Below are 54,804 nucleotides of genomic sequence, written 5' to 3'. Positions count from 1 at the left end.
GAAGCCGCAATTCCCGGCGGAATTCGGCAATTCATGTTGCCCTTTCCAAGGCAGTGGGATATAGTGTAAGGCTACCCGTTTATCCGGGTGGTGGGTTGGCCGTGTTGGCCTCGCGCAGTCTTCTTTAGCGCAGCCCTTTTAAGCGCAAATGCAGCGCAACTGCGCAAACACAGTTTTCGTGTATCAATCAGCCCCGGCCAATCGCAGCTGGGAATGGAGCAAACCATGAGCCTAGGCCTTGTAGGTCGCAAGGTTGGCATGACCCGTATTTTCACGGACGACGGTGATTCGATTCCCGTTACCGTGGTCGAGGTCGGCGACAACCGCGTGACGCAAATCAAGACGGACGAGACCGACGGTTATACCGCCGTTCAAGTCACCTTCGGCGCCCGACGCGCAAGCCGCGTTACCAAGCCGCTGGCGGGTCACCTCGCCAAAGCCGGTGTGGAAGCTGGCGAAATCATCCGCGAATTCCGTATCGATGCAGCCAAGGCTGCCGAACTGCAAGCTGGCGGTTCGCTGTCGGTCGACCTGTTCGAAGTCGGTCAGAAGATCGACGTGCAGGGCGTGACGATCGGTAAGGGCTACGCCGGTACCATCAAGCGTCACCACTTCGCATCGGGCCGTGCCACCCACGGTAACTCGCGCTCGCACAACGTGCCGGGCTCGATCGGTATGGCGCAGGATCCGGGCCGCGTGTTCCCGGGCAAGCGCATGACCGGTCACCTGGGCGATGCCACCCGCACCGTGCAGAACCTGGAGATCGCCAAGATCGACGCAGAGCGCAAGCTGCTGCTGGTCAAGGGCGCGATCCCTGGCTCCAAGGGCGGCAAGGTCATCGTTACCCCGGCCGTCAAGGCCAAAGCCAAAGCTTAAGGAGCGGAAGCAATGGAACTCAAGCTCCTCCAGGACAATGGCCAGATCGGCGCGGGCGTGGACGCCTCTGCCGAAGTGTTCGGCCGTGACTACAACGAGGCCCTCGTTCACCAGATCGTCGTCGCTTACCAGGCCAACGCTCGCAGCGGTAACCGTAAGCAGAAGGACCGTGAAGAGGTCAAGCACACGACCAAGAAGCCGTGGCGCCAGAAGGGTACGGGCCGTGCTCGTGCCGGTATGTCGTCCTCGCCGCTGTGGCGTGGGGGTGGTCGTATCTTCCCGAATTCGCCGGAAGAGAACTTCACCCAGAAGGTCAACAAGAAGATGTTCCGTGCCGGTATGCGCTCGATTTACTCGCAGCTCGCACGTGAAGGCCGTATCAATGTGGTGGACGGTTTCACCGTCGACGCGCCCAAGACCAAGCTCTTGGCCGACAAGTTCAAGGCCATGGGCCTGGACTCGGTGCTGATCATCACCGACAGCCTCGACGAAAACCTCTACCTGGCTTCGCGCAACCTGCCGCACGTGGCAGTTGTCGAGCCGCGCCAGGCTGACCCGCTGTCGCTCGTGCACTACAAGAAAGTGCTGGTGACCAAGGCAGCCGTCGCGCAGATCGAGGAGTTGCTGAAATGACGCAAGTAGCCAAGAACGATCATCGTTTGATGCAGGTGCTGCTCGCGCCGGTGGTTTCCGAAAAGGCAACCCTGGTCGCCGACAAGAACGAACAAGTCGTGTTCGAAGTGGCTCGCGATGCCAACAAGGCAGAAGTGAAGGCCGCCGTCGAACTGCTGTTCAAGGTCGAGGTGCAGTCCGTTCAGATCCTGAACCAGAAGGGCAAGCAAAAGCGCTTTGGCCGTTTCATGGGGCGTCGCAACCACGTGAAGAAGGCCTACGTTTCGCTGAAGCCGGGTCAGGAAATCAATTTTGAAGCGGAGGCCAAGTAATCATGGCACTCGTCAAGACCAAGCCGACTTCCCCGGGTCGTCGCTCGATGGTGAAGGTGGTCAACAAAGACCTTCACAAAGGCGCACCCCACGCTCCGCTGCTGGAAAAGCAATTCCAGAAGTCGGGCCGTAACAACAACGGTCATATCACCACCCGCCACAAGGGCGGTGGTCATAAGCACCACTACCGCGTGGTCGACTTCAAGCGCAACGACAAGGACGGCATCGCCGCCAAGGTCGAGCGCCTGGAATACGATCCGAACCGCAGCGCGAACATTGCGCTGGTGCTGTTCGCCGACGGCGAGCGCCGCTACATCATCGCGACCAAGGGCATGATTGCCGGTCAGGCGCTGATGAACGGTGCGGAAGCCCCGATCAAGGCTGGCAACAACCTGCCGATCCGCAACATTCCGGTTGGTACCACGATCAACAACGTGGAAATCATGCCGGGCAAGGGCGCCCAGGTTGCCCGTGCCGCTGGCGGTTCCGCCGTGCTGCTGGCTCGTGAAGGTCTGTACGCCCAGGTGCGTCTGCGCTCCGGTGAAGTGCGTCGCGTGCATATCGAATGCCGCGCCACCATCGGTGAAGTGGGCAACGAAGAGCACAGCCTGCGCGTTATCGGCAAGGCCGGTGCGACCCGTTGGCGCGGTATCCGCCCGACGGTCCGCGGCGTTGTGATGAACCCGGTCGACCACCCGCACGGTGGTGGTGAGGGCAAGACCGCTGCTGGTCGCGATCCTGTGTCGCCGTGGGGTACCCCGGCCAAGGGCTACCGCACCCGCAGCAACAAGCGCACGGACAGCATGATCGTCCAGAAGCGCCACAAGCGCTAATCGGTAGGTAGGAGCTAAAGATATGACTCGTTCCGCTAAAAAGGGTCCGTTCTGCGACGCCCACCTGCTGAAGAAGGTGGAAGCAGCTGTCGGCGGCAAGGACAAGAAGCCCATTAAGACATGGTCGCGCCGCTCGACCATCATGCCGGATTTCATTGGCCTGACGATCGCCGTGCACAACGGCCGTCAACACGTGCCGGTGTATGTCACGGAAAACATGGTTGGCCACAAGCTCGGCGAATTTGCGCTCACCCGCACGTTCAAGGGCCACGCGGCTGACAAGAAAGCGAAGAGGTAAGGTGCCATCATGGAAGTGAAAGCGATTCATCGCGGTGCCCGCATCTCCGCCCAGAAGACGCGCCTGGTCGCTGACCAGATCCGTGGTCTGCCGATCGAGCGCGCGCTCAACGTCCTGGCCTTCAGCCCGAAAAAGGCTGCCGGGATCGTGAAGAAGGTGGTCGAATCGGCCATCGCCAACGCCGAGCACAACGAAGGCGCCGACATCGACGAACTCAAGGTCAAATCGATCTACGTCGACAAGGCAACCTCGCTCAAGCGCTTCACGGCACGGGCTAAGGGCCGCGGCAACCGCATCGAGAAACAAACTTGTCACATCACTGTGACGCTCGGCAACTAAGGAGTCACGATGGGACAGAAGATTCATCCGACTGGCTTCCGTCTGGCCGTCAGCCGTAACTGGGCTTCGCGTTGGTACGCCAACAACACGAAGTTCGCCGGCATGCTGAAGGAAGACATCGAAGTTCGGGACTTCCTGAAGAAGAAGCTGAAGAACGCATCGGTTGGCCGCGTGGTCATCGAGCGTCCGGCCCGCAATGCACGCATCACCATTTACAGCTCGCGTCCGGGCGTGGTGATCGGCAAGAAGGGCGAGGACATCGAACTGCTGAAGGCTGAACTGCAGCGTCGCATGGGCGTGCCCGTGCACGTGAACATCGAGGAAATCCGCAAGCCGGAAACCGATGCTCAGCTGATCGCTGACTCGATCACCCAGCAGCTCGAACGCCGCATCATGTTCCGCCGCGCCATGAAGCGTGCCATGCAGAACGCCATGCGTCTGGGCGCCCAGGGCATCAAGATCATGAGCGCCGGCCGTCTGAACGGTATCGAAATCGCACGTACCGAGTGGTACCGCGAAGGCCGTGTGCCCCTGCACACCCTGCGCGCCGACATCGACTACGGCTTCTCCGAAGCAGAAACCACCTACGGCATCATCGGTGTCAAGGTGTGGGTCTACAAGGGTGATCACCTCGGCCGCAATGACGCGCCGGTGGTGGAAGAGCCGCAAGACGACCGTCGTCGTCGTCCGGGTCGTCCGGAAGGCCGCCGCCGTGAAGGCGAAGGCCGCCCGGGTGGCAACCGTCGCGGTGGCGCCGGTGCCGGTCGCCGCGCTGCGCCTGGCGCAGATGCGAAGAGTGGAGAATAACGATGCTGCAACCTAAGCGCAGAAAGTACCGCAAGGAGCAGAAAGGCCGCAACACGGGTAAGGCTACCCGTGGCAACGCCGTGTCTTTCGGCGAATTCGGCCTGAAGGCCATGGGCCGTGGCCGCCTGACCGCTCGTCAGATCGAGTCGGCACGTCGTGCGATGACCCGTCACATCAAGCGTGGCGGCCGCATCTGGATTCGTATCTTCCCGGACAAGCCGATCTCGAAGAAGCCCGCCGAAGTCCGTATGGGTAACGGCAAGGGCAATCCGGAGTACTACGTGGCTGAAATCCAGCCGGGCAAGATGCTCTACGAGATGGATGGTGTGAGCGAAGATCTGGCACGTGAGGCGTTCCGCCTCGCCGCGGCCAAGCTGCCGATCGCCACCAATTTCGTGGTGCGCCAGGTCGGGACGTAAGGAGAGCAGGGATGAAAGCATCCGAACTTCGCGGCAAGGACGCCGCAGGCCTGAACCAGGAGCTCTCCGAGCTGCTGAAGGCCCAATTTAGCCTGCGCATGCAAAAGGCAACCCAACAGCTGCAGAATTCCAGCCAGCTGAAGAAGGTTCGCAAGGACATCGCGCGAGTGCAAACCGTGCTGACTGAAAAGGCGAACGCGAAATGACTGAAGCTGCAAAAACGGAAACGTCGCTTCGCCGCACCCTCGTCGGTCGTGTGGTAAGCGACAAGATGGACAAGACCGTTACGGTCTTGGTTGAAAACCGCGTCAAGCATCCCCTGTACGGCAAGTACGTGCTGCGTTCCAAGAAGTACCACGCACACGACGAAGCCAACCAGTACAAGGAAGGCGACAAGGTCGAAATCCAGGAAGGCCGTCCGCTGTCGCGGACCAAGTCCTGGGTGGTTTCCCGGCTGGTAGAGGCTGCACGCGTCATCTAAGAACAACACGTTCTTAGCTTGACTTGCAAGTCCAGGATTATGTAGCTATAATCCTGGACTTCCGCTTTATTGCGTTCGCCTTAGCTGTACCACCCGGGCGGACCTGTTGAGCGAGCCAGGGCCAGGTGGCCCGACGTCAGTCGGGAGTGCCAGGTTCCTACCGACTCAAAGTTGATCAACCCATACGGAGCTGGCGCAAAGCCGGAGCCTACGGGACCAAGACTGACCGGCAGGCGTTTTTGCACCTGGCGGATTAAGTTGGGAAGACAAACACCATGATTCAGACAGAAAGCCGGCTCGAAGTGGCCGATAACACTGGTGCGCGCGAAGTGCTGTGCATCAAAGTGCTGGGTGGGTCCAAGCGCCGCTACGCGAGCGTGGGCGACATCATCAAGGTGACCGTCAAGGACGCAGCGCCTCGCGGTCGCGTGAAGAAGGGCGACATCTACAACGCCGTTGTCGTGCGTACTGCCAAGGGCGTTCGCCGTGCAGACGGTTCGCTCGTCAAGTTCGACAGCAATGCCGCCGTCCTGCTGAACAACAAGCTCGAGCCGATCGGCACCCGTATCTTCGGGCCGGTGACTCGTGAACTCCGTACCGAGCGCTTCATGAAGATCGTGTCGCTCGCTCCGGAAGTGCTGTAAGGAGCCGACATGAACAAGATTCGCAAGGGCGACGAAGTCATCGTCCTGACCGGCAAAGACAAGGGCAAGCGCGGTACCGTGCAAGCCGTGCTCGGCGACAAGGTTGCAGTGGAAGGCGTGAACGTTGCGAAGAAGCACGCCCGCCCGAACCCGATGCTGGGCACCACCGGTGGCGTGGTCGACAAGGTCATGCCTCTGCATATTTCCAACGTTGCGCTCGTGGATGCCAATGGCAAGCCGTCGCGCGTCGGCATCAAGGTGGAAGACGGCAAGCGCGTGCGCGTGCTGAAGACCACCGGCGCCGTCGTGGCAGCTTGATTCTGGGCACGTTTAGGAGTTGAGCATGGCAGCACGTCTGCAAGAGTTCTACAAAGATAAGGTTGTGCCGAAGCTGATCGAACAGTTCGGTTACAAGTCGGTCATGGAAGTGCCGCGCATCACCAAGATCACCCTGAACATGGGTCTTGGCGAAGCCATCAATGACAAGAAGATCATTGAAAACGCCGTTGGCGACCTGACCAAGATCGCTGGTCAGAAGCCCGTGGTGACGAAGGCCAAGAAGGCCATCGCCGGCTTCAAGATCCGCCAGGGCTACCCCATCGGTGCGATGGTGACCCTGCGTGGCGAGCGCATGTTCGAATTCCTCGATCGTTTCGTCACCGTGGCCCTGCCGCGCGTGCGTGACTTCCGTGGTGTGTCGGGCCGTTCGTTCGACGGTCGTGGCAACTACAACATCGGTGTGAAAGAGCAGATCATTTTCCCCGAAATCGAGTACGACAAGATCGACGCACTGCGTGGTCTGAACATCAGCATCACGACGACGGCAAAGAACGACGAGGAAGCCAAGGCACTCCTCGGTGCGTTCAAGTTCCCGTTCCGCAATTAAGGGGTAACCGTGGCTAAACTGGCTCTGATTGAACGTGAGAAGAAGCGCGCCAAGCTGGCGGCGAAGTTCGCCCCCAAGCGCGCTGCCCTCAAGGCCATTATTGACGACCAAGAAAAGTCGGAAGAAGAGCGTTACATGGCGCGCCTGGAGCTGCAACAGCTCCCGCGCAACGCGAACCCGACCCGCCAGCGTAACCGCTGCGCGATCACCGGTCGTCCCCGCGGTACCTTCCGCAAGTTTGGCCTGGCGCGTAACAAGATCCGCGAAATCGCCTTCAAGGGCGAAATCCCGGGTCTGACGAAAGCCAGCTGGTAATTACGCACAGGCTACAGGAGAAACAGTATGAGCATGAGCGATCCTATCGCCGATATGCTGACGCGCATCCGCAACGCCCAGGGCGTGCAGAAAGCGTCGGTTGTCATGCCGTCGTCGAAGCTGAAAGTGGCAATCGCCAAGGTCCTGAAGGACGAAGGCTACATCGACGACTACGCCGTCCAGGAAGATGGCGGCAAGGCACAACTGAGCATCGGCCTCAAGTACTACGCCGGCCGTCCGGTGATCGAGCGCATCGAACGCGTCTCGAAGCCCGGTCTGCGCGTGTACAAGGGCCGCAGCGACATCCCGCAAGTGATGAACGGCCTCGGTGTGGCGATCATCTCGACCCCGCAGGGTCTGATGACCGACCGCAAGGCTCGCGCCACTGGCGTGGGTGGCGAAGTTCTCTGCTACGTCGCTTAAGGAGAGAACATGTCCCGTGTAGGTAAGGCTCCCATCGCGCTGCCCAAAGGCGCGGAAGTGAATGTGGCAGCTGGCGTGCTCTCCGTGAAGGGTCCGCTGGGTACGCTGTCGCAACCGATTCACAGCCTGGTCAAGGTCAATGTCGAGAACGACACGCTGACCTTCGCACCGGCTGACGAGTCGCGTGAAGCAAACGCCCTGCAAGGCACCATGCGCGCCCTGGCGGCAAACATGGTCAAGGGTGTGACCACCGGTTTCGAGCGCAAGCTGAACCTCGTTGGCGTGGGCTACCGTGCCCAGCTGCAAGGCGCTGCGCTGAAGCTCCAGCTTGGTTTCTCGCACGACGTGATCCATGAGATGCCGGAAGGCGTAACGGCTACGACGCCGACGCAGACGGAGATCATCATCAAGGGTGCGGACAAGCAGAAAGTCGGTCAGGTTGCCGCGGAAGTTCGCGCGTACCGTCCGCCTGAGCCCTACAAGGGCAAGGGTGTTCGCTACAGCGACGAGCGCGTCATCCTGAAGGAAACCAAGAAGAAGTAAGGGGTGCAATGATGAACAAGAAAGACGCTCGTTTGCGCCGTGCACGTCAGACCCGCGCCAAGATCGCGGAGATGAAAGTCAATCGTCTGACCGTGTTCCGTACGAATTCGCATATTTACGCCCAGGTCTTCTCGGAGTGCGGCACCAAGGTGCTGGCTTCGGCTTCGACCGCAGAGGTGGAAGTGCGCAAGGAACTGGATGGCAAGGGCGCTACCGCCGCTGCCGCTACCGCAGTGGGCAAGCGCATCGCCGAGAAGGCGAAGGCTGCCGGCGTGGAAACCGTCGCGTTCGATCGCGCCGGCTTCCGTTTCCATGGCCGCGTGAAGGCCCTGGCAGACGCCGCCCGCGAAGCCGGCCTGAAGTTCTAAGCGGATAAAGAGAGATACGTCATGGCAAAGATGCAAGCAAAAGTCCAACAGGACGAACGCGACGACGGCCTCCGCGAGAAGATGATCTCGGTCAACCGTGTCACCAAGGTGGTGAAGGGTGGCCGGATTCTCGGTTTCGCTGCGCTGACCGTGGTTGGTGACGGCGATGGCCGCATCGGCATGGGCAAGGGCAAGGCCAAGGAAGTGCCGGTGGCAGTTCAGAAGGCAATGGACGAAGCCCGTCGCAAGATGGTCAAGGTCTCGCTGAAGAACGGCACGCTGCAACACGAAGTCGTTGGCAAGCATGGCGCCGCCAAGGTGCTGATGATGCCCGCGAAGGAAGGTACTGGCGTGATCGCCGGCGGCCCGATGCGCGCGATCTTCGAAGTGATGGGCGTCACCAACGTGGTGACCAAATCGCACGGCTCCACCAACCCGTACAACATGGTTCGCGCCACGCTGGACGGCCTTCAGAAGATGAGCACGCCGGGCGAAATCGCCGCCAAGCGTGGCAAGTCGGTCGAAGACATCCTGGGTTAAGGTGAACGCAATGTCGCAGAAAACCGTAAAAGTGCAACTCGTGCGCAGCCTCATCGGCACGCGCGAGGATCATCGCGCCACCGTGCGTGGTCTGGGCCTGCGCCGCATCAACTCGGTGTCGGAGCTGCAGGACACGCCCGCCGTGCGCGGCATGATCAACAAGGTCTCGTACCTGGTCAAGGTTCTGGCCTGATACCGGGACTTCGGAGAGCAAGATGCAACTGAACAACCTGAAACCGGCCGCCGGTTCGAAGCACGCCAAGCGTCGCGTCGGCCGCGGTATCGGCTCCGGCCTGGGCAAGACTGCCGGTCGCGGTCACAAGGGTCAGAAGTCGCGTTCGGGCGGCTTCCACAAGGTGGGCTTCGAAGGCGGTCAAATGCCGCTGTATCGTCGTCTGCCGAAGCGCGGCTTCACGTCGCTGACCAAGGCCTTCACGGCCGAAGTCTCGCTGCGTGACATCGAGCGCCTGGAAGCGACCGAAGTCGACCTGCTGGTCCTGAAGCAAGCTGGCCTGGTAGGCGAGCTGGTCAAGAGCGCCAAGGTCATCAAGGCCGGTGAACTGACCCGCAAGGTGTCGATCAAGGGTCTGGGCGCCACTGCTGGCGCCAAGGCAGCGATCGAAGCCGCCGGCGGCCAGATCGCAGCCTGACAGGCATTTATCGCAGCATAGGCAGTCATAGTCGGAGCATCGTTTGGCCACGGCGAAACCCAATGCAAGCGCGCAAGCCCGGAACACGGCGAAGTACGGCGACCTCAAGCGCCGGCTGATGTTCCTGGTGATGGCCCTGATCGTTTACCGCATCGGTGCACATATTCCGGTGCCCGGAATCGATCCGGATCAGCTCGCGAAGCTTTTCCAGAGTCAGTCGGGTGGCATCCTCGGGATGTTCAACCTGTTCTCGGGCGGGGCGCTGTCGCGCTTTACCGTCTTCGCGCTCGGCATCATGCCGTACATCTCGGCGTCGATCATCATGCAATTGCTGACGATCGTGCTGCCGCAGCTGGAGTCGTTGAAGAAGGAAGGGCAGGCAGGGCAGCGCAAGATCACGCAATACACGCGTTACGGCACCGTGGTTCTTGCCACGTTCCAGGCGCTGTCGATTGCGGTCGCACTGGAGTCGCAGCCAGGGTTGGTGATCGATCCGGGCCTGATGTTCCGGGCTACGGCGGTGATCACGCTAGTGACCGGCACGATGTTCCTGATGTGGCTGGGTGAGCAGATCACTGAACGTGGTCTGGGCAACGGCATCTCGATCATCATTTTCGGCGGTATCGCGGCGGGCTTGCCCAACGCGATCGGCGGGCTGTTTGAACTGGTCCGCACAGGTTCCATGAGCATCATCGCGGCGATCTTCATCGTAGCGATCGTGGTCGCTGTGACCTTCGCCGTGGTGTTTGTCGAGCGTGGCCAGCGCAAGATCCTGGTGAACTATGCCAAGCGTCAGGTCGGCAACAAGGTGTACGGCGGTCAGTCGTCGCACCTGCCGCTGAAGCTGAACATGGCAGGGGTGATTCCGCCGATCTTTGCATCGTCGATCATCCTGTTCCCGGCGACGATTGCAGGCTGGTTCACGTCCCAGTCGACCGGTGCGGTTGGCAGGTTCATCAAGGACCTGGCTGCCACGCTGTCGCCGGGCCAGCCGGTCTACATCCTGCTGTACGCTGCTGCGATTATATTTTTCTGCTTCTTCTATACGGCTCTGGTGTACAACAGTCGTGAAGTGGCGGACAACCTGAAGAAAAGCGGTGCCTTCATTCCGGGCATTCGTCCGGGCGAGCAGACGACGCGCTACATCGACAAGATTCTGGTGCGTCTGACGCTGGCTGGTGCGATCTACATCACACTGGTCTGCCTGTTGCCGGAATTCCTGGTGCTGCGCTGGAACGTTCCGTTCTATTTTGGCGGGACTTCGCTGCTGATCATCGTGGTCGTCACGATGGACTTCATGGCCCAGGTTCAGTCCTACGTCATGTCGCAGCAGTATGAATCGTTGCTGAAGAAAGCGAACTTTAAGGGCAACCTGACCCTGCGCTGATTCAGATCGGGACAGACAAGGTATGGCGCGCACGGATCGTCTTCCGGACGAAGTGAGCGAACAGGAATTGAAGGAAGAGGAAATATTATGAAAGTGCTGGCTTCTGTTAAGCGCATTTGCCGCAACTGCAAAATCATCAAGCGCAACGGTGTCGTGCGCGTGATCTGCTCGTCGGATCCCCGCCACAAGCAACGCCAAGGCTAATCGGAAAGAGGATTGACGAATGGCACGTATCGCAGGGGTTAACATCCCGAACCACAAGCACACCGAAATCGGCCTGACGGCTATTTATGGTGTCGGCCGCTCGCGCGCTCGCAAGATTTGCGAGGCCACCGGTGTACCGTTTGACAAGAAGGTCAAGGATCTGACCGACGCCGACCTGGAAAAGCTTCGTGACGAAGTGGGCAAGGTCACGGTCGAGGGTGACCTGCGTCGTGAAACCACGATGAACATCAAGCGTCTCATGGACCTTGGTTGCTATCGTGGCATGCGTCACCGCAAGGGCCTGCCCATGCGCGGTCAGCGTACCCGTACCAACGCACGTACCCGCAAGGGTCCGCGCAAGGCCGGCGTGGCTCTGAAGAAGTAAAGCCCAAGGCAGAGGAAGAAACTAATGGCAAAAGGTCCGAATAACGCCGCTCGCGCGCGTAAAAAGGTCAAGAAGAACGTTGCCGACGGCATTGCGCACGTCCACGCCTCGTTCAACAACACCATCATCACGATCACCGACCGCCAGGGCAACGCCCTGTCGTGGGCGACCGCCGGTGGCCAGGGCTTCAAGGGTTCGCGCAAGTCGACCCCGTTCGCTGCCCAGGTTGCTGCCGAGAACGCCGGCCGCGTGGCGCAAGACCAGGGTATCAAGAACCTGGAAGTGCGCATCAAGGGCCCCGGCCCGGGTCGTGAATCGGCTGTCCGCGCGCTGAACGCGCTGGGCATCAAGATCGCTATCATCGAAGACGTCACGCCGATTCCGCACAACGGCTGCCGTCCGCCGAAGCGTCGCCGCATCTGAGCGTTGGCGTGTCCGGGCCGGCGGGTTTACCTGCCGGTTTCGGATATGGTAGTATCGCGCGTTGACCTGCTGCATCTGATGCGGCAGGTTTTCGTTTTGCGCGGCTAGAATGTTGCATTCAGCGCATTCAGAATGCCCGCGCATTGGAAAATGCTTTTTGCGTCGTACCCGGCAACGGGGCGCGCGTCATAAGCCCACCGTCCGTCACGGTCTCCGGGATTCCCGGTAGCACAGCGTTGGCGGACTCGCGGCGCGTCAAGACAGGCGCCGTGATCGAACAAAGGAAGACAACGTGGCACGTTATACCGGCCCGAAGGCCAAACTTTCCCGCCGTGAAGGCACCGACCTGTTCCTGAAGAGCTCGCGCCGTTCGCTGGCCGACAAGTGCAAGCTGGACAGCAAGCCGGGCCAGCATGGCCGCACCTCGGGTGCCCGCACCTCCGACTACGGCAACCAGCTGCGCGAAAAGCAGAAGGTCAAGCGCATCTACGGTGTGCTCGAGCGCCAGTTCCGCCGCTACTTCGCTGAAGCCGACCGCCGCAAGGGCAACACCGGCGAAAAGCTGCTGCAACTGCTGGAATCGCGTCTGGACAACGTGGTGTACCGCATGGGCTTCGGCTCGACCCGCGCTGAAGCGCGCCAGCTGGTGTCGCACAAGGCGATCCTGGTGAACGGCCAGGCCCTGAACGTGCCGTCGGCCCAGGTCAAGTCGGGCGACGTGATCTCCATCCGCGAGCAGTCGAAGAAGCAAGTGCGTATCGCTGAAGCGCTGTCGCTGGCCGAGCAGTCGGGCTTCCCGACCTGGGTTGCCGTGGACGCCAAGAAGTTCGAAGGTACTTTCAAGCAGGCTCCGGATCGCGCCGACATCGCCGGCGACATCAACGAAAGCCTGATCGTCGAACTGTACTCGCGTTAATCCGCCGGACCGCCGAACAGAACGGTTCGAGCTTGCGATTCCCGCAAGGCCTCTCTTACAGCCCGCCGCGCTATACGCGCGGTCGGGCTTGTTGCCCATCGCGCGATGGGTCTTTCAGGTTCCAAACGTCAGCCTTATCGGTGTAACGAGCCGAGGGTATTGAAAAGGACAACCTAATGCAAACAGCACTCCTCAAGCCAAAAATCATCGCCGTCGAGCCGTTGGGCGATCATCACGCCAAAGTCGTGATGGAGCCGTTCGAGCGCGGCTACGGCCATACGCTCGGTAATGCCCTGCGTCGCGTGCTGCTGTCGTCGATGGTCGGCTATGCCCCGACCGAAGTGACGATCGCTGGGGTGGTCCATGAATATTCCACCATCGACGGTGTGCAGGAAGACGTCGTCAACCTGCTGCTCAACCTGAAGGGTGTCGTGTTCAAGCTGCACAACCGCGACGAAGTCACGGTTTCGCTGCGCAAGGACGGTGAAGGCATCGTCACGGCGGCCGATATCGAGCTGCCGCACGATGTCGAGATCATCAACCCGAACCACGTCATCGCCCACCTGTCTGCCGGCGGCAAGCTGGACATGCAGATCAAGGTCGAGCAAGGCCGCGGCTACGTGCCGGGCAACGTGCGCAAGTTCGGCGACGAATCGAGCAAGGTGATCGGCCGTATCGTGCTGGACGCCTCGTTCTCGCCGGTGCGCCGTGTGTCGTACGCCGTCGAATCCGCTCGCGTGGAGCAGCGTACCGACCTGGACAAGCTGGTGATGAACATCGAAACCGACGGCGTGATCTCGCCCGAGGAAGCGATTCGCCAGTCCGCCCGCATCCTGGTTGACCAGCTGTCGGTGTTCGCTGCGCTGGAAGGCACCGAGTCCGCCGCCGAGGCCGCTTCGAGCCGCGCACCGCAGATCGATCCGATCCTGCTGCGCCCGGTCGACGACCTGGAGCTGACGGTGCGTTCGGCCAACTGCCTGAAGGCCGAGAACATCTACTACATCGGCGACCTGATCCAGCGTACCGAGAACGAGCTGCTCAAGACCCCGAACCTGGGTCGCAAGTCGCTCAACGAGATCAAGGAAGTCCTCGCCTCGCGTGGCCTGACTCTGGGCATGAAGCTCGAGAACTGGCCGCCTGCAGGTCTGGACAAGTAATTGCGGCGCGAGGCCCTGGCCTCACGTTGCGGTAACCGCCCCGGTTTCGGCCGGGGCATGTATGACTACCGGCCCGCGTCCCGAGGTTTGCGCCAGGGGGCGATAGAAGAGCTGGTCAAACACTTCATCTGAAAGGAATCATCATGCGTCACCGTCATGGTTTGCGGAAACTGAACCGCACCTCGTCGCACCGTCTCGCGATGCTGCGCAACATGTCCAACTCGCTGTTCCAGCACGAGCTGATCAAGACCACCCTGCCCAAGGCCAAGGAACTGCGCAAGGTTGTCGAGCCGCTCATCACGCTGGCCAAGAAGGACACCGTTGCCAACCGCCGTCTGGCTTTCGCTCGTCTGCGCGACCGCGACATGGTCACGAAGCTGTTCAACGAACTGGGCCCGCGCTACAACGCTCGTCCGGGCGGCTACACCCGTATCCTGAAGTTCGGCTTCCGTCAGGGCGACAACGCGCCGATGGCGCTGGTCGAGCTGGTGGATCGTCCGGAAATCACCGAAGCTCCGGCCGAAGAAGCCGCTGAGTAAGGTTGAGTTCCAACCCGTCTTCCGACGGGTTCGGACACACCGCTTACAATCGAGCCAGGCAATTTGCCTGGCTCTTTTGTTTTGTGCGCCAGGATTCGGAGGGGCCGCATGCAAGCCAGTGCCAGTTCACAACACGCCGCCGATGGCGACGATGCGGCGGTCATCGCCGTGCTGACCAACCTGCCCGATGCGGACACCGCGACGCGGCTTTCGCGAGCCTTGCTCGAGGCGCGCGTGTGCGCCTGCGTGAACCGTCTCGCCCCGGTGCAATCCGAGTACTGGTGGCAGGGCAAGCTGGAACAGGCGACGGAATGGCCGCTGCTGGCCAAGACGACGCGGGCGCGCTACGCGGCGCTTGAGGCGGTCATCCGGGCGAACCATCCCTATGATGTGCCCGAGATCATCGCGTGGCCCATCAGCCAGGGTTTCGGCCCTTATCTGGCGTGGGTGCGCGACGAAGTCGCCAGCGCCGTGGATGGTGCGGAATGAAAGCAGCGCCCCGCGTTACGGAAGCGGCTGAAAGGATTCGGGACGGTCTATGAATATGGGTTTTGCTCTCACCGAGCGATCAAACTGGTTGAGCTGGGTGCGGCATATTGCCGCAGTGCTGGCGATGATGGTGGCCTCGCTGTGCCTGGCTGCCGGTGCCAGCGCGGCCACGGAAGAGGATTTCCTGCCGCCCGAGCAGGCCTTCCGCTTCGCCGCCCGTCAGATCGACCCCCAGACCATTGAAGTCCGCTTCGATGTGGCCAGCGGTTACTACCTGTACCGCGAGCGCTTCGCTTTTTCCGTCCAACCGGAAACCGTTCGCCTGGGCCAGCCCCAATTTCCCGCAGGCAAGGTCAAGTTCGATGAGACCTTCGGCAAGGAGATGGAAACCTATCGCGACGCGGTCGTGATCCGCGTGCCGGTGCAGTCCGCGCCAGCCAACGGCAAGTGGTCGCTGGTCGTGACCTCGCAGGGCTGCGCCGACAAGGGGCTGTGCTACCCACCAATGGAGAGCGTCTACAAGGTGGGCGCCGTGTCGCTGGGCAGCCTGTTCGGCGGCAGCCCGCGCAGCGAGGCAACGACTCCGCCGCCGGCTGTTGGACCTGGTACCGCCGCCGCCGCGCCCGCCGCTCGCCTTGACGAGAACGATCGCATTGCCGGTGTGCTGGCCAGCCGCAACCTCGGCATCGTCGTGGCGCTCTTCTTCGGCCTGGGCCTGCTGTTGACCTTCACGCCCTGCGTGCTGCCGATGGTGCCGATCCTGTCGTCCATCGTGGTCGGGGAGCATGCCACGCGCAGCCGGGCGCTGGTGGTATCGCTGGCTTATGTGCTCGGCATGGCCGTGGTGTACACGGCGATCGGCGTCGCGGCGGGCCTGCTCGGCGAAGGACTGGCGGCGGCCTTGCAGACGCCGGGTGTCCTCGCCGCATTCGCCGCGTTGATGGTGGCGCTGTCGCTGTCGATGTTCGGCCTCTACGAACTCCAGCTTCCGCAGCAATGGCAGAACCGCCTGACGGCTACGTCGAACCGCCGTCGCGGCGGCCAGGTGGTCGGAGCCGCGGCCATGGGCGCGATTTCCGCGCTGATCGTGGGCCCGTGCGTGACGGCGCCACTGGCCGGTGCGCTGGCCTATATCGCCCAGACGCGCGACGCGCTGACCGGCGGCAGCGCGCTGTTGGCCATGGCGCTGGGCATGGGGGTTCCGCTGGTGCTGGTTGGGGTCGGCGCAGGCAACCTGCTGCCGCGCGCGGGACGCTGGATGGAGGCCACCAAGCGCTTCTTCGGATTCCTGCTGCTCGGTGTGGCGATCTGGATGGTGACGCCCGTGCTGCCGGCATGGCTGATCATGGCGTTGTGGGCGGCGCTGCTGCTGGTGGCGGCAGTATTCCTCGGCGCGTTCGATGCGCTCGGTGCCGAAGCGCGCGGCGTGGCGCGCCTGGGCAAGGGACTTGGCGTGCTGGCCGCGCTGGCGGGCGCCATCCTGCTGCTGGGCCTGGCTTCGGGCGGACGCGATCCGCTGCAGCCGCTGGCGCACCTGAACCTGGCGCGCGTGACCGGCGCCGCGGCCGAAGCACCGGCTGGTCCTCAGGCGGTTCGTTTTGAGCGCGTCCGAAGCGTGGCGGAACTCGATGCGCGCGTGGCACAGGCGGCGGCTGCCGGCAAGCCGGTGCTGCTCGATTTCTATGCGGACTGGTGTGTGAGCTGCAAGGAGATGGAGCGCATGACGTTCACCGATGCCCAGGTGCGCACGCGCATGTCCGAGATCGTACTGCTGCAGGCCGATGTCACTGCCAACAACGCCGACGACAAGGCTCTGCTCAAGCGCTTCGGGCTGTTCGGGCCGCCTGGCATCATCCTGTTCGGCGCCGACGGTCGTGAACGGCCGGTGCGCGTGATCGGCTACCAGTCCGCCGGCCGTTTCCTCGAAAGCCTGGAGCGCGCGCTTGGCACGCGCCCCAGCACCTGAGCCCTAGCGCTCCAACTGCCGTCCGAGCGCCCACACGGCGCCCAATACCACCACGACCGCGCCCATCAGCCCAAGCGACCACCAGAAGCCGTCGGGCTCGCGCAGCCACGGCATGCGTTCGAAGTTCATGCCGAAGATGCCGGTGATCAGCGTCAGCGGCATGAACAGCGCCGTAATCAGCGTCAGCGTGCGCATGGTGCGGTTGGTCCGGTGCGCCACCGCCGAGAAATGGATCTGGACGGCGGATTCGATCGAATCCTCCAGCCGCCGCGCGTGCGCGAGCACGCGCTGGATGTGCTCCATCAGGTCATTGATGCGTACCAGCAGCATCTCATCGCGGCCTGGCGCCTTGTCTGCGGGATCGGTCGGATCGCCGCTGTAGCGGTTGTCCAGGACGCTGTCGCGGAATTCCTGCAGGGCATCGCGCTGCTCTTCGCTCAGGTGTTCCAGCCTGCGCAGCTGAATACGGGCATCGAGCAATCCTTCCCAGCTTGAAAAACTGCGGCGCGAATTGAGCAGCGCGCGCTGCCAGCGGTCCAGTTGCCGCGTGAGCGGCGCGCGCAACTCCAGGTAGCGGTCGACCATGGCGTTGAGCAGGCGCAGCATCAGGTCTTCGGGCCGGCTTGGCGGGCGCACGCCGTGCAATAGCGGCGCCTGTCCGTTTGCCCTGGGCGCGGCTTGTGGCCTTGGCGCCTGGCAAAGCTCCAGCAGGCGCTGGCGTACCTGGTCGATCGTGCGCGACGGACCGGGCCGGACGGTGACCAGCACATTGTCGAACACGAAGAACGTGACCGGCTGCGTGTCGATCCGGGCCAGTGCCGGCAGGAAGCCGGGCGGATGGCGGCGCGGCCTTGGCGCAGCCCCGGCGGGAGTCGGTGCCGAGCCTTCCGCCTCGGCAATGGCGCGGCTGGTCTCGAAGGTCAGCTTGCGGAAGATCACCATGTCGTACGCATGCGTCGTGTCGAAGTACGACGGATGTGCGGTGTTGGTGGCGTCCACCAGGTGCAGATCCAGGATCGGCGCGCCGGTGAGCTGACGCACGCTGTCGCGCCAGCTTTCCGGGGCCGCCGCGACCTCTTCGATCGGAAAATCGGCCCAGACGAAGCGGGCCGACGCGCTACCGGCGAGGAACGTGCCCGCCTCGGCCAGCGAGGAGAGCGGCTGAACCTGGCTGGCCGAGAAGCCTAGCAGCTCCATGCGTGCGACGTGGCCTCAGCCGGCAAGCAGGCGCGCGGCATCGCGCGCGAAATAGGTCAGGATGCCGTCGGCGCCGGCGCGGCGGAAGGCCAGCAGCGATTCCATCATGACCTTGTCGTGGTCCAGCCAGCCGTTCTGCGCGGCGGCCTTGAGCATCGCGTACTCGCCGCTGACCTGGTAGACGTAGGTCGGGAAGCGGAACTCGTCTTTCACCCGGCGCACGATATCCAGATAGGGCATGCCGGGCTTGACCATCACCATGTCGGCGCCTTCCATGATGTCCTGGGCGACCTCGCGCAGGGCCTCGTCGGTGTTGGCCGGGTCCATCTGGTAGGTCATCTTGTTGCCCTTGCCCAGGTTGGCGGCCGAGCCCACGGCGTCGCGGAACGGGCCGTAGAACGCCGATGCGTACTTGGCCGAGTAGGCCATGATGCGCGTGTGGATGTGGCCCGCGTCTTCCAGTGCCAGCCGCACGGCGCCGATGCGGCCGTCCATCATGTCGGACGGGGCGACGATATCCACGCCGGCTTCGGCCTGCACCAGCGCCTGGCGGACCAGGATCTCGACGGTCTGCTCGTTGATCACGTAGCCGTTGTCGTCAAGCACGCCGTCCTGGCCGTGGCTGGTGTACGGGTCGAGTGCCACGTCGGTGAGCACGCCCAGCTCGGGGAACCGGTCCTTTAGGGCACGCACGGCACGCGGCACCAGGCCTTCCGCGTTGGTGGCCTCGATGCCGTCGGGCGTCTTCAGCGACGGGTCGATCACGGGGAACAGTGCGATGACCGGGATGCCCAGCTTCACGCAGTCTTCCGCCACCGGCATCAGCAGATCGACGGAAACACGCTCCACGCCCGGCATGGACGCCACGGACTGGCGCTGGTTTTGCCCGTCCAGAATGAAGACGGGGTAGATCAGGTTGTCCGGCGACAGGCGGTGCTCGCGCATCAGGCGCCGCGAGAAGTCATCGCGACGCATGCGGCGGGGACGGTACTCTGGAAAGGCAGACATGGCAGCTTGAAGGGGGAGTTCAGGGAGGAATTATGCGGAAAGCGGCCCGTCGCCGGCAGGCGGCGGACGCGCCGGAGCGCGTTATGCAGAAAAACTAAACTTTTGGGTGTGCCCGCTATCATACTCGCGGACACCTTGCGTTGCGCCACGCGCGGCGCGGTGTCCCCCGCTACTCCTCCCTGAGCGGGTACCCGCCTTAACCGGCGGGAAAGTTCGTCCCCGTTGCTTGCAACGGGGCTTTTTTTTGTGCGTTGATCATGCCGCGTTACTCGGACTCGCTCGGCTCCGCGGGTGGCTGTGCCGCCGCTGCGGCCTGGGCTTCCGGCAGCGACAGCCAGCCGGCAATGACGCGCTGCGCTTCTTCAATACCGCGGCGCTTCAGGCTCGAGAATAGCTGCGCGGTCAGCGGCACCGGCGTTCCCAGTTGCTCCGAGTACCCGGCCAGTACCTGCCGTGTCTCGCGCAAGGCCTTCGCGTTTTCGCTGTTGGTCAGCTTGTCGGCCTTGGTCAGCAGCACGTGAATCGGCTTTCCGGTGGGCAGGAACCACTCGACCATCTGGCAATCGAGATCGGTGAAGGGGCGGCGCGCATCCATCATCAGGATCAGGCCGGACAACTGGGTGCGGCTCTGCACGTAGTCGCTGAGCAGTCCTTGCCAATGGAACTTGGCGGAGCCCGAGACCTCTGCGTAGCCATAACCCGGCAGGTCGACCAGGAAGGCAATCGGGTCCGGCGCCTTGACCGGGGCCACCGTGAAGTAGTTGATATGCTGCGTGCGGCCCGGCGTGCGCGACGAAAAGGCCAGGCGCTTCTGGTTGCACAGGATATTGATGGCCGTCGACTTGCCGGCGTTGGAGCGTCCGGCGAACGCGACCTCCGGCACCGCGGTGGCGGGCAGGTCGCGCAGGTGGTTGACGGTCGTGAAGAAACGGGCCTGGTGAAGGAGGGACATGCGTCGAAGCGGGTGGGGCGGGTAGTTGCGGCCGGCGCGAATCACGCGGGAGTGCAACGACGGTCACGCCGAGGTGGTAAGGCTGGCGGCACGGCATCGGCCAGGCCACCGGAGGTTGATCTTGCACAGGCACAGGGCGGCCATGGCATCAATCCGGCACATTATTTATTGTACAATACGCCGGTTTACGGTCTCCTGAACGGGTGACGCAGGGCATCCATGGCCGCGTTGCCGGTGACCCGATCCATCCGGACGGGAGCCGTGTTTGCCGTTCCATCGTGGGCGGTGCCAGGCAAGGCGGGGTCTGCTGCCTGGCGCACCGGTCAACCCGGAATTTCCGGTTGCCACGACCACGATGCCAGGCCTTGCAAGGGTGCGTCCTCACCGCCCGCAAAGCGCCTGCCGGCATGCACTACGGTATTCAAAAACAATTCAGACAAGGTGTGCGAATGAACCGCATTGCGAAGCTTCTGGGTGTCCTGGTGCTGGCCCTGCCTGCAACCGCCATGACCGGTCTGGCTTTTGCCTCCGAGCAAGCCGCCGCGAAGGCGGATCCGGCAAAGGGCGAAACGCTTTATACGCAGGGTGCGCCCGATCGCAATGTTCCCGCCTGCCTGAGCTGCCACGGCGCCAACGGCAACAGCGGCGCCGCCGCTAACCCCAAGCTGGCCGCGCAGCATCCTGAATACGTCCACAAGCAACTCGCCAACTTCAAGGACAAGTCGCGCAACAACGCGATCATGTCGCCGCTGGCCGGTTCGCTGAACGACCAGGAAATGAAGGACATCGGCGCCTATCTCGCCAAGCAGCCGATCAAGCCGGCCACGGCCAAGAACAAGGACACCATCGAGGCTGGCCAGAAGATTTATCGCGCTGGTATTGCCGCCAAGGGCGTGCCGGCATGTGCCGCCTGCCATGGCCCGACCGGCGCCGGCATTCCGGCACAGTACCCGCGCATTGGCGGCCAGTGGTCCGATTACACCGAAGCCCAGCTCGTGGCATTCCGCCAGGGCACCCGCAAGAACAATCCGGTGATGACGACGATCGCCGCCAAGATGTCGGACGCCGAGATCAAGGCCGTGGCGGACTACGTCGCCGGCGTTCGCTAAGTCGTTCCGCGCCGGCCCGACGGTTGGCCTGCCGCTCCGCGCATGCGGAGCACGAAGCAGGATGCAACCGATGGCCTCGGCAACAATCGAAGAGGGTGGCCTGCTTGCAAAGCATGTCCACCCTTTTTTATTTCAAAGCTTATTGCTGCACATCACATGTCGACCGCTTCCACTTCAGGCCTGCACCTGAAGACCCCACACCGCGTGTTGCGCGACGCGGTCGAATTGTTGTCCTCGATGCGCTTTGCGATCACCCTGCTGACGGTGATCGCCATTGCCAGCGTGGTCGGTACCGTACTAAAGCAGAACGAGCCGTACCCGAACTACGTGAACCAGTTCGGGCCGTTCTGGGCCGATGTCTTCCACGCATTGTCGCTGCAGAAGGTCTATGGTTCGTGGTGGTTCCTGCTGATCCTTGCCTTCCTGGTGGTGTCGACGTCGCTGTGCCTGGTGCGCAACGCGCCCAAGATGATCGTCGACATGCGCTCCTGGAAAGATCATGTGCGCGAGCGCAGCCTCCGCGCCTTCCACCACCGTGGCGAATTCGAGGCGGCACGTCCGCGTACCGAAGCCGTCGCCCGCGTGAATGCGCTGCTGCAAAACCGCGGCTACCGCACGCGACAGGTCCAGCATGAGGGCGCGACGCTGCTGGCCGCAAAGGCCGGCGCGGCCAACAAGCTCGGCTATATCCTGGCGCACACCGCGATCGTGGTGATCTGCATCGGCGGCCTGCTCGACGGCGACATGCTGATCCGCGCCCAGATGTGGTTCGGCGGCAAGACGCCGATCCGCGGCAACGCAGTCATCAGCGAGATCCCGCCTGAGCATCGCCTGTCGGCGGCCAACCCGGGCTTCCGGGGCAATGCCTTCGTGCCCGAAGGCTCGACCGTATCCACGGCCATCCTGAACATCGCCGATGGCGCGCTGGTACAGGACCTGCCGTTCAACATCACGCTCAAGAAGTTCACGGTCGATTTCTACCCGACCGGCATGCCCAAGCTGTTCGCGTCGGATGTGATCGTGACCGACCGGGCCACCGGCAAGCAGACGCATGCGACGGTGAAGGTCAACGAGCCGCTGATCGTCGATGGCGTGGCGATCTACCAGTCGAGCTTCGAGGACGGCGGTTCGCAGTTGAAGTTCGTCGGCTATCCGATGCAAGGCAGCAACCACGGTACGTTCCCGTTCGCCGGTACCGTCGGTGGCAACACGCCGCTGAACGCCACGGGCACGGCTGCCGACAAGGATGGCCTGACTGTCGAATTCAGCGACTTCCGCCTGATGAATATCGAGAACGTCACCGATGCCTCGGGCAAGCCCGATGCACGCGGCGTGGCGCGCAAGTCGTTCAACGAGACGCTCGAGTCGCACCTGGGCGCCGCAGCCAACACGCAGAAGGAAAAGGCGCTGCACAACGTCGGCCCGTCGGTGCAGTACAAGCTGCGCGACCGCAATGGCCAGGCGCGCGAGTACAACAACTACATGGTGCCGGTGCAGCTCGACGGCCAGTCCGTGTTCCTGGCCGGCATGCGCGAGTCGCCGAACGAGCCGTTCCGTTACCTGCGCATCCCCGCCGACGACCAGGGCAGCGTGGCCGACTGGATGCGCCTGCGCGCCGCGCTGCAGGATCGCGGCCTGCGTGGCGAAGCCGCGCGACGCTTCGCGCTGGCGTCGATGCCCGGCGCGGACAAGGCCGACCTTCGCGGCCAATTGGCGGAAAGCGCCCTGCGCGCGCTGGACCTCTTTGCCGGCGTCACCCGCCCCAGCCCGGACTCTCCGCCGGGCGGCTTCACGGCCATCGCCGCGTTCCTCGAGAAATCGGTCCCGGCGGCAGAGCAGCAAAAGGCTGCCGATGTCCTGCTGAAGATTCTCAACGGCTCGATGTGGGAACTGTGGCAACTCGCGCGTGCGCAGGACAAGCAGCCGGTGGTGCCCAACAGCGCCCAGAGCGGGGCGTTCCTGCAGCAGTCGATCAACGCCCTGTCGGACAGCTTCTTCTATGGCGCGCCGGTTTTCCTGCAGCTCGACGACTTCAAGGAAATCAAGGCCAGCGTGTTCCAGATGACCCGTGCGCCGGGCAAGAACATCGTGTATCTTGGCTGTCTGCTGCTGGTGCTGGGCGTGTTCTCGATGTTCTATATCCGCGAGCGCCGAGTGTGGGTCTGGATCAAGGATCCTGGACATCATGCGGATGCCACTGCACCGGCTGCGGCAACCGTGCCAACCGATGCGGCAGCGCCTGGCAGCCATGTGCTGATGGCCATGTCGACCCAGCGCCGCACCCTGGACTTCGAGAAGGAATTCGTCGCCTTGCGCGACGACATCGGCCGCGCGGCCGGGGCCGACCAGGACGTCCCGGCGCAGGCGCAGCATTGAACCCGTCGGGCGGGGCAGTGGCGATCCTCGCCAGCCGCCGCCCGGCCTTCGTTGCGCAGCCAAGGGCTGTGCGCAGATCGCAGGTAACGCTATGTCTTCAAACGTGAACCAGGCCGCCCGGCCGGCCATGCGGCCGGCAACCCCTGCCGCTTCCGGCGCCGCGGAAGAGGCCTATCTTGAACCTTCCTTCCTGCGCCGCCTCACGTGGCTCGACTGGGCCTTTGCGGTGCTGCTGGCGGTCGGTGCCGGCGTGGCGCTGTCGCGCTATGGCCAGTGGATGAACGGCTACGACAAGGCCGTGCTGATCGCGTCGGTGCCGACGTTCGCTCTGCTCGGCTGGCACTGGAAGCCGGTGCGAGCCCTGATGCCCGGGCTGGCCATCCTGTCGCTGTTCGCCGTGCAGCTCTATCAGGGGCAGCTCCCGCGGGCCGACCAGGCGTTCTTCCTGAAGTACTTCCTGTCGAGCCAGTCGGCCATCCTGTGGATGAGCGCGCTGGTGTTCCTGTCCACGCTGTTTTACTGGGTGGGCCTGGTGACGCGCTCGGCCACCGGCTACAGCATCGGCAGCAAGCTATGCTGGGCGGCCGTGGTACTGGGCTTCACCGGTCTGCTCGTGCGCTGGTACGAGTCGTACCTGATCGGCACGGACATCGGGCATATCCCCATCTCGAACCTCTACGAAGTGTTCGTGCTGTTCACGCTGATCACGTCGCTGTTCTACCTCTACTACGAAGGGCGATACGCGACGCGCGCGCTCGGCCCGTTCGTGATGCTGGTGGTATCGGCCGCGGTCGGGTTCCTGCTGTGGTACACGGTCAGCCGCAATGCGCAGGAGATCCAGCCGCTGGTGCCGGCGCTGCAGAGCTGGTGGATGAAGATCCACGTCCCCGCCAACTTCATCGGCTACGGCACGTTCGCGCTGGCGGCCATGGTCTCGGTGGCCTACCTGCTCAAGCAGCGCGGCATCCTGGCCGAGCGCCTGCCCTCGCTCGAAGTGCTGGACGACGTCATGTACAAGGCGATCGCGGTCGGCTTTGCCTTCTTCACCATCGCGACGATCCTTGGCGCACTCTGGGCTGCCGAGGCCTGGGGTGGCTACTGGAGCTGGGATCCGAAGGAGACCTGGGCCCTGATCGTCTGGCTGAACTACGCGGCATGGCTGCACATGCGGCTGATGAAGGGACTGCGCGGCACGGTGGCGGCATGGTGGGCGCTGACGGGACTGCTGGTGACTACCTTTGCCTTCCTGGGCGTCAACATGTTCCTGTCGGGCCTGCATAGTTACGGCGAATTGTGATGATTGCGCTGCTTCCGTAGCAAAAAAACCTGTCCGATGGGCAGGTTTTTTTTTTGCCCCCATGGAATAAAGGCATCACATCCGGTGTTTACTTGTGGAACGGTGCCGGCTGGCGGCACTGGTCCGCTTGGAGAAAAACATCATGGCAAGTTTGCGTCGTCCTATCGCTGCATCGCTGGTTCGTCCTGCCGCACTGGCCCTTGGCTGTGCATCCGTCCTGCTGGCCGCCTGTTCGGGCATGGGTGGCATGGGTGGTGCCGGAAGCATGCCTCCCACCGTCAAGGTGACCGACGGCGTGCTGACCGATCCGCAAGGCCTGACGCTGTACACGTTTGACCGCGATATGAAGGACAGCGGCAAGAGCGCCTGCAACGGCCCATGCGCCACCAACTGGCCGCCGCTGATGGCGGCACCCGGCACCGCTGCTTCGGGCAGCTACACCATCATCACGCGTGACGATGGCAGCAAGCAGTGGGCCTACCGCGGCATGCCCCTGTATCGCTTTGCCAAGGACGCCAAGGCCGGTGACCGCGTGGGCGACAACGTCAACAACGTCTGGCACGTCGCCAAGCCCTGACGGCCAGCGACGGATTGAGTCCGGCACGGCATGGACGGGTTTGAAGGCCAGCTGGTCGCGCTGGCGCCGCGGCTGCGGCGCCACGCGCGTGGCCTGACCAGGGACGCGGCGCTGGCTGACGACCTGGTGCAGGACACGCTGGAGCGCGCGTTGCGCTACCGCTGGCGTTTTCGCCTGCGCCCGGGAGCGTGGTGGGGCGATGGCGCCGATGGCCTGCTGCCCTGGCTGCTCACGCTGATGCACCGCTTGCGCCTGAACACGGTGCGGCGCAAGGAACTGGTGGTGAGCACCGAGACCCTGCCGGACGTCAGTGCCACGGTTACCGACCCCGGCCTGCGGCGCGACTTGCTGCAGGCGCTCGCGGAACTGCCCGAGGCCCAGCGCGCGGTGTTGCTGCTGGTCAGCCTTGAGCAGTTCACCTATGCCGAGGCCGCACAGGTGCTGAACGTTCCGGTCGGCACCGTGATGTCCCGCCTGGCACGGGCGCGCGAACACATGCGTGCCCTGCTGGACGGCACGCGTCAGCCGGCACCGGCCGCGGAGGCTGGTACGACGCTGCAGCGAGTGAAATGATGTCCCCGATCCACGAAGCCGACCTGCATGCCTACGCTGACGGCCAACTGAGCGGCCGCCGCCGCGCGGCCGTGGAGGCGTATCTGGCCGAACGGCCCGAGGTTGCGGCACGCGTGGCGGCGTGGCGCCGCCAGGCCGAGGCGTTGCACGGCGCGCTCGATGGCGTGCTCAATGAGCCTGTGCCACTCGCGGCCTTGCCCGAACCGCTGCGCGATGGCACCCCGAGGCGAGATGGCGCGGGCAGTGGCTGGCGTACGGCATGGATCGCCGCATGCGCCTCGGTTGCCTCGCTGGCCATGGGCGGCGCGGTTGGCTGGCTCGCGCACGGCCGCATGGCTGACGGTGTCGCCGTGGCCATGGCGCCGGGCGAGCGCTTCGCGCGCGACGCGTTGGTGTCACACGTGGTCTATGCGCCCGAAGTCCGCCATCCGGTGGAGGTGCCGGCCAGCGACGAAGCCCATCTGATCGCATGGCTGTCCAAGCGGCTCGGCGCTCCGCTTCAGGTGCCGGACCTGCGTCCGCAAGGCTTTCGCCTGATCGGCGGCCGCCTAGGCGTGGCCGAAGGCGGCCCATCCGCCATCCTGATGTACGAATCCGATGACGGCACGCGCCTGTCGCTGCAGCTGCGCCGCATGGCGCAAGGCACGCCAGATACCGGCTTCCGACTTGAGCGGATGCCCCAGGCTGCCCCCGCCAAGGGAGCCGGCGCCATGGCGTTCTACTGGATCGACCGCAGCCTGGGCTTCGCGCTGGCCGGGCAGGTCGATCGCGCGCGGCTCCTGACCGTGGCGCAGTCCGTGTACCAGCAATACCAGGGCCAGGGCGGATAGGCGTACCGGCCTCGAACCGACAGCAAAAAGACTGTCAGGAATGGCCTGCACTATCCGACCAAGGGAAAGTCCAATTTCCGGGCCGTTCGAAGCATCAAGGAACAACCATGCTGATTCCCTCCCCGAAGTGGTTGCGCGGTGACGATATCGCCGCCTCCGACATCACGCCGCACCACGTGTTCGCCGCACGTCGTCGGCTGCTGGCGCTCGCCGCTGCAGGTACCGCCGGTACGGCGCTGGGCCCGTGGTTTGCGCGTGAAGCGCGCGCCCAGCAGGGCCAGCACGGGGCAAAGCTTGCCGCCACCGTCAACAAGGCCTACGTCGTGACGGAGAAGCGCACGCCCTTCGAGGACGTGACGACCTACAACAACTTCTACGAATTCGGCACTGACAAGTCCGACCCGTCGCGCAACGCCGGCACGTTGCGGCCGCGCCCCTGGCAGGTGGCGGTGGAAGGGCTGGTGAAGAAGCCCAAGGTCTACGACCTCGATGAGCTGCTGAAGCTTGCGCCGATGGAAGAGCGCGTCTACCGCCTGCGCTGCGTGGAGGGCTGGTCGATGGTGATCCCATGGATCGGCTATCCGCTGACCGAGCTGATCCGGCGCGTGGAGCCACAGCCTGGCGCGAAGTACGTGCAGTTCATCACGCTGGCGGACAAGAAGCAGATGCCCGGCGTCAGCAGTTCGGTGCTGGACTGGCCTTACAGCGAAGGCCTGCGCATGGACGAGGCCATGCACCCGCTCGCGCTGCTGACGTTCGGCCTCTACGGCGAAGTCCTGCCGAACCAGAACGGCGCACCGGTGCGCATGGTGCTGCCATGGAAGTATGGGTTCAAGAGCGCGAAGTCGATCGTGAAGATCCGCTTCGTCGACAAGCAGCCGCCCACGAGCTGGAACCTGGCGGCGCCGCAGGAATATGGCTTTTACTCGAATGTGAACCCGGAAGTCGACCATCCGCGCTGGAGCCAGGCCACCGAAAGGCGCATTGGCGAGGATAGTGGCGGAGGCGGCTTTGCCGCGTTGTTCGCGCCCAAGCGCAAGACGTTGCCGTTCAACGGCTACGGCCAGCAGGTGGCGTCGCTGTATCAGGGCATGGACCTGAGGAAGTTCTTCTGATGGGCCGCGCTGACATGACGGTCTCGCAACCGGCTTCCCCGCGTACGGCGGGCGCGGCACCGGGCCGCAAATCAGGCGGCCTGGCTGCGCTGCCGCAGGCGCAGGTGCGCATCGTCAAGATTGCCATCTGGCTGCTGGCGATGCTGCCTTTTGTCCGTCTGCTTTACCTCGGCGCGACCAGCCAGTTCGGCGCCAACCCGCTGGAATTCGTCACGCGATCCACCGGCACCTGGACGCTGGTGATGCTGTGCGTGACGCTGGCGGTCACGCCGCTGCGCCGCCTGACAGGCTGGAACTGGCTCGTGCGGATGCGGCGCATGCTGGGCTTGTTTGCTTTTTTCTATGGCCTGCAGCACTTCCTGCTGTGGATCGGCGTCGACCGTGGGTTTGACCTCGCCTACATGCTGAAAGACGTGGCCAAGCGGCCGTTCATCACGGTGGGCTTTACAGCCTTTGTGCTGATGATTCCGCTGGCGCTGACGTCGACCAATGGCATGGTGAAGCGCCTGGGCGGCAAGCGCTGGCAGGCCGTGCACAAGTCGGTGTATGCGATCGCCGTGCTGGCCATCCTGCACTACTGGTGGCACAAGGCCGGCAAGAACGACTTTGGCGAGGTGTCGATCTACGCCGCGGTGGTCTTCGTGCTGCTGGGCCTGCGCCTGTGGTGGCGCTGGAGGCCGGCCGCCCGCTGATGGGGCGGGCCGGGACCGCGGGCAGAATCAGTCCTGCAGCAGGCGTTCGTCGCGGAACAGGTCTTCCACCAGTTCGCGCTCGCGCACCACGCGGACCTTGTTGCCGTCGACCATGACTTCTGCCGCGCGCGGACGGGTGTTGTAGTTGGAGCTCATCGTGAAGCCGTAGGCACCCGCCGACATCACCGCCAGCAGATCGCCGGGCTGCACGGCCAGCGCGCGGTCGCGGCCAAGCCAGTCGCCCGATTCGCACACGGGGCCCACGATGTCGTAGGTCACCGCCGGCGCGCTGCTTGCCAGCACCGGCTCGATGCGGTGGAAGGCCTCGTACATGGCCGGGCGCGCCAGGTCGTTCATGGCGGCATCGACGATGCAGAAGTTCTTGGCCTCGCCGGGCTTGAGGAATTCCACCTGGGTCAGCAGCACGCCGGCGTTGCCGACGAGCGAGCGGCCCGGCTCGAACAGCACTTCACGATGACCATGGCCGCGTGCCGCCACGCGGTCGAGCAACGTGGTGGCAAAGCCCGTGATGTCCGGCGGGGTCTCGTCGTCGTAGGTGATGCCAAGGCCGCCACCGACGTCGATGTGCTCGAGGACGATGCCCTCGCGCTCCAGCGCTTCGACCACGTCGAGCACCTTGTCGAGGGCTTCCAGGTACGGCGCGACCTCGGTGATCTGTGAACCGATGTGGCAGTCGATGCCGGTGACTTCGATATGCGGCAGCGCCGCGGCCGCGCGGTACGTGGGCAGCACCTGCTCGAACGCGATGCCGAACTTGTTGCCCTTCAGGCCCGTGGAGATGTATGGGTGCGTCCTGGCATCGACATCCGGGTTGATGCGCAGCGACACGCGCGCGCGCTTGCCAACCTGTCCGGCCACTGCATTGAGGCGATCCAGTTCGGGGATCGACTCGACGTTGAAGCAGCGCACGTCATGCGCCAGCGCCAGTTCCATTTCCGCCGCGCTCTTGCCTACGCCGGAGAACACCACCTTGCGCGGATTGCCGCCGGCGGCCAGCACGCGCTTGAGTTCGCCGCCCGAGACGATGTCGAAGCCCGCGCCGAGCTTGGCGAAAACCTGCAGCACTGCCAGGTTCGAGTTGGCCTTCATGGCGTACTGCACCTGCGCCTTGCGGCCCTGGCAGGCGGCGGCGTAGGCCTGGTAGGCGGCCGTCAGCGCCGCGCGCGAGTACACGTAGGTCGGCGTGCCGAACTCTGCGGCGATCTGCGCCAGCGGCACCTGCTCGGCTACAAGGGCGCCGTCCTGGCGATGGAAAAATGCGGTCATGGTTACCTGGTGGTGGGGGCGTCGGACTCGGACTTGCCCGAGGGCGTGGCGGGGGCTGCCGGGACCGGCAGCGTCGCGTCGGCATGGCCGAGGCCCGGATCGGGCACCGCCGGAGCGGTCGGCTCAGGCGGCTGCCTGGGCATGGTCAGCGGCCCGCGAATGCCGCATCCGCCCAGCAGGGGCATCGCAAGGCCGGCGGCAAACGCCGATACAATCGCAACACGACGGAGCATCGGGTCGTCCTTGAAAGCGGTTGGGAAAGCTGTCGGACCGGCAGCCGGCGTGTCGTCCGCGGCCGCCGCCAGAGTTCCAGGGCATGGCCGGAATCCGGAAATCCTCAACAAAAAAGCCGGGCACTGCAAGTGCTCCATGCGATGTCCCATGTGGCATCGCAAGGCGCGACAGCGCTGGCGCCGGCGGTCTTGGAGTTTAGCATGCCCCCCTTGAGCGAAAGCGAGTTCCTGGCCCTGGCGGTCAGGGAGCTGGACCGCATCGAAGCCACGGTGGAAGCCGCGGCGGACGCGGCCGACGCCGACATCGAAATCAGCCGGACCGGCAATGTGATGGAACTGGAATTCGAGAACGGCTCCAAGATCATCATCAACAGCCAGGCGCCGATGCAGGAGCTGTGGGTCGCGGCGCGTTCGGGCGGCTTCCATTTCCGTCACGATGGCGAGCGCTGGGTCGATACGCGCAGCGGTAACGAGCTGTACGCCGCACTGTCCAGCTACGTGAGCCAGCAGGCCGAAGCCACGCTCACGCTCGGCTGACGCGCAGCGAAGCGAGTCGCCCAATGAAAAAGCCGGCCCAGTGTGGCCGGCTTTTTCTTGCCTGGTTGGCCGCGCTCAGGCGCCGCCGAACATTTCCAGGATCTTTTTCTTCTCTGCCTCGACATCGGCCGGCGACCGCGTGCTTTCCTCCGGCTTGCCCGGCCACGGATCGCCCAGGCCGACCGAAGCCACGCCGGCGCCGCTGGCGTTCTCCTCGAAGGTCCAGTCGCCGCCAGCCATGACCACGCCTTCCGGTGCCGGCCGTTCGGGACTTTCCGGTACGCCCTTGAGCATCTTGCCCATGTAGCCGACCCAGATCGGCAGGGCCAGGCCGCCACCGGTCTCGCGTACGCCCAGGCTCTTGGGCTGGTCGTAGCCCATCCAGGCGATCGCCACCAGGTTCGGCGTGTAGCCGGCGAACCAGGCATCCACGGCGTCGTTGGTGGTACCGGTCTTGCCGGCCAGGTCATTGCGGCCCAGGCGTTGCTTGGCGGCGTTGGCCGTGCCCATGCGCACCACGTCGCGCAGCATGGTGTCGGCGATAAAGGCCGTGCGTGCGTCGAGCACGCGCACCGCATCGCTGCCGGCGCGTTGCGGCTGCGTTTCGGAGAGCACCTTGCCGCGCGCATCGACCACCTTCTGGATCAGGTACGGGTTGACGCGATAGCCGCCGTTGGCGAAGACCGAGTAGGCGCCCGCCATCTGCAGCGGCGTGACGCTGCCCGCGCCAAGCGCCATTGGCAGGTAGGCCGGGTGCTTGTCGGCCTCGAAGCCGAAGCGGGTAATGAAGTCCTGCGCGTATTGCGTGCCGATCGCACGCAGGATGCGCACCGACACGAGGTTCTTCGACTTGGCCAGCGCGCGGCGCATGGTCATGGGGCCTTCGAACTTGCCGTCATAGTTCTTTGGCTCCCACACCTGGCCGCCCGTGTCCGGGCCGATCGTCAGCGGTGCGTCATTGATGACGGTGGCCGGCGAAAAGCCCTTTTCCAGCGCAGCCGAATAAATGAACGGCTTGAAGCTGGAACCCGGCTGGCGCCAGGCCTGGGTCACATGGTTGAACTTGTTGCGGTTGAAGTCGAAGCCGCCGACCATCGAGCGGATCTCGCCATCCTGCGGATTGATCGAGACAAAGGCCGCCGACACTTCCGGCAGCTGCGTCACTGTCCACTGGCCTTTTTCGTCCTGCGTCACGCGGATGATGGCGCCGGGGCGGATCTTCGTCTTCGGTTGCGCGTTGGCCGACAGCGACGGCGCGATAAAGCGCAGCGCCGAGCCCTCGATGGTGGCCACTTCGCCCGACAGCAGCGTGGCTTGCACCTGGCGCGACGACACGCTCGTCACTACGGCGGAGCGCAGGTCGTCGCTGCCCGGGTGCTCGACCAGCGCGTCGTCGATGGCCTGCTCGCGGTCAGCCTGGTCCGAAGGCAGGTCGATAAAGGCTTCCGGGCCGCGGTAACCGTGCTTGCGCTCGTAGTTCATGATGCCCGCGCGCACGGACTCGTACGCGGCGTCCTGGTCCGGCTTGGTCAGCGTGGTGTAGACGGTGAGACCGCGCGTGTAGGTTTCCTCGCGGTATTGCGCGTACATCAACTGGCGCACGATCTCGGCCACGTACTCGGCGTGCGTCGAGAACTCGTTGCCTTCGGTGCGGACCTTCGGCGCTTCGCGCAGGGCCTGGTCATACTGCTCGGGCGTGATGTAGCGCAGGTCGCGCATGCGCTGCAGGATGTACTCCTGGCGTACCTTTGCGCGCTTCGGGTTCACCACCGGGTTATAGGCGGACGGTGCCTTCGGCAGCCCTGCCAGCATCGCGGCCTCGGCCGGCGTGACGTCGCGTACCGACTTGCCGAAGTAGACGCGCGCGGCGCTGTCGAAACCGTAGGCGCGCTGTCCCAGGTAGATCTGGTTCATGTACAGCTCGAGGATCTGGTCCTTGGACAGGTTGGCCTCGATCTTGTACGCGAGCAGCATCTCGTAGATCTTGCGCGTGTAGGTCTTCTCGCTCGACAGGAAGAAGTTGCGCGCCACCTGCATGGTGATCGTCGAAGCGCCCTGCGACAGCCCGCCGCGCAAGTTGGCCAGGCCTGCCCGCATCACGCCGACGAAGTCCACGCCGCCGTGCTCGTAGAAGCGGTCGTCCTCGATCGCCAGCACGGCCTTCTTCATCACGTCGGGGATCTCGGCGATGGGCACGAAGTTGCGGCGCTCCTCGCCGAACTCGCCGATCAGGACATTGTCCGCGGTGAAGATGCGCAGCGGAATCTTGGGCCGGTAATCCGTGATGGTATCGAGCGACGGCAGGTTGGGCGCGGCCACCAGCAGCGCGTAGCCCAGCAGCAGCGCGACCGCCACGATGCCGGCGACGATCAGACCGACCACCCAGAACGTGAGCCGTGCCCAGAGCGGGCGGCGGGCAGGGAGGGACGGCTTCTGTTGTGCTGTGGCCATAAGGGAAAAACCTAGTCAGGAGTGCGGGGGATTATATCTTCCGGGATAGCGGCAACTTCCCATGCAGTGGCGCCAGCGACGCTACTGCGCTGTTACAAGATGTAATGTCCTGGATAGCGGCAGTTTGCGCCGATGTGCGAGCAGAAAAAAGGCTGGGATGGGAACCCGACGACCGTGGGGTTTTGGCAACGCTTTGTAGGAGCCGTCGCAAAAATAAAAGCGTGGCCAGACCGGCACATTGCCAGCACTGCCGCTTTTTGTGAGAATCGCCCAACATAAAAGAGCAAAAACGTTTCATCGAGAAACATGGCTCGCCCGATTAGAGCAGTCAAGCCAGGGGTGAGTTCAAAAGTCAGGGGGTCACCTTGCGACGGGGCATTTTGTCGGGGCTTCTGCGCCGGACTACGGTCGGCGTAGACATCGGGTCCTCCAGTGTCAAGGTAGTCGAGCTGTCCGTGGGGGGCAGCAAACAAGACTACCGGCTGGAGAAATGTGCCAGCGAACTGCTGGACCGCAATGCCGTTGCCGATGGCAACGTGGTCAATATCGAGGCAGTCGGCATTGCCCTCAAGCGTGCGCTTGGCAAGGCCGGCATTCGCACCAAGGACGTGGTGCTGGGCGTGCCTTCGATGCTGACCGAATCCCAGACGGTCAGCCTGCCGGACAACCTGTCCGAAGACGAACTCTATTCCCAGGTCGAATCCGAGGCGCACCGGCTTTATCCGCCGTCGCAGACGGTGAATTTCGACTTCGCCGTGATCGGCCCGAGCGAAACCGAGGGCGGTATCGGCGTGCGCGTGACCGCGGCCAACAGCGATCGCGTGCAGGAGCGCGTCACCGCTGCCGAGATGGCAGGCCTGCGCCCGCAGGTCATGGACGTCGAGGAATACGCGGTGCAGCGGACCATCGTGCAGATGCTCGGCGTGCCGAGCGAAATGTCCGAAGCCGATGCACGCGCGCTGCCCGTGGTGGCCGTCGTCCACCTGGGCGGCAGCCGTTCCAAGGCCATCTTCTACCAGGGCTGGAAAGAGCTGTACGAGCAACCCCTGAACAGCTACGGCGACCAGCTCACGCAGAGCGCCGCGCGCATGTTCACGCTCGACGCGCTCAAGGCCGAGATCAAGAAGCGCAAGAACACGCTGCCGGAAGCCTGGCGCGCCCAGCTGCTCAAGCCGTCGCTCGAAGCGCTGGCCATGGAAGTGCAGGCCGCGGTGGGCAACTTCATCGCGAGTTCGAGCCTCGGCCGGGTCGACGAGATCCTGCTGTCCGGCGGCCATGCGTCGCTGGTCGGCGTGCAGGCGGCCATCCAGCAGCAGACCCAGATCACCACCACGCTGGCGAACCCGTTCGCCAACATGGTCACCAACGGCAAGGTCAACGAGCGCTATCTGCAGCGTGACCTGCCGGCGTATATCGTCAGCGCCGGACTGGCATTGCGCGGCCTGCAATAACGCACACCGGGGGAATCCGAATGTCTACGAACACGCTCCCATCGGTCAACCTGCTGCCCTACCACGAAGCCCGCAAGGCTGCCCGACGCAAGCGCGTCTACGGGATCCTTGGCGGCGCGGCCGCGGGTGGGGCGCTGGTGGTGCTCCTGGGCGGGCTTTATATCGACCGCCAGACCGAATCGGTGGTCGCGCTGAACCAGGTCCTGGCCGCGGAAAACGCCCGGCTGGACGGCCAGATCCGCGAAGTCAACACACTCAAGAAAGACATCGATGCCCTGCTGCAACGCCAGCAGGCCGTGGAAAGCCTGCAGACCGAACGCAACCGCCCGGTGCAGCTGCTTGAAGAGCTGGTGCGCCAGGTGCCGGAAGGCGTCTACCTGACGAGCCTGAAGCAGACCGGCGAGACCTTCACGATTGCCGGCGTGGCGCAGTCCAACGAGCGCATTTCCGAGCTCTTGCGCAATGTTGGCGCGGTGCCCTGGCTCGACAAGGCCGAGCTGGTCGAGTCCAAGGCGGTGACGATGACCAACAACCTGCGCGAGCAGCGCCGCCTGTTCGATTTCTCCATGCGCTTCGCCTACCGCGCTCCCGAAACGCCGGCCGACAAGAAGAATGGACCGGCCCAACCGGCCAAGGCGCCGGCAGCCAACGGAAAGGCCTGACCATGGCGCTCAACTCCGAAATCAACCTGTCGGACCTGGCCGGCCAGTTCCGCGGGCTCAACATGAACGAGCCCGAGACCTGGCCGATGGCGCCGCGCGTGGCTTTCGCCATCGCGGCGGCGGCGGTGGTGCTGCTGCTCGGGTGGCAGTTCTACTGGAGCGGGAAGTCCGAAGAGCTGGACCGCCAGCGCGCCGAACAGGAGACCCTCAAGCAGGCTTACCAGTCCAAGGTCGCGCAAGTGGCCAACCTCGAGGCGCTGCGTGCGCAGAAGAAGCAGGTTGAGCAGCGTGTCGCGCAGCTTGAACGCCAGCTTCCCAACAAGACCGAAATGGATGCCCTGCTGGCCGACGTCAACCACGCCGGGGTGGCGCGCGGCCTGCAGTTCGAACTGTTCAAGCCGCAAGCCGCCGTGCTCAAGCCTTACTTCGCCGAGATCCCGGTGAACCTGAAGGTGACGGGCCGCTACCACGATGTCGCGCAGTTCAACGCCGATGTCGCCGCCCTGTCGCGGATCGTGTCGATGCAGAACCTGCAGCTTGCCAATACCAAGGATGGCGCGCTGACCATGGAGGCGGTCGCGATGGCCTACCGCACGCTGGACCCTGACGAGCAGGCCGCGCAACGCAAGGCTGCCGCCAACGCCGCCAAGCCGGCCGGAGGTGCCAAATGAGCCGCCGCGCGAGCCTTTCCCTGCATCGCGCCGGCGTGTTCGCCATGGCCGCGCTGGCTGCCGGCCTGCTCGGCGCATGCGGCTCCGGCGACGAACAGGCGCTGCACCAGTGGATGGACGCCACGCGCAAGGCCAAGGCCCAGCCACCCGCACCGCTGCCCGAGCCCAAGCCCTACGTGCCGCGCGAATACGCCGGACGTAGCGCGCCCGAGCCGTTCGCGCAGACCAAGATCGGCGAACTCAACAAGATGATGGCGGAGTCGCCCGAAGCCGGCCGGCGTCGCGAGCCGCTGGAGGACTATCCGCTCGAAAACTTCAAGATGCTCGGCATGATGAAGAAGAACGGCGAGACCTTCGGCATCGTTCGAGTTGATAACAAGATCCACCACGTAAAGGTGGGTCAGTATCTCGGCCAGAGCTACGGCCGGGTGGTCCGCATCACCGATCAGGAGATCGTGTTGCGCGAATTGGTCCGGGAAGGGGTATCCGAGTGGAAAGAGAAAATGACCAGCCTGAAGCTGGAGGTGTCGGCATGACCCTGGGTCGCTGGTACCGGGCGCTTGCGGGCGCGGCAACAATGGCTCTGGTGCTGGCCTCTCCGGCCGCGCTGGCTCAGACAAACCAGGTGAAGGCGGTCGACTCCAGTGTCGTGGGCGAGCAGACCGTGTTCACCATCGACCTGCAGTCGCCGCCGGCGCAAAAGCCGGTCGACTTCACGACGCAGAATCCGGCGCGCATCGCGATCGATTTCTTCGACACCGCCTTCGCTGCCGGACGCGCCCAGTATGACTACGGCGGCAAGTTGCTGCGCGCCGCCAACGTCATGCAGATCGGCAACCGTACGCGCGTGGTGCTGGACCTGACGCGCACGGCGACCTACCGCACCGAAGTCCGCGGCAACCAGTTCGTGGTGCTGCTGGACAACGTCGCACCCGCGGCCAAGGCGGCCGCGCCCACCTTCGCCGCGCCTTCCGCACCGGCCGCGGCTGCGGTGGGGCGTGCCTCCGTGCGCAATATCGACTTCCGTCGCGGCGCGGACGGCGCAGGACGCGTGGTGGTTGACCTGTCCTCGCGCGAATCCGGCATCAATATCGCGCAGCAGGGCCAGAACGTGGTGGTCGACTTCCTCGGCACCTCGCTGCCCGACAACCTGCGCCGCCGCTTCGACGTCAGCGACTTCGGCACGCCGGTGCAGGGCATGCGCGCCACGGACACCAGCGGCAATACGCGCCTGACTATCGAGCCGCGCGGCAACTGGGAGTACAGCTCCTACCAGACCGACACCCAGTTCGTGGTTGAAGTGCGCCCCGTCAAGGAAGATCCGACCAAGCTGATCAGTGGTCCGGGCTACCGTGGCGAGCGCCTGTCGCTCAACTTCCAGAACATCGACATCCGCTCGCTGCTGCAGGTGTTTGCCGATTTCACCAACCTGAACATCATCACCAGCGACACCGTGCAGGGCAATATCACGCTGCGTCTCAAGGACGTGCCGTGGGACCAGGCCTTGCAGATCGTGATGGATGCCAAGGGGCTGGCTTCGCGCCGCAACGGCAATGTGCTGTGGGTGGCGCCCAAGGCAGAGCTGGCGACCAAGGAAAAGCTCGAGCTGGAGGCGCAGCAGCAGATCAACGACCTGGAACCCATCCGCAGCCAGGTGTATCAGCTGAACTACCAGCGTGCCGAAGACGTGCGCAAGATGCTGCTGGGCCTGGCCACGGGGGCGCCCGGCGCGGCGGCGGCCCCGGCCATTGGCGTCGGTGGCGCTGCCGGCCTGGCGACGCGCATGCTGTCCAAGCGCGGTTCGCTGACCGCGGATGCCCGCACCAACCAGCTGTTCGTATCGGACATTTCGAGCAAGCTCGAGGAAGTGCAGAACTTCCTCGTCAAGATCGACATCCCGGTACGCCAGGTCATCATCGAGGCGCGCATCGTCGAGGCGACCGATACGTTCAGCCGCAACCTTGGTGTCAAGCTCGGCTTCGCCGGCCAGTACAACAACGCCAAGGTGGGGAACACCTACGGCAACGTGCTGCCCGGCGCCACGTCCGACAACGGCCCGTTCCTGAGCCTGCCGGCAGCCGCCATCAACGGCGCGAACCCGGCGAACATCGCGGTCAGCATCTTCAACAGCGCGGCCACCAAGTTCCTGGCGCTCGAACTCTCGGCGCTGGAAGCGGACGGCAAGGGCAAGATCATCTCCAGCCCGCGCGTGGTGACGGCCAACAACATCAAGGCCTTGATCGAGCAGGGCACGGAACTGCCCTACCAGGCGGCGACATCCAGCGGCGCCACGTCGGTCCAGTTCCGCAAGGCCAACCTGAAGCTCGAGGTGACACCGCAGATCACGCCCGAGGGCAATGTGCTGCTTGACGTCGATGTGAACAAGGACAGCGTGGGTATCCAGACCACGTCGGGCTTTGCCATCGACACCAAGCACGTGCAGACCCAGGTGCTGGTCGACAACGGCGGCACGGTGGTCATCGGCGGTATCTACACGCAGACCGAGTCCAACGACACCGACAAAGTGCCGTTCCTGGGGGATATCCCCGTGCTCGGCTACTTGTTCAAGAGCAACGCCAAGGTGCGCAACCGTACCGAACTCCTGGTATTCCTGACGCCGCGTGTCCTGAACGAGAGCGTCACGCTGAAATGACGCTCGCCCCGGCGCGAATGCGGCGTAATTGGCGCCCGGGACGCTGGATGCAGTAGACTGCAAGGCCGCATCGACCGATGCGGCCTTTTTTTGTCCGTGACGACCCATCGCACGGCCATGCCGCATCCGACACTTGCCGCATGCGGCCCAACATAAGAAGATGATGCAGTTTCCAACGGGGGAGGACGGACCGGAATCCGTATTCCCAAGCGACAATCCAGTGACAGCCTTGCCGACGGCCACCGAGACCGGCCGTCCCAATCTCTTCTTCGTCGGCCTGATGGGCGCCGGCAAGACTACCGTGGGCCGGACGGTCGCTCGGCGCCTGCACTATCCGTTCTTCGATTCCGACCATGAGCTGGAAGCGCACTGCGGCGTGCGCATCCCGGTGATCTTCGAGGTCGAGGGCGAGGAAGGTTTCCGCGACCGCGAGGCTGCGATGATCAGCGAGCTGACCGCGCGCAGCGGCATCGTGCTGGCCACCGGCGGCGGCGCGGTGCTGCGGGCGGAAAACCGCGAACTGCTCAAATCCCGCGGCACCGTGGTCTACCTGCGCGCCAGCCCGCATGACCTGTGGCTGCGCACCCGGCACGACCGCAACCGCCCGCTGCTGCAGACCGACGATCCGAAGGGCAAGCTGGAAGCGCTCTACGCCGCGCGCGACCCGCTGTACCGCGAGGTGGCCGATTTCATCATCGAGACCGGCAAGCCCTCGGTGGCGCAGCTTGCTAATATGGTCTTGATGCAACTGGAAATGGCCGGTTTTCGCATCGATCCGGCCCCCGACGCGCCGGAACAGCCGGCTAACGATACGCATCCATGATCACGCTACAAGTCGACCTGGGAGAGCGCAGCTATCCCATCCATATCGGTACCGGCCTGCTCGGCAACGCCGAACTGCTGCGCCCGCATGTGCGCGGCCAGCATGCCGTCATTGTTACGAATGAAACCGTCGGCCCGCTCTACGCGGCCCCCGTGGAAGCCAGCCTGAAGGCGCTCGGCAAGACCGTGCGGGTGGTGACGCTGCCCGATGGCGAGGCTTTCAAGCAGTGGGAAACGCTCAACCTGATCTTTGACGCGCTGCTGTCGGCCGGCGCTGACCGCAAAACCACGCTGATCGCGCTGGGCGGCGGGGTGGTCGGCGACATGACCGGCTTTGCCGCAGCCTGCTACATGCGCGGCGTGCCGTTCGTGCAGGTGCCGACCACGCTGCTGTCGCAGGTGGATTCGTCCGTGGGCGGCAAGACCGGCATCAACCATCCGCTAGGCAAGAACATGATCGGCGCGTTTCACCAGCCGAATGCGGTGATCGCCGATATCGACACGCTGCGCACGCTGCCCCCGCGCGAGCTGGCGGCGGGCATGGCCGAAGTCATCAAGCACGGCGCGATTGCCGATGCGGAGTACTTTGCCTGGATCGAGCGCAATATCGCCGCGCTGAACCAGTGCGACCCGGACCTGATGGCCCTGGCGGTGCAACGCTCCTGCGAAATCAAGGCGGGCGTGGTGGCCCAGGACGAGCGCGAAGGCGGCCTGCGCGCCATCCTGAATTTCGGCCACACTTTCGGCCACGCGATTGAAGCAGGCATGGGCTATGGCGAATGGCTCCATGGCGAAGCGGTCGGCTGCGGCATGGTGATGGCGGCTGAACTGTCGCACCGCCTCGGTTTCATCGACACGGAAACGCGCGCACGCATCCGCGAACTGACGCAGAAGGCGATGCTGCCCATCGTCGCGCCGGAACTGGGCACCGATCGCTATATCGAACTGATGAAGGTGGACAAGAAGGCCGAAGCCGGCAGCATCAAGTTCATCCTGCTGAAGAAGCTTGGCGACGCGTTCATCACCACGGTTCCCGATGCCGACCTGCGCGCGACGTTGGCGCAGGCCGTGCTCAAACCTCCCACCGAGGCCTCGGTCGCGTGAGCGATCGGTTATGCCTCGCAACCCCGACCCCGCCTACGGATTGCCGCATGACCGACCTTGAAAGCCATCTCGCTCCCTACGCCGCCCGCTCCGCGCAGACGCGCGGACGGGTCCATGCCGAGTCCGCATCGTCGTCGCGCAGCGAATTCCAGCGCGATCGGGACCGCGTCATCCACAGTACGGCCTTCCGCAGGCTCGAGTACAAGACCCAGGTCTTCGTCAACCATGAGGGCGACCTGTTCCGCACGCGGCTGACACACAGCCTGGAAGTGGCGCAGATTGCCCGTTCGATCGCGCGCAACCTGCGCCTGAACGAGGATCTCGTCGAGGCGATCTCGCTGGCGCACGACCTCGGTCACACGCCATTTGGCCACGCCGGCCAGGACGCCCTCAATGCCTGCATGAAGAACCACGGCGGCTTCGAGCACAACCTGCAGAGCCTGCTGGTGGTGGACGAGCTGGAAGAGCGCTATGGCGGCTTCAATGGCCTGAACCTGACGTTCGAGACGCGAGAGGGCATCCTCAAGCATTGTTCGCGCGTCAACGCCGCGGCGCTGGGCGAACTGGGCCGGCGCTTCCTGGAAGGCGCGCAGCCATCGCTGGAGGCGCAGCTGGCCAACCTGGCCGACGAGATCGCCTACAACAACCACGATATCGACGATGGCCTGCGCTCGGGGCTCCTGACGCTTGAGCAGCTCGACGAAGTGCCGATGTGGGGACGCCACCGTGCCGAAGTGGCCGCAGCCTTCCCGGGCATCAACGGCCGCCGCGCCATCAACGAAACCGTGCGGCGCATGATCAACACGCTGATCGTGGACCTGATCGAGACCACCAGCCGGAATATCGCCGCGGCGAACCCGCGCTCGATCGAGGCGGTTCGCTCGGCGGGGCCGCTGATCGGGTTCAGCGCGCAGATTCACGAAGAGGCGGCGGCACTCAAGCGCTTCCTGTTCCGGCACCTGTACCGGCATTACCTGGTCATGCGCATGTCGTCGAAGGCGCAGCGCATCGTCTCCGACCTGTTCGGAGCCTTCATGTCCGATTCCCGCCTGCTGCCGCCGCAATACCAGGCGCCGCATGGCGGGGACCAGTCGCGGCTGATCGCGAACTACATCGCGGGCATGACCGACCGCTACGCCATCCGTGAGCACCGCCGCATTTTTGCGGTCAGCGAAGGCGACTAACCCCATCCTTTGTGGGGCGCGGCGGGCAAAATCGTGCCCGAAAAAATTGGGGACGGATCAGGCTATCATTCAGGGCAACCCGGTCCTGATCTCTGCAGCTTCCCGATGGCACGACTTCCCCGCTTTTCCCCGGCCGGCCTGCCGGCGCTTGTGTTGCAACGCGGCAACAACCGGCAACCCGTCTTCCTGGGGCCGGACGATTACTTGCACTACCTGGACAGCCTGCGCATGGCCGCGCGGGAATACGACCTGGCGATCCACGCCTATGGTTTGCGACCTAATCACATCCACCTTGTGGCGACGCCCCGCGGCGCCGACTCGCTGAGCCTGACCATGCAGGCGGTGGGGCGACGCTACGCGCGCTACTTCAATCGCACCGCTGGACGGACGGGCACGCTGTGGGAAGGGCGCTTCCGGTCCGCCGTGTTCGATCCTGCCGCGTGGATGCTGCCGGCGCTGCTATACACCGAGGGCAACGCCATGCGGGCTGGCGAAGTCATGTCGCCGGAAGCCGACCGGTGGAGCAGCCACCGCCATCATGTCGGCATCGAGGCCAGCGCACTCGTGAGCGATCACTCAGCCTACTGGGGCCTCGGCAATACGCCGTTCGAGCGGCAGTCGAACTACCGGTCGCTGAGCAATGAAGGTCTCTCCGGCCGAACCCTTGCCAGGTTGCGCAAGCACGCCCACAGCGGCTGGCCTCTGGGAGACGAGGCTTTCCTTGCCCAACTGGAACGCCAGAGTGCGCGACGCGTACAGCCTTTGCCGAAAGGCCGTCCGAAACGCGAACAGTCGGCCGACCCGAGTCACGAGGACGCATCGGTGGCTTAGGGAGCCGTGGAGTTGATGAGGCGCCACATCGAGACAACGGCTAGCGCATTTAATGTGTCCCCATTTAATTGAATCTTCAAAACTGGTCGTTTTTAAATGTGTTCTGACCCCATTTAAAAATTTTGCGGCGCCGACGGTATTCCCATATAGTTGCCCCACCCACAGTAATTGTGCGGCGCGTCACGCTCGTGTACGCCGCTGCGGTTCCCGTAGTCCCCTGACAGCAGATGAGCCGGTCCAAACCGGCCCACCCGGCGGATATTGTGTCCGGCGCGCAGGCAGAATGCGGTTACCCCTTCGGTCTACCCGGCATTCCGCGCAGCCTTCACCGGAATTCAGCCCGTGGACCAATCGCAAAACCATCCGGCCCAGGAACTGGCCCAGGCGCAGACCAGCGCCACTTCCACTGACATCGCCCTGCGTCCGCAAGCGCAAGGCATGTATGACCCGACCAACGAGCACGATGCCTGCGGCGTCGGCATGGTCGCGCATATCAAGGGCAAGAAGACCCACGAGATCGTCAGCCAGGGCCTGAAGATCCTCGAGAACCTGGACCACCGGGGTGCGGTCGGCGCGGATGCGCTGATGGGCGACGGCGCCGGCATCCTGATCCAGATCCCCGACCAGTTCTATCGCGAAGAGATGGCCGCGCAAGGCGTGAGCCTGCCGCCCGCCGGCGAATACGGCGTGGGCATGATCTTCCTGCCGAAGGAACACGCCTCGCGCCTGGCCTGCGAACAGGAACTGGAACGCACGGTTCGCCTGGAAGGCCAGGTCGTGCTGGGCTGGCGCGACGTGCCGGTCGACGCCAACATGCCGATGTCGCCGACGGTCCGCAAGACCGAGCCGGTCATCCGCCAGATCTTCATCGGTCGCGGCCGCGACATCATGACGACGGACGCGCTGGAACGTAAGCTGTACGTCATCCGCAAGACCGCCAGCCACGCCATCCAGGCGCTCAAGCTTAAGCACGGCAAAGAATACTTCGTGCCGTCGATGTCGGCGCGCACGGTGGTGTACAAGGGCCTGCTGCTGGCCAACCAGGTCGGTGAGTACTACCTGGACCTGCAGGACCAGCGCGCCGTGTCGGCCCTGGCCCTGGTGCACCAGCGCTTCTCGACCAACACCTTCCCGGCCTGGGAACTGGCCCACCCGTACCGCATGGTCGCCCACAACGGTGAAATCAACACCGTGAAGGGCAACGTGAACTGGATCAACGCCCGTACCGGTGCGATCTCGTCGCCGGTGCTCGGCGACGACCTGCCCAAGCTGTGGCCGCTGATCTACCCGGGCCAGTCCGACACCGCATCGTTCGACAATTGCCTCGAACTGCTGACGATGGCCGGCTACCCGCTCGTCCACGCGATGATGATGATGATCCCGGAAGCCTGGGAACAGCACACGCTGATGGACGACAACCGTCGCGCCTTCTACGAGTACCACGCCGCCATGATGGAGCCGTGGGACGGCCCGGCCGCGATCTGCTTTACCGACGGCCGCCAGATCGGCGCCACGCTGGACCGTAACGGCCTGCGTCCGGCCCGCTTCTACGTGACCGAGGACGACATCGTCGTGCTGGCCTCGGAAGCCGGCGTGCTGCCGTTCCCCGAGTCGCGCATCGTCGAAAAGTGGCGCCTGCAGCCGGGCAAGATGTTCCTGATCGACATGGAGCAGGGCCGCATCATCGACGACAAGGAACTCAAGGACAACCTCGCCAACGCCAAGCCGTACAAGAGCTGGATCGACGCCGTCCGCATCAAGCTGGACGAGATCGATGCCAAGCCCGAAGACGTCGCCGCCGAGAAGAAGCCGGTGGCCAAGCTGCTGGACCGCCAGCAGTCGTTCGGCTACACGCAGGAAGACGTCAAGTTCCTGATGGCGCCGATGGCGCTGTCGGGCGAGGAAGCCACCGGCTCGATGGGCAATGACTCGCCGCTGGCCGTGCTGTCGTCGAAGAACAAGACGCTGTACCACTACTTCCGCCAGCTGTTCGCCCAGGTGACCAACCCGCCGATCGACCCGATCCGCGAAAACATGGTGATGTCGCTGGTGTCGTTCATCGGCCCGAAGCCGAACCTGCTCGAGCTGAACAACATCAACCCGCCGATGCGCCTCGAAGTGTCCCAGCCGGTGCTGGACTTCAAGGACATCGCCAAGATCCGCAACATCGAGCACTACACCGGCGGCAAGTTCCGCTCGTACGAACTGAACATCTGCTACCCGACCGCGTGGGGCAAGGAAGGCATCGAAGCGCGCCTGGCCTCGCTGTGCGCCGAAGCCGTGGATGCCGTGCGTTCGGGCTACAACATCCTGATCGTCACTGACCGCCGCGTCGACGCCGACCAGGTCGCGATTCCCGCGCTGCTGGCCACCTCCGCGATCCACCACCACCTGGTGGAGAAGGGCCTGCGCACGTCCACCGGCCTGGTGGTCGAGACCGGCACCGCGCGTGAAGTGCACCACTTCGCGCTGCTGGCCGGCTACGGCGCCGAAGCCGTGCATCCGTACCTGGCCATGGAAACGCTGGCCGACATGGCCGCCGACCTGTCGGGCGACCTGTCCGCCGAGAAGGCGATCAAGAACTTCGTCAAGGCGATCGGCAAGGGCCTGTTCAAGGTGATGTCCAAGATGGGCATCTCCACGTACATGTCGTACACCGGCGCGCAGATCTTCGAAGCGATCGGCCTGTCGCGCGAACTGGTGCAGAAGTACTTCCACGGCACGCCGTCGAACGTCGAAGGCATCGGCATCTTCGAGGTGGCCGAGGAAGCGCTGCGCCTGCACAAGGACGCGTTTGGCAACAGCCCGGTGCTGGACAACATGCTCGACACCGGCGGCGAATACGCATTCCGTATCCGCGGCGAAGAGCATATGTGGACCCCGGACTCGATCGCCAAGCTGCAGCACTCGGTGCGCGCCGACGACGGCAAGGGCGCCTACCAGACGTACAAGGAATACGCCAACATCATCAACGACCAGAGCAAGCGCCACATGACGCTGCGTGGTCTGTTCGAGTTCAAGGTCGATCCGGCCAAGGCGATTCCGCTGGAAGAAGTCGAGCCCGCCAAGGAAATCGTGCGACGCTTCGCCACCGGCGCAATGTCGCTGGGTTCGATCTCGACCGAAGCCCATGCCACGCTGGCCGTGGCGATGAACCGCATCGGCGGCAAGTCGAACACCGGCGAAGGCGGCGAGGACGAGAAGCGCTACCGCAATGAACTGCGCGGCATCCCCATCAAGCAGGGCGACAGCCTGAAGAGCCTGCTGGGCGACGTGATCGAGGCCGACCTGCCGCTGCAGGACGGCGACTCGCTGCGCTCGAAGATCAAGCAGGTGGCGTCGGGCCGTTTCGGCGTGACCGCCGAGTACCTGGCCTCCGCCGACCAGATCCAGATCAAGATGGCGCAGGGCGCCAAGCCGGGCGAAGGCGGCCAGCTGCCGGGCCACAAGGTCTCGGACTACATCGGCAAGCTGCGTTACTCGGTGCCGGGCGTGGGCCTGATCTCGCCGCCGCCGCACCACGACATCTACTCGATCGAGGACCTGGCGCAACTGATCCACGACCTGAAGAACGTCAACCCGTCGTCGGATATCTCGGTCAAGCTGGTGTCCGAAGTGGGCGTCGGCACGGTGGCTGCCGGTGTGTCCAAGGCCAAGGCCGATCACGTCGTGATCGCCGGCCATGACGGCGGCACCGGTGCCTCGCCGTGGTCGTCGATCAAGCACGCCGGCTCGCCGTGGGAACTGGGCCTGGCCGAAACGCAGCAGACGCTGCTGCTCAACGGCCTGCGCAACCGCATCCGCGTGCAGGCCGACGGCCAGATGAAGACCGGCCGCGACGTCGTCATCGGCGCGCTGCTGGGCGCCGACGAGTTCGGTTTCGCCACGGCGCCGCTGGTTGCCGAGGGCTGCATCATGATGCGCAAGTGCCACCTGAACACCTGCCCGGTGGGCGTGGCCACGCAAGATCCGCAGCTGCGCAAGAAGTTCCAGGGCAAGCCGGAACACGTGGTCAACTTCTTCTTCTTTGTCGCCGAGGAAGCCCGCGAGATCATGGCCCAGCTGGGCATCCGCACCTTCGACGAACTGATCGGCCGCGCCGACCTGCTCGACACCAAGGCCGGCATCGAACACTGGAAGGCGCGCGGCCTGGACTTCGGCCGCATCTTCCACCAGGTGGCACTGCCGGCGGACACGCCGCTGTTCCACACCGACGTGCAGGACCACGGCCTGTCGGCCGAAGCCGGCAAGGCGCTGGACCACGTGCTGATCGCCAAGGCACGTCCGGCGATCGAGAAGGGCGAACGCGTGTCGTTCATCCAGCCGGTCAAGAACGTGAACCGCACCGTCGGCGCGATGCTGTCGGGCGTGGTGGCCAAGCAGTACGGCCACGAGGGCCTGCCGGACGACACCATCCACATCCAGCTGCAAGGCACCGCCGGCCAGTCGTTCGGCGCGTTCCTGGCGCACGGCATCACGCTGGACCTGGTTGGCGACGGCAACGACTACGTCGGCAAGGGCCTGTCGGGTGGCCGCGTGATCGTGCGCGCTCCGCACGAGTTCCGCGGCGACCCGACCCGCAACATCATCGTCGGCAACACCGTGCTGTACGGCGCGATTGCCGGTGAAGCGTTCTTCAACGGCGTGGCCGGCGAGCGCTTCGCGGTGCGCAACTCGGGCGCTTCGGCGGTCGTGGAAGGCACCGGCGACCACGGTTGCGAGTACATGACCGGCGGTACCGTGGTGGTGCTGGGCGGCACCGGCCGCAACTTCGCGGCGGGCATGTCGGGTGGCGTGGCCTACGTCTATGACGAGGACGGCCTGTTCGACAAGCGCTGCAACACCTCGATGGTCGCACTGGAAGCGGTGCTGGCCGCGGCCGACCAGGAGAAGGGCCAGAGCCCGTCTTCGTGGCACAAGCTCAACGGCACGCGCCAGCTTGACGAAGTCATCCTGCGCAACCTGATCGAGCAGCACTTCCGCTACACCGGTTCGGAGCGCGCCAAGGCGCTGCTGGCGGACTGGACCACGGCGCGCCGCAAGTTCGTCAAGGTCTTCCCGACCGAGTACAAGCGCGCGCTGGGCGAGATGTACGCCAAGGAACAGGCTGCCCGCGACAGCGACCGCGAAGCCATCGCCGCCTGATCCGCGGCACCACGAGACAGGGGCCGCAGGCAGGGCAACACCGGCGGCGGTCCCGACAAGATACTGACCTCACAGCAAGGCCGGCCACGCCGGTCTTGCCAGCAAGACCAAGGACGCAACATGGGTAAGGCGACTGGCTTTCTCGAATTTCCGCGCCAGAACGAAGGCTACGAAGCGGTAGTCAAGCGCGTGAAGCACTACAAGGAATTCGTGTTCGCGCTGTCCGACAGCGAAGCGAAGCTCCAGGGTGCGCGCTGCATGGACTGCGGCATCCCGTTCTGCAATAACGGCTGCCCGGTCAACAACATCATTCCGGACTTCAACGACCTGGTGTACCGCCAGGACTGGAAGAGCGCCATCGAGGTGCTGCACCAGACCAACAACTTCCCCGAGTTCACGGGCCGCATCTGCCCGGCACCGTGCGAGGCCGCCTGCACGCTGGGCATCAACGAGCTGCCCGTCGGCATCAAGTCGATCGAGCACGCCATCATCGACAAGGCCTGGGAAGAGGGCTGGGTCGCGCCCCAGGCGCCGAAGCACAAGACCGGCAAGACCGTGGCCGTGGTCGGCTCCGGCCCTGCAGGCATGGCTGCAGCACAGCAACTGGCGCGCGCCGGCCATGACGTGACCGTGTTCGAGAAGAACGACCGCATCGGCGGCCTGCTGCGCTACGGCATCCCCGACTTCAAGATGGAGAAGACGCTGATCGACCGCCGCATCGAGCAGATGCAGGCCGAAGGCGTGACCTTCCGCGCCGGCGTGATGGTGACCGACGGCGCGCTGCCGGCCGGCATCAAGAACTACGCCCGCGAAACCATCTCGGCCAAGGACCTGATGGACCAGTTCGACGCCGTCGTGCTGGCCGGTGGTTCGGAAGTGCCGCGCGACCTGCCGGTGCCGGGCCGCGACCTGGACGGCATCCACTTCGCGCTGGAATTCCTGATTCCGCAGAACAAGGAAGTGGCGGGCGACGGCGAGAACAATATCCGCGCCGAAGGCAAGAACGTGATCGTGATCGGCGGTGGCGATACGGGTTCCGACTGCGTCGGCACCTCGAACCGCCATGGCGCCACCTCGGTGAACCAGTTCGAACTGCTGCCGCAGCCGCCGGAAGAAGAGAACAAGCCGCTGGTGTGGCCGTACTGGCCGATCAAGCTGCGCACCTCGTCGTCGCACGAAGAAGGCTGCGACCGCGACTGGTCCGTCGCCACCAAGGAATTCATCGGCGAGAACGGCAAGGTCACCGCGCTGAAGGCCTGCCGCGTCGAGTGGAAGGATGGCAGGATGCAGGAAGTGCCGGGCAGCGAGTTCATCCTGCCGGCCGACCTGGTGCTGCTGGCCATGGGCTTCACCAACCCGGTGGGTTCGATGCTGGACGCATTCGGTGTCGACACCGATGCGCGCAAGAACGCCAAGGCCGCCACCGAGGGCGAGCGCGCCTACCAGACCAATGTGCCGAAGGTGTTCGCCGCTGGCGACGTGCGCCGCGGCCAGTCGCTGGTGGTGTGGGCCATCCGCGAAGGCCGCCAGGCTGCGCGTTCGGTCGATGCGTTCCTGATGGGGCATTCGGAACTGCCGCGCTGATCGCCTTGTCGCGACGGACGAAAAACCCGCCTGTGCGAGCCAGGCGGGTTTTTTCTTTTTCCGTCGGAGGTATCAGGCGTCCAGTGCGCGTTCCATGATCAGCGCACCCGGACCATAGCAGGCGAGCTTGCCGGCATGCACGGCGGCCTCTTGGGCTGCCATCGGCGCGTACCCAAGCCTGCGCCACCAGTCTGCCGCAGCCTGCACCGCGATCAGCCGCGAATGCCGCAGACCTGCTTCCAATGCAGCCTGCAAGGCCGCCTCATGGAGCCTTGGCGCGAGGCCGCTTCCGCGTCCTGCCGGTGCCACGGCCATGTCGTGGACAAACCAGGTCATGGCCGGGCCCGGCCGGTCGTCCGTGGATGGCTCCAGGATGCCGTCGAGCGGCGGCAGGCTGCCCCGTGGCCAAGGGTGGGTGAAAAGGTAGCCCGCCAGGGCCTGATCGCCGCTGGAAATCGCCACCATGCAGGTCTCTGGAGAGAGCGTTAATCGACTGGCGAGGGCCTCAATGCCCTCGAGCAGGTTGGCGGGATAGCACTGCGCCTGGATCTCGAGCACGCCATCCAGGTCTGCGGCGGTCATGCGCCGCACAAGAAAATCTGACATCGCGCCATTGTAGGTGTTTGCGTAAAGATGCCAGACGTTCCTCTAGGCTCCCAATCAATTACAGGGTTCTCCCGCGCTATGGTTTACGTGCCTGTGTCCTCCCGGAGGTTGTTCGTACAATTTACAAAAACAATAATCGGAAACCGCCTCGGATCCTTTTTCCGCCGACCCGTATGCGGTCCTGCTCAGCGGGACGCGCCGGAGAAAATTGATGTCCGAAGTACGCACTTTGTCGCGGCTTTGGCGAGGTAAAGCGAAGTTGGTGCTTCCTGCTGCCATCCGGAATGCTGCAGTGGCGTGGTTTGGGGTGTTGACCGCCTTGCTGGCGGCTGGGACGCCTTTTGCCGCGCAGGCCGTATCGACGGCCACCGCCTCGGCGCCGACCGCTATGGCGCGGACGATGTCGTTTCCGGCGCGGCCGGTGCGACTGATCGTCCCGTTTCCCGCGGGCGGCGTGGCCGATGCCATCGCGCGCCTGCTTGCCGAGCGGCTCTCGGCCCGGCTCGGTGTTCCTGTGGATGTGGACAACCGGCCCGGCGCGGCCGGTACCACGGCCGGCGATGTCGTGGCCAAGTCGAGTTCGGACGGGCACACCTTGCTATTCCACCAGGCCAACATGCTGATCCAGCCCGGACTGGAGCCAGTGCCGTATGACGTGGTGCGCGATTTCACGCCGGTCGCCCGCGTGGCCACCACGCCGCTCTTCCTGGTCATCGACGGCCGCTTGCCGATGCGCACGCCGGAACAATGGGCGGTCGCGGTCAGGTCGAATCCCGGCTCGTACAGCTACGGATACGGCCAGCCGGGCAGCCCGTCCCACCTGTATGCGGAATACGCCGTGCGCGGCATCCGCAACGGCGTGCCGCTCGTGACGGCCAAGGGCGAGGGGGCGGTCGTGCAGGAGATGCTGGCCGGCCGGATCAGTGCGTGCTTCTGTTCCTATGCGGCCGTGCAGAGCCATGTCCGCAGTGGCGCCCTGCGCATGATCGGCGTGACCGGCGTATCGCGCTCGCCGCTGGCGCCGCTGGTGCCGACGCTGCAGGAATCCGGCCTGGAGGGCTATGCCGCCGCGGCCTGGTTCGGCGTGCTGGCACCGGCCAAGACGCCGCGCGCGATCGTCGCGCGGCTGGCGGTTGAGCTGGACGAGGTGATGGCGGAGCGGGAAGTCCGCGCGCGCCTGGTTGCTGCGGGCCTGACGCCGCAGCGCGATTCGCCCGAGGCGTTCGCCACCGCGATCCGCTCGGAGTCGATCCAGTGGCAGGTCATCCTGCGCGATGCCGCCCAGGGGGAGCCATAACGCTCCGGCAGCGTTCGATGTGGCGGCGGGCCCACGGCGACCTGCAGGCCTAGGTAGTAGCCCTTATAATGGCCGACTGCCCGGAACGCTGCCAACGTGACTGATTCAACCCACAATCTCGTCGAACTCAACGCGGTAGATTTTGCCTACTCGCCGGATGCCAAGCCGATCCTGACCGGCCTGACCATGCAATTCCCGCGTGGCAAGGTGATCGCGGTGATGGGTGGATCCGGCTGCGGCAAGACTACCGTCCTGCGCCTGATCGGCGGCCAGGTACGGCCGCAATCCGGTGCGGTGAAGTTCGACGGCGCCGACATCCATGCGCTGGATGTGAAGGGGCTGTACGCCGTGCGGCGCCAGATGGGGATGCTGTTCCAGTTCGGCGCGCTGTTTACGGACCTGTCGGTGTTCGATAATGTGGCTTTCCCGCTGCGCGAGCACACGGACCTGCCCGAATCGATGATCCGCGACCTGGTGCTGATGAAGCTCAATGCGGTGGGCCTGCGCGGCGCGCGCGACCTGATGCCGTCGCAGATTTCCGGCGGCATGGCGCGCCGGGTGGCCCTGGCCCGGGCCATCGCGCTGGATCCGACACTGCTGATGTACGACGAGCCCTTTGCCGGGCTCGATCCGATTTCCCTGGGACTGACCGCGCGGCTGATTCGCAGCCTCAACGACGCGCTGGGCGCGACCACGATCATCGTCTCGCACGACGTGCACGAGACCTTCCAGATCGCCGACTACGTGTACTTCATTGCCAACGGCCGCATTGCCGCGCATGGCGAGCCGGAGACTCTGCGCGCCTCGACGGATCCGTTCGTGCGCCAGTTCGTCCACGCCGAAGCCGACGGCCCGGTGCCGTTCCATTATCCCGGCCCCACGCTGGCCGAAGACTTTGCCGGCGGAGGTGTGCGGTGACGGACTTTCTGACGTCAATCGGCGCCGCGGTCCGGCTGGGCGTCACCGGCCTTGGCCGCGCCACGCGGATGTTCTTCGCGGTGCTGGGCCTGTCGCCCGCGCTGCTGCGGCGATTCCGCCTGGTGTCCGACCAGATCTTCTTCGTCGGCAACCTGTCGCTGGTGATCATTGCCGTATCCGGCCTGTTCGTGGGTTTCGTGCTGGGCCTGCAGGGCTACTACACGCTGAACCGCTACGGGTCGGAGCAGGCGCTTGGGCTGCTGGTGGCGCTGTCGCTCGTGCGCGAACTGGGTCCGGTGGTCACCGCGCTGCTGTTTGCCGGCCGCGCCGGTACCTCGCTGACCGCCGAGATTGGCCTGATGAAGGCCGGCGAACAGCTCACGGCGATGGAGATGATGGCCGTTAACCCGTTGCAGCGCGTGATTGCCCCGCGCTTCTGGGCGGGCGTGGTGGCCATGCCGGTGCTGGCTGCAATCTTCAGCGCCGTCGGCATCCTGGGCGGCTACCTCGTCGGCGTGCAGCTGATCGGCGTGGACGCCGGCGCGTTCTGGTCGCAGATGCAGGGTGGCGTGGACGTGCGTGCCGACGTGCTCAACGGCGTGATCAAGAGCTTTGTTTTCGGCATTGCCGTGACGTTTATTGCCCTGTACCAGGGGTTCGAGGCCAAGCCTACGCCGGAAGGCGTATCGCGCGCCACGACCCGTACCGTGGTGATGGCGTCGCTGGCCGTGCTGGGGCTGGATTTCCTGCTGACCGCGCTGATGTTCAGCTGATGAACGACGGCAACGGGGCAACTGACAGGACAACGGGTAGAAAGAGATCCCAATGAAAAAAAATGCACTCGATTTCTGGGTGGGGTTGTTTGTGGTGGCGGGCTTCGTTGCCCTGCTGTTCCTCGCCCTGAAGGCTGGCAACATGAGCGCCTTCACGTTCCAGGAAACCTACGCGGTCGAAGCGCGCTTCGACAATATCGGCGGGCTCAAGCCGCGTGCACCGGTCAAGAGCGCCGGCGTGGTGGTGGGGCGCGTGGCCGCGATCCGGTTCGACGACAAGACCTACCAGGCGACCGTGGTCATGAACCTGGAGAAGCCGTACCAGTTTCCCAAGGACACCTCGGCCAAGATCCTGACCTCGGGGTTGCTGGGCGAGCAATACATCGGCCTGGAGGCGGGCGGCGATACGGCCATGCTGGCGCAGGGTTCGCGCATCACCATGACGCAATCGGCGGTGGTGCTGGAGAACCTGATCGGCCAGTTCCTCTATAACAAGGCGGCCGATGCCGGCGCCGGCGGGGGCAGCAGTGGCGGCGCGGCGAGCGCACCGGCCCTTGGCGGAGCCGCCAAATGACCGCCTCCGCCAGTACACCAGGACCCAGGCGCGCCGCGCTGGCTTTCGCGGCCAGCGCGCTGATGCTGCTGGCCGGTTGCGCCACGGGCCCGACCGCCAACCCGAAGGATCCGATCGAACCGTTCAACCGCGAGGTCTCGCGCATCAACGAGGACTTCGACAAGGGCGTGCTCAAGCCCATTGCCCAGCTTTACTCGGACTACATCCCGTCGCCGGTCCAGACTGCGGTCGACAATTTCTTTTCGAACGTCAGCGATGTCTATTCGGCGGTCAACAACCTGCTGCAGGGCAAGCCCACGCGCGCCGCTGAAGACACCATGCGGGTCGCGATCAACACCGTGCTGGGTATCGGCGGCCTGATCGATATCGCCACCCCGGGCGGCCTGCCCAAGTACAAGGAAGACTTTGGCCAGACGCTGGGCGTCTGGGGCGTGCCCGCGGGGCCGTACCTGGTGCTGCCGCTGTTCGGGCCGAGCACTGTGCGCGACACGGCCGGCATGCTGGTGGACCGGCAGATCGACCCGTCGGCCTATTTCTACCCGGTCTCGCTGCGTAATTCGCTGGTCGGGGTACGTATCGTGGCGGGCCGCGCACAGTTGCTGGGCGCGACCAACCTGCTCGAGCAGGCCGCGCTGGATAAGTACGCGTTCATGCGCGATGCGTACCTGCAGCGGCGCGAGTACCTGATCTACGACGGCAATCCTCCGAGCCGCGAGGATGACGAATCCGAGAGCGACGGCGCGGCAGCCCCTCAGTCGCCGGCACCTCAGCCGTCGGCGCACGAGCCGTCCCAGCCACCCGCCCCACCCGCCGAGGGAGCAACGCAGCCCGAGGGCCAGAACCTGCCCGTGCCGCCGGCGTCGCCGATACAGCGCTTTGTCCCGGGCGGCGGCTTGCGCATCCGCTGACCGCATGCACGCTCACCGACGCTGTGAATGCGCTGTGAGCACTGAAACAAATTGTTTTGAAGTGGCGCCGGATGCCCTGGTGCCAAAAACTCGCTGCGCCGGACTATGTTCCAATGTGCGCAAGGTCCTGGATTGCGGACGGTCAGAAATGACGGTCGATTCCGGGCAGCGAACGAATCTGACTGAGAAGGAAAATTTCATGATCAAGCGACTGTTGCTCCCCTTCCTCGCTGTAGCCGCCTTTGCCGGCGCCGCCCACGCGCAGGTTCCGGCGCAGGATGCCGCCAGCCCCGAAGCGCTCGTCAAGGCCGTCGTCAATGACGTGATGACGAGCGTCAAGAGCGATAAGGACATGCAGGGCGGCAATATTGCCAAGATCTCCGCGCTGGTCGAGCAGAAGATCCTGCCGAACGCGAACTTCCAGAAGACCACGCAGATCGCCATGGGCCGCAACTGGTCGAAGGCCACGCCCGAGCAGCAGAAGGTGATTACCGACGAGTTCAAGACGCTGCTGATCCGCACCTATGCCGGCGCCATTGCGCAGATCCGCGACCA

At 64.4% G+C, this 54,804-nt stretch carries 62 protein-coding genes (1 of these 62 running past the window's edge); 55 read left to right on the top strand and 7 right to left on the bottom strand.

From position 1 onward, the window contains the following. Positions 1–225 precede the first annotated feature (225 nt). From rplC to dsbD, 29 genes are all read left to right on the top strand, one after another. Positions 226–876: a 50S ribosomal protein L3 gene (gene rplC / locus ACIGJB_RS15540; protein WP_483711562.1), complete on the top strand. Its 651-nt coding sequence runs from the start codon at positions 226–228 to the stop codon at positions 874–876. 12 nt (positions 877–888) lie between these two features. Then, the gene (gene rplD / locus ACIGJB_RS15535; RefSeq protein WP_483730593.1) at positions 889–1,509 is read left to right on the top strand and encodes a 50S ribosomal protein L4; all 621 of its coding nucleotides are present in this window, start codon (positions 889–891) and stop codon (positions 1,507–1,509) included. Next, positions 1,506–1,820 (top strand): 50S ribosomal protein L23, encoded by a 315-nt coding sequence (gene rplW, locus ACIGJB_RS15530; RefSeq protein ID WP_006576245.1) that lies wholly within the window; start codon positions 1,506–1,508, stop codon positions 1,818–1,820. Before rplD ends, rplW begins: the two co-directional genes overlap by 4 nt. Before the next feature lie 2 nt (positions 1,821–1,822). Beyond that, a complete protein-coding gene (rplB, locus tag ACIGJB_RS15525) occupies positions 1,823–2,653 on the top strand; it encodes a 50S ribosomal protein L2 (RefSeq protein WP_483709648.1) in 831 nt (276 codons plus the stop codon). A gap of 22 nt (positions 2,654–2,675) precedes the next feature. Continuing rightward, positions 2,676–2,951 carry a 30S ribosomal protein S19 gene (rpsS, locus tag ACIGJB_RS15520; protein WP_483709647.1) on the top strand — a complete coding sequence of 92 codons (276 nt, stop codon included), beginning with the start codon at positions 2,676–2,678 and terminating at the stop codon, positions 2,949–2,951. A 9-nt stretch (positions 2,952–2,960) separates the two neighbouring features. Beyond that, a complete protein-coding gene (gene rplV / locus ACIGJB_RS15515; RefSeq protein WP_224081396.1) occupies positions 2,961–3,290 on the top strand; it encodes a 50S ribosomal protein L22 in 330 nt (109 codons plus the stop codon). A gap of 9 nt (positions 3,291–3,299) precedes the next feature. Continuing rightward, positions 3,300–4,097: a 30S ribosomal protein S3 gene (gene rpsC, locus ACIGJB_RS15510; protein ID WP_483709646.1), complete on the top strand. Its 798-nt coding sequence runs from the start codon at positions 3,300–3,302 to the stop codon at positions 4,095–4,097. A 2-nt stretch (positions 4,098–4,099) separates the two neighbouring features. Then, complete coding sequence (gene rplP / locus ACIGJB_RS15505; protein WP_010812391.1) at positions 4,100–4,516, top strand: 50S ribosomal protein L16; 417 nt, start codon at positions 4,100–4,102, stop codon at positions 4,514–4,516. An 11-nt stretch (positions 4,517–4,527) separates the two neighbouring features. Further along, positions 4,528–4,722, top strand: coding sequence for a 50S ribosomal protein L29 (gene rpmC, locus ACIGJB_RS15500; RefSeq protein ID WP_483709644.1), 195 nt, complete (start codon positions 4,528–4,530; stop codon positions 4,720–4,722). Beyond that, complete coding sequence (gene rpsQ, locus ACIGJB_RS15495) at positions 4,719–4,997, top strand: 30S ribosomal protein S17 (RefSeq protein ID WP_011299307.1); 279 nt, start codon at positions 4,719–4,721, stop codon at positions 4,995–4,997. The genes rpmC and rpsQ overlap by 4 nt, the downstream gene beginning before the upstream one ends. A gap of 275 nt (positions 4,998–5,272) precedes the next feature. Then, positions 5,273–5,641 carry a 50S ribosomal protein L14 gene (gene rplN / locus ACIGJB_RS15490; protein ID WP_019451025.1) on the top strand — a complete coding sequence of 123 codons (369 nt, stop codon included), beginning with the start codon at positions 5,273–5,275 and terminating at the stop codon, positions 5,639–5,641. 9 nt (positions 5,642–5,650) lie between these two features. Beyond that, positions 5,651–5,959 (top strand): 50S ribosomal protein L24, encoded by a 309-nt coding sequence (rplX, locus tag ACIGJB_RS15485; RefSeq protein ID WP_011299306.1) that lies wholly within the window; start codon positions 5,651–5,653, stop codon positions 5,957–5,959. 25 nt (positions 5,960–5,984) lie between these two features. Further along, positions 5,985–6,527, top strand: coding sequence for a 50S ribosomal protein L5 (gene rplE / locus ACIGJB_RS15480; protein ID WP_211949839.1), 543 nt, complete (start codon positions 5,985–5,987; stop codon positions 6,525–6,527). Positions 6,528–6,536: 9 nt separating this feature from the next. Further along, complete coding sequence (rpsN, locus tag ACIGJB_RS15475) at positions 6,537–6,842, top strand: 30S ribosomal protein S14 (protein ID WP_011299304.1); 306 nt, start codon at positions 6,537–6,539, stop codon at positions 6,840–6,842. A 27-nt stretch (positions 6,843–6,869) separates the two neighbouring features. Beyond that, positions 6,870–7,265 (top strand): 30S ribosomal protein S8, encoded by a 396-nt coding sequence (gene rpsH / locus ACIGJB_RS15470; protein ID WP_010812384.1) that lies wholly within the window; start codon positions 6,870–6,872, stop codon positions 7,263–7,265. A gap of 9 nt (positions 7,266–7,274) precedes the next feature. Beyond that, positions 7,275–7,808 (top strand): 50S ribosomal protein L6, encoded by a 534-nt coding sequence (gene rplF / locus ACIGJB_RS15465; RefSeq protein ID WP_171516800.1) that lies wholly within the window; start codon positions 7,275–7,277, stop codon positions 7,806–7,808. Positions 7,809–7,819: 11 nt separating this feature from the next. Further along, positions 7,820–8,176 carry a 50S ribosomal protein L18 gene (gene rplR, locus ACIGJB_RS15460; protein WP_211949841.1) on the top strand — a complete coding sequence of 119 codons (357 nt, stop codon included), beginning with the start codon at positions 7,820–7,822 and terminating at the stop codon, positions 8,174–8,176. Between the two features lie 21 nt (positions 8,177–8,197). Next, the gene (gene rpsE / locus ACIGJB_RS15455) at positions 8,198–8,716 is read left to right on the top strand and encodes a 30S ribosomal protein S5 (RefSeq protein ID WP_006160449.1); all 519 of its coding nucleotides are present in this window, start codon (positions 8,198–8,200) and stop codon (positions 8,714–8,716) included. A gap of 10 nt (positions 8,717–8,726) precedes the next feature. After that, positions 8,727–8,909 carry a 50S ribosomal protein L30 gene (gene rpmD, locus ACIGJB_RS15450; RefSeq protein WP_010812381.1) on the top strand — a complete coding sequence of 61 codons (183 nt, stop codon included), beginning with the start codon at positions 8,727–8,729 and terminating at the stop codon, positions 8,907–8,909. Between the two features lie 22 nt (positions 8,910–8,931). Beyond that, entirely contained in the window at positions 8,932–9,366 is a 435-nt protein-coding gene (gene rplO, locus ACIGJB_RS15445; protein WP_483709640.1) for a 50S ribosomal protein L15, read from the top strand. Between the two features lie 43 nt (positions 9,367–9,409). Further along, positions 9,410–10,753 carry a preprotein translocase subunit SecY gene (gene secY, locus ACIGJB_RS15440; RefSeq protein ID WP_483730592.1) on the top strand — a complete coding sequence of 448 codons (1,344 nt, stop codon included), beginning with the start codon at positions 9,410–9,412 and terminating at the stop codon, positions 10,751–10,753. A gap of 87 nt (positions 10,754–10,840) precedes the next feature. Further along, positions 10,841–10,957, top strand: coding sequence for a 50S ribosomal protein L36 (gene rpmJ, locus ACIGJB_RS15435; RefSeq protein WP_008642959.1), 117 nt, complete (start codon positions 10,841–10,843; stop codon positions 10,955–10,957). Positions 10,958–10,976: 19 nt separating this feature from the next. Continuing rightward, positions 10,977–11,342, top strand: a complete 366-nt coding sequence (gene rpsM / locus ACIGJB_RS15430; RefSeq protein ID WP_010812377.1) for a 30S ribosomal protein S13 — start codon at positions 10,977–10,979, stop codon at positions 11,340–11,342. 24 nt (positions 11,343–11,366) lie between these two features. After that, positions 11,367–11,765 carry a 30S ribosomal protein S11 gene (gene rpsK, locus ACIGJB_RS15425; RefSeq protein ID WP_010812376.1) on the top strand — a complete coding sequence of 133 codons (399 nt, stop codon included), beginning with the start codon at positions 11,367–11,369 and terminating at the stop codon, positions 11,763–11,765. Positions 11,766–12,057: 292 nt separating this feature from the next. Beyond that, positions 12,058–12,681: a 30S ribosomal protein S4 gene (gene rpsD, locus ACIGJB_RS15420; protein ID WP_483709637.1), complete on the top strand. Its 624-nt coding sequence runs from the start codon at positions 12,058–12,060 to the stop codon at positions 12,679–12,681. 176 nt (positions 12,682–12,857) lie between these two features. After that, the gene (locus ACIGJB_RS15415) at positions 12,858–13,838 is read left to right on the top strand and encodes a DNA-directed RNA polymerase subunit alpha (protein WP_011299297.1); all 981 of its coding nucleotides are present in this window, start codon (positions 12,858–12,860) and stop codon (positions 13,836–13,838) included. A 143-nt stretch (positions 13,839–13,981) separates the two neighbouring features. After that, positions 13,982–14,377: a 50S ribosomal protein L17 gene (gene rplQ / locus ACIGJB_RS15410; RefSeq protein ID WP_130393142.1), complete on the top strand. Its 396-nt coding sequence runs from the start codon at positions 13,982–13,984 to the stop codon at positions 14,375–14,377. 108 nt (positions 14,378–14,485) lie between these two features. Beyond that, on the top strand, positions 14,486–14,866 hold the full coding sequence (gene cutA, locus ACIGJB_RS15405; RefSeq protein ID WP_483730591.1) for a divalent-cation tolerance protein CutA: 381 nt from the start codon (positions 14,486–14,488) through the stop codon (positions 14,864–14,866). Between the two features lie 49 nt (positions 14,867–14,915). Next, the gene (gene dsbD / locus ACIGJB_RS15400) at positions 14,916–16,832 is read left to right on the top strand and encodes a protein-disulfide reductase DsbD (protein ID WP_483730590.1); all 1,917 of its coding nucleotides are present in this window, start codon (positions 14,916–14,918) and stop codon (positions 16,830–16,832) included. Positions 16,833–16,835: 3 nt separating this feature from the next. Here dsbD and ACIGJB_RS15395 read toward each other — a convergent pair whose 3' ends face one another. The 3 genes from ACIGJB_RS15395 to yihA all read right to left on the bottom strand — a co-directional run bounded on the left by ACIGJB_RS15395 (position 16,836) and on the right by yihA (position 19,989). Continuing rightward, positions 16,836–18,029: a magnesium transporter CorA family protein gene (locus ACIGJB_RS15395; protein ID WP_483730589.1), complete on the bottom strand. Its 1,194-nt coding sequence runs from the start codon at positions 18,027–18,029 to the stop codon at positions 16,836–16,838. A 15-nt stretch (positions 18,030–18,044) separates the two neighbouring features. Further along, complete coding sequence (hemB, locus tag ACIGJB_RS15390; RefSeq protein WP_483730588.1) at positions 18,045–19,037, bottom strand: porphobilinogen synthase; 993 nt, start codon at positions 19,035–19,037, stop codon at positions 18,045–18,047. A 265-nt stretch (positions 19,038–19,302) separates the two neighbouring features. Further along, positions 19,303–19,989 (bottom strand): ribosome biogenesis GTP-binding protein YihA/YsxC, encoded by a 687-nt coding sequence (gene yihA / locus ACIGJB_RS15385; RefSeq protein WP_483730587.1) that lies wholly within the window; start codon positions 19,987–19,989, stop codon positions 19,303–19,305. 449 nt (positions 19,990–20,438) lie between these two features. Here yihA and ACIGJB_RS15380 point away from each other — a divergent pair, with 449 nt between their 5' ends. From ACIGJB_RS15380 to msrQ, 8 genes are all read left to right on the top strand, one after another. Then, on the top strand, positions 20,439–21,098 hold the full coding sequence (locus tag ACIGJB_RS15380) for a c-type cytochrome (RefSeq protein ID WP_483730586.1): 660 nt from the start codon (positions 20,439–20,441) through the stop codon (positions 21,096–21,098). Between the two features lie 156 nt (positions 21,099–21,254). After that, positions 21,255–23,474 carry a cytochrome c biogenesis protein ResB gene (locus ACIGJB_RS15375; RefSeq protein WP_483730585.1) on the top strand — a complete coding sequence of 740 codons (2,220 nt, stop codon included), beginning with the start codon at positions 21,255–21,257 and terminating at the stop codon, positions 23,472–23,474. A 91-nt stretch (positions 23,475–23,565) separates the two neighbouring features. Beyond that, entirely contained in the window at positions 23,566–24,771 is a 1,206-nt protein-coding gene (ccsB, locus tag ACIGJB_RS15370) for a c-type cytochrome biogenesis protein CcsB (protein ID WP_483730584.1), read from the top strand. A 142-nt stretch (positions 24,772–24,913) separates the two neighbouring features. After that, the gene (locus ACIGJB_RS15365) at positions 24,914–25,348 is read left to right on the top strand and encodes a COG4315 family predicted lipoprotein (RefSeq protein ID WP_483730583.1); all 435 of its coding nucleotides are present in this window, start codon (positions 24,914–24,916) and stop codon (positions 25,346–25,348) included. Between the two features lie 30 nt (positions 25,349–25,378). Then, positions 25,379–25,921, top strand: coding sequence for an RNA polymerase sigma factor (locus ACIGJB_RS15360; protein ID WP_483730582.1), 543 nt, complete (start codon positions 25,379–25,381; stop codon positions 25,919–25,921). Beyond that, the gene (locus tag ACIGJB_RS15355) at positions 25,918–26,751 is read left to right on the top strand and encodes an anti-sigma factor family protein (RefSeq protein WP_483730581.1); all 834 of its coding nucleotides are present in this window, start codon (positions 25,918–25,920) and stop codon (positions 26,749–26,751) included. The genes ACIGJB_RS15360 and ACIGJB_RS15355 overlap by 4 nt, the downstream gene beginning before the upstream one ends. A 107-nt stretch (positions 26,752–26,858) precedes the next feature. Then, positions 26,859–27,866, top strand: a complete 1,008-nt coding sequence (gene msrP, locus ACIGJB_RS15350; RefSeq protein WP_483730580.1) for a protein-methionine-sulfoxide reductase catalytic subunit MsrP — start codon at positions 26,859–26,861, stop codon at positions 27,864–27,866. Between the two features lie 14 nt (positions 27,867–27,880). Further along, positions 27,881–28,558 carry a protein-methionine-sulfoxide reductase heme-binding subunit MsrQ gene (gene msrQ, locus ACIGJB_RS15345; RefSeq protein ID WP_483732351.1) on the top strand — a complete coding sequence of 226 codons (678 nt, stop codon included), beginning with the start codon at positions 27,881–27,883 and terminating at the stop codon, positions 28,556–28,558. Between the two features lie 27 nt (positions 28,559–28,585). On the opposite strand, the gene lysA is transcribed toward msrQ, so the two are convergent. Both lysA and ACIGJB_RS15335 read right to left on the bottom strand, forming a co-directional pair. After that, positions 28,586–29,845 (bottom strand): diaminopimelate decarboxylase, encoded by a 1,260-nt coding sequence (gene lysA, locus ACIGJB_RS15340; RefSeq protein ID WP_483730579.1) that lies wholly within the window; start codon positions 29,843–29,845, stop codon positions 28,586–28,588. Positions 29,846–29,847: 2 nt separating this feature from the next. Continuing rightward, entirely contained in the window at positions 29,848–30,078 is a 231-nt protein-coding gene (locus ACIGJB_RS15335; protein WP_483730578.1) for a hypothetical protein, read from the bottom strand. Positions 30,079–30,279: 201 nt separating this feature from the next. Here ACIGJB_RS15335 and cyaY point away from each other — a divergent pair, with 201 nt between their 5' ends. Beyond that, complete coding sequence (cyaY, locus tag ACIGJB_RS15330) at positions 30,280–30,615, top strand: iron donor protein CyaY (RefSeq protein ID WP_483730577.1); 336 nt, start codon at positions 30,280–30,282, stop codon at positions 30,613–30,615. 75 nt (positions 30,616–30,690) lie between these two features. Here the strand turns inward: cyaY and ACIGJB_RS15325 are convergent, their stop codons facing one another. Then, positions 30,691–33,066: a penicillin-binding protein 1A gene (locus tag ACIGJB_RS15325; protein WP_483709616.1), complete on the bottom strand. Its 2,376-nt coding sequence runs from the start codon at positions 33,064–33,066 to the stop codon at positions 30,691–30,693. Between the two features lie 380 nt (positions 33,067–33,446). On the opposite strand from ACIGJB_RS15325, the gene pilM reads away from it, so the two are divergent. From pilM to ACIGJB_RS15270, 11 genes are all read left to right on the top strand, one after another. Continuing rightward, positions 33,447–34,517: a type IV pilus assembly protein PilM gene (gene pilM, locus ACIGJB_RS15320; RefSeq protein WP_483732350.1), complete on the top strand. Its 1,071-nt coding sequence runs from the start codon at positions 33,447–33,449 to the stop codon at positions 34,515–34,517. Positions 34,518–34,537: 20 nt separating this feature from the next. Further along, the gene (locus ACIGJB_RS15315; RefSeq protein ID WP_483730576.1) at positions 34,538–35,179 is read left to right on the top strand and encodes a PilN domain-containing protein; all 642 of its coding nucleotides are present in this window, start codon (positions 34,538–34,540) and stop codon (positions 35,177–35,179) included. Positions 35,180–35,181: 2 nt separating this feature from the next. After that, positions 35,182–35,850 carry a type IV pilus inner membrane component PilO gene (locus ACIGJB_RS15310; protein ID WP_483709613.1) on the top strand — a complete coding sequence of 223 codons (669 nt, stop codon included), beginning with the start codon at positions 35,182–35,184 and terminating at the stop codon, positions 35,848–35,850. Further along, complete coding sequence (locus ACIGJB_RS15305; protein WP_483730575.1) at positions 35,847–36,386, top strand: pilus assembly protein PilP; 540 nt, start codon at positions 35,847–35,849, stop codon at positions 36,384–36,386. Before ACIGJB_RS15310 ends, ACIGJB_RS15305 begins: the two co-directional genes overlap by 4 nt. Further along, the gene (locus ACIGJB_RS15300; protein WP_483730574.1) at positions 36,383–38,503 is read left to right on the top strand and encodes a type IV pilus secretin PilQ; all 2,121 of its coding nucleotides are present in this window, start codon (positions 36,383–36,385) and stop codon (positions 38,501–38,503) included. Before ACIGJB_RS15305 ends, ACIGJB_RS15300 begins: the two co-directional genes overlap by 4 nt. A gap of 280 nt (positions 38,504–38,783) precedes the next feature. After that, positions 38,784–39,326 (top strand): shikimate kinase, encoded by a 543-nt coding sequence (locus ACIGJB_RS15295; protein WP_483732349.1) that lies wholly within the window; start codon positions 38,784–38,786, stop codon positions 39,324–39,326. Beyond that, complete coding sequence (aroB, locus tag ACIGJB_RS15290) at positions 39,323–40,429, top strand: 3-dehydroquinate synthase (RefSeq protein WP_483730573.1); 1,107 nt, start codon at positions 39,323–39,325, stop codon at positions 40,427–40,429. The genes ACIGJB_RS15295 and aroB overlap by 4 nt, the downstream gene beginning before the upstream one ends. Next, entirely contained in the window at positions 40,426–41,613 is a 1,188-nt protein-coding gene (locus ACIGJB_RS15285; RefSeq protein WP_483730572.1) for a deoxyguanosinetriphosphate triphosphohydrolase, read from the top strand. Before aroB ends, ACIGJB_RS15285 begins: the two co-directional genes overlap by 4 nt. A gap of 105 nt (positions 41,614–41,718) precedes the next feature. Beyond that, a complete protein-coding gene (locus tag ACIGJB_RS15280; protein ID WP_483730571.1) occupies positions 41,719–42,444 on the top strand; it encodes a transposase in 726 nt (241 codons plus the stop codon). Between the two features lie 438 nt (positions 42,445–42,882). Next, on the top strand, positions 42,883–47,589 hold the full coding sequence (locus ACIGJB_RS15275) for a glutamate synthase-related protein (protein ID WP_483732348.1): 4,707 nt from the start codon (positions 42,883–42,885) through the stop codon (positions 47,587–47,589). A 120-nt stretch (positions 47,590–47,709) separates the two neighbouring features. Then, positions 47,710–49,173, top strand: a complete 1,464-nt coding sequence (locus ACIGJB_RS15270) for a glutamate synthase subunit beta (RefSeq protein ID WP_483730570.1) — start codon at positions 47,710–47,712, stop codon at positions 49,171–49,173. Between the two features lie 72 nt (positions 49,174–49,245). Here ACIGJB_RS15270 and ACIGJB_RS15265 read toward each other — a convergent pair whose 3' ends face one another. Next, positions 49,246–49,779 carry a GNAT family N-acetyltransferase gene (locus ACIGJB_RS15265; RefSeq protein WP_483730569.1) on the bottom strand — a complete coding sequence of 178 codons (534 nt, stop codon included), beginning with the start codon at positions 49,777–49,779 and terminating at the stop codon, positions 49,246–49,248. A gap of 211 nt (positions 49,780–49,990) precedes the next feature. Here ACIGJB_RS15265 and ACIGJB_RS15260 point away from each other — a divergent pair, with 211 nt between their 5' ends. The 6 genes from ACIGJB_RS15260 to ACIGJB_RS15235 all read left to right on the top strand — a co-directional run. Then, positions 49,991–51,076, top strand: a complete 1,086-nt coding sequence (locus ACIGJB_RS15260) for a Bug family tripartite tricarboxylate transporter substrate binding protein (protein ID WP_483730568.1) — start codon at positions 49,991–49,993, stop codon at positions 51,074–51,076. 96 nt (positions 51,077–51,172) lie between these two features. Then, positions 51,173–51,994: an ABC transporter ATP-binding protein gene (locus tag ACIGJB_RS15255; protein WP_483730567.1), complete on the top strand. Its 822-nt coding sequence runs from the start codon at positions 51,173–51,175 to the stop codon at positions 51,992–51,994. Next, positions 51,991–52,767: a lipid asymmetry maintenance ABC transporter permease subunit MlaE gene (gene mlaE, locus ACIGJB_RS15250; protein ID WP_483730566.1), complete on the top strand. Its 777-nt coding sequence runs from the start codon at positions 51,991–51,993 to the stop codon at positions 52,765–52,767. The genes ACIGJB_RS15255 and mlaE overlap by 4 nt, the downstream gene beginning before the upstream one ends. A gap of 52 nt (positions 52,768–52,819) precedes the next feature. Beyond that, positions 52,820–53,341: an outer membrane lipid asymmetry maintenance protein MlaD gene (mlaD, locus tag ACIGJB_RS15245; protein WP_483730565.1), complete on the top strand. Its 522-nt coding sequence runs from the start codon at positions 52,820–52,822 to the stop codon at positions 53,339–53,341. Continuing rightward, complete coding sequence (locus ACIGJB_RS15240) at positions 53,338–54,249, top strand: MlaA family lipoprotein (protein WP_483730564.1); 912 nt, start codon at positions 53,338–53,340, stop codon at positions 54,247–54,249. The genes mlaD and ACIGJB_RS15240 overlap by 4 nt, the downstream gene beginning before the upstream one ends. Before the next feature lie 199 nt (positions 54,250–54,448). Further along, on the top strand, positions 54,449–54,804 hold the 5' portion of the coding sequence (locus ACIGJB_RS15235) for an MlaC/ttg2D family ABC transporter substrate-binding protein (protein WP_483730563.1). Its footprint extends 274 nt past the window's final position; 356 of the gene's 630 nt are visible here — the first part of the coding sequence; its start codon is at positions 54,449–54,451; the stop codon falls past the right edge of the window.

This window comes from Cupriavidus sp. C2SS-8b (assembly GCF_057073745.1).
The sequence above is the reverse complement of the archived record's forward strand: the minus strand, read 5'-3'. Positions and strand labels throughout refer to the sequence as shown.

Excerpts from the sequence above, each read along its gene's own strand:
- rplC (WP_483711562.1), top strand. The coding sequence starts at position 226 with ATGAGCCTAGGCCTTGTAGGTCGCAAGGTTGGCATGACCCGTATTTTC.
- rplD (WP_483730593.1), top strand. The coding sequence starts at position 889 with ATGGAACTCAAGCTCCTCCAGGACAATGGCCAGATCGGCGCGGGCGTG.
- rplW (WP_006576245.1), top strand. The coding sequence starts at position 1,506 with ATGACGCAAGTAGCCAAGAACGATCATCGTTTGATGCAGGTGCTGCTC.
- rplB (WP_483709648.1), top strand. The coding sequence starts at position 1,823 with ATGGCACTCGTCAAGACCAAGCCGACTTCCCCGGGTCGTCGCTCGATG.
- rpsS (WP_483709647.1), top strand. The coding sequence starts at position 2,676 with ATGACTCGTTCCGCTAAAAAGGGTCCGTTCTGCGACGCCCACCTGCTG.
- rplV (WP_224081396.1), top strand. The coding sequence starts at position 2,961 with ATGGAAGTGAAAGCGATTCATCGCGGTGCCCGCATCTCCGCCCAGAAG.
- rpsC (WP_483709646.1), top strand. The coding sequence starts at position 3,300 with ATGGGACAGAAGATTCATCCGACTGGCTTCCGTCTGGCCGTCAGCCGT.
- rplP (WP_010812391.1), top strand. The coding sequence starts at position 4,100 with ATGCTGCAACCTAAGCGCAGAAAGTACCGCAAGGAGCAGAAAGGCCGC.
- rpmC (WP_483709644.1), top strand. The coding sequence starts at position 4,528 with ATGAAAGCATCCGAACTTCGCGGCAAGGACGCCGCAGGCCTGAACCAG.
- rpsQ (WP_011299307.1), top strand. The coding sequence starts at position 4,719 with ATGACTGAAGCTGCAAAAACGGAAACGTCGCTTCGCCGCACCCTCGTC.
- rplN (WP_019451025.1), top strand. The coding sequence starts at position 5,273 with ATGATTCAGACAGAAAGCCGGCTCGAAGTGGCCGATAACACTGGTGCG.
- rplX (WP_011299306.1), top strand. The coding sequence starts at position 5,651 with ATGAACAAGATTCGCAAGGGCGACGAAGTCATCGTCCTGACCGGCAAA.
- rplE (WP_211949839.1), top strand. The coding sequence starts at position 5,985 with ATGGCAGCACGTCTGCAAGAGTTCTACAAAGATAAGGTTGTGCCGAAG.
- rpsH (WP_010812384.1), top strand. The coding sequence starts at position 6,870 with ATGAGCATGAGCGATCCTATCGCCGATATGCTGACGCGCATCCGCAAC.
- rplF (WP_171516800.1), top strand. The coding sequence starts at position 7,275 with ATGTCCCGTGTAGGTAAGGCTCCCATCGCGCTGCCCAAAGGCGCGGAA.
- rplR (WP_211949841.1), top strand. The coding sequence starts at position 7,820 with ATGAACAAGAAAGACGCTCGTTTGCGCCGTGCACGTCAGACCCGCGCC.
- rpsE (WP_006160449.1), top strand. The coding sequence starts at position 8,198 with ATGGCAAAGATGCAAGCAAAAGTCCAACAGGACGAACGCGACGACGGC.
- rpmD (WP_010812381.1), top strand. The coding sequence starts at position 8,727 with ATGTCGCAGAAAACCGTAAAAGTGCAACTCGTGCGCAGCCTCATCGGC.
- rplO (WP_483709640.1), top strand. The coding sequence starts at position 8,932 with ATGCAACTGAACAACCTGAAACCGGCCGCCGGTTCGAAGCACGCCAAG.
- rpmJ (WP_008642959.1), top strand. The coding sequence starts at position 10,841 with ATGAAAGTGCTGGCTTCTGTTAAGCGCATTTGCCGCAACTGCAAAATC.
- rpsM (WP_010812377.1), top strand. The coding sequence starts at position 10,977 with ATGGCACGTATCGCAGGGGTTAACATCCCGAACCACAAGCACACCGAA.
- rpsK (WP_010812376.1), top strand. The coding sequence starts at position 11,367 with ATGGCAAAAGGTCCGAATAACGCCGCTCGCGCGCGTAAAAAGGTCAAG.
- ACIGJB_RS15415 (WP_011299297.1), top strand. The coding sequence starts at position 12,858 with ATGCAAACAGCACTCCTCAAGCCAAAAATCATCGCCGTCGAGCCGTTG.
- rplQ (WP_130393142.1), top strand. The coding sequence starts at position 13,982 with ATGCGTCACCGTCATGGTTTGCGGAAACTGAACCGCACCTCGTCGCAC.
- cutA (WP_483730591.1), top strand. The coding sequence starts at position 14,486 with ATGCAAGCCAGTGCCAGTTCACAACACGCCGCCGATGGCGACGATGCG.
- dsbD (WP_483730590.1), top strand. The coding sequence starts at position 14,916 with ATGAATATGGGTTTTGCTCTCACCGAGCGATCAAACTGGTTGAGCTGG.
- ACIGJB_RS15395 (WP_483730589.1), bottom strand. The coding sequence starts at position 18,029 with ATGGAGCTGCTAGGCTTCTCGGCCAGCCAGGTTCAGCCGCTCTCCTCG.
- hemB (WP_483730588.1), bottom strand. The coding sequence starts at position 19,037 with ATGTCTGCCTTTCCAGAGTACCGTCCCCGCCGCATGCGTCGCGATGAC.
- yihA (WP_483730587.1), bottom strand. The coding sequence starts at position 19,989 with ATGTCCCTCCTTCACCAGGCCCGTTTCTTCACGACCGTCAACCACCTG.
- ACIGJB_RS15380 (WP_483730586.1), top strand. The coding sequence starts at position 20,439 with ATGAACCGCATTGCGAAGCTTCTGGGTGTCCTGGTGCTGGCCCTGCCT.
- ACIGJB_RS15375 (WP_483730585.1), top strand. The coding sequence starts at position 21,255 with ATGTCGACCGCTTCCACTTCAGGCCTGCACCTGAAGACCCCACACCGC.
- ccsB (WP_483730584.1), top strand. The coding sequence starts at position 23,566 with ATGTCTTCAAACGTGAACCAGGCCGCCCGGCCGGCCATGCGGCCGGCA.
- ACIGJB_RS15365 (WP_483730583.1), top strand. The coding sequence starts at position 24,914 with ATGGCAAGTTTGCGTCGTCCTATCGCTGCATCGCTGGTTCGTCCTGCC.
- ACIGJB_RS15360 (WP_483730582.1), top strand. The coding sequence starts at position 25,379 with ATGGACGGGTTTGAAGGCCAGCTGGTCGCGCTGGCGCCGCGGCTGCGG.
- ACIGJB_RS15355 (WP_483730581.1), top strand. The coding sequence starts at position 25,918 with ATGATGTCCCCGATCCACGAAGCCGACCTGCATGCCTACGCTGACGGC.
- msrP (WP_483730580.1), top strand. The coding sequence starts at position 26,859 with ATGCTGATTCCCTCCCCGAAGTGGTTGCGCGGTGACGATATCGCCGCC.
- msrQ (WP_483732351.1), top strand. The coding sequence starts at position 27,881 with ATGACGGTCTCGCAACCGGCTTCCCCGCGTACGGCGGGCGCGGCACCG.
- lysA (WP_483730579.1), bottom strand. The coding sequence starts at position 29,845 with ATGACCGCATTTTTCCATCGCCAGGACGGCGCCCTTGTAGCCGAGCAG.
- ACIGJB_RS15335 (WP_483730578.1), bottom strand. The coding sequence starts at position 30,078 with ATGCTCCGTCGTGTTGCGATTGTATCGGCGTTTGCCGCCGGCCTTGCG.
- cyaY (WP_483730577.1), top strand. The coding sequence starts at position 30,280 with ATGCCCCCCTTGAGCGAAAGCGAGTTCCTGGCCCTGGCGGTCAGGGAG.
- ACIGJB_RS15325 (WP_483709616.1), bottom strand. The coding sequence starts at position 33,066 with ATGGCCACAGCACAACAGAAGCCGTCCCTCCCTGCCCGCCGCCCGCTC.
- ACIGJB_RS15315 (WP_483730576.1), top strand. The coding sequence starts at position 34,538 with ATGTCTACGAACACGCTCCCATCGGTCAACCTGCTGCCCTACCACGAA.
- ACIGJB_RS15310 (WP_483709613.1), top strand. The coding sequence starts at position 35,182 with ATGGCGCTCAACTCCGAAATCAACCTGTCGGACCTGGCCGGCCAGTTC.
- ACIGJB_RS15305 (WP_483730575.1), top strand. The coding sequence starts at position 35,847 with ATGAGCCGCCGCGCGAGCCTTTCCCTGCATCGCGCCGGCGTGTTCGCC.
- ACIGJB_RS15300 (WP_483730574.1), top strand. The coding sequence starts at position 36,383 with ATGACCCTGGGTCGCTGGTACCGGGCGCTTGCGGGCGCGGCAACAATG.
- ACIGJB_RS15295 (WP_483732349.1), top strand. The coding sequence starts at position 38,784 with ATGGGCGCCGGCAAGACTACCGTGGGCCGGACGGTCGCTCGGCGCCTG.
- aroB (WP_483730573.1), top strand. The coding sequence starts at position 39,323 with ATGATCACGCTACAAGTCGACCTGGGAGAGCGCAGCTATCCCATCCAT.
- ACIGJB_RS15280 (WP_483730571.1), top strand. The coding sequence starts at position 41,719 with ATGGCACGACTTCCCCGCTTTTCCCCGGCCGGCCTGCCGGCGCTTGTG.
- ACIGJB_RS15275 (WP_483732348.1), top strand. The coding sequence starts at position 42,883 with ATGTATGACCCGACCAACGAGCACGATGCCTGCGGCGTCGGCATGGTC.
- ACIGJB_RS15270 (WP_483730570.1), top strand. The coding sequence starts at position 47,710 with ATGGGTAAGGCGACTGGCTTTCTCGAATTTCCGCGCCAGAACGAAGGC.
- ACIGJB_RS15265 (WP_483730569.1), bottom strand. The coding sequence starts at position 49,779 with ATGTCAGATTTTCTTGTGCGGCGCATGACCGCCGCAGACCTGGATGGC.
- ACIGJB_RS15260 (WP_483730568.1), top strand. The coding sequence starts at position 49,991 with ATGTCCGAAGTACGCACTTTGTCGCGGCTTTGGCGAGGTAAAGCGAAG.
- mlaD (WP_483730565.1), top strand. The coding sequence starts at position 52,820 with ATGAAAAAAAATGCACTCGATTTCTGGGTGGGGTTGTTTGTGGTGGCG.
- ACIGJB_RS15240 (WP_483730564.1), top strand. The coding sequence starts at position 53,338 with ATGACCGCCTCCGCCAGTACACCAGGACCCAGGCGCGCCGCGCTGGCT.